The organism is Mesorhizobium sp. 128a, assembly GCF_053848025.1.
The window spans coordinates 225,272-279,374 of sequence record NZ_JBSPKY010000003.1 but is presented as its reverse complement, the minus strand read 5'-3'; the positions used below and the strand labels follow the sequence as shown (position 1 = coordinate 279,374).

At 63.3% G+C, this 54,103-nt stretch carries 62 protein-coding genes and 1 pseudogene (2 of these 63 cut by a window edge); 37 read left to right on the top strand and 26 right to left on the bottom strand.

The features are described 5' to 3' along the window. The 4 genes from ACWTU9_RS07675 to ACWTU9_RS07660 form a co-directional block, all read left to right on the top strand. Window positions 1-124, top strand: partial view of a hypothetical protein gene (locus ACWTU9_RS07675; protein ID WP_455857780.1) — the 3' portion only. Its footprint begins 83 nt before the window's first position; the window shows 124 of its 207 coding nt (coding positions 84-207); its start codon lies beyond the left edge, outside the window; the stop codon is at window positions 122-124. A 336-nt stretch (window positions 125-460) separates the two neighbouring features. Beyond that, window positions 461-880, top strand: a complete 420-nt coding sequence (locus ACWTU9_RS07670; RefSeq protein ID WP_455857779.1) for a VOC family protein — start codon at window positions 461-463, stop codon at window positions 878-880. 264 nt (window positions 881-1,144) lie between these two features. Beyond that, complete coding sequence (locus ACWTU9_RS07665) at window positions 1,145-2,089, top strand: DMT family transporter (protein WP_455857778.1); 945 nt, start codon at window positions 1,145-1,147, stop codon at window positions 2,087-2,089. Window positions 2,090-2,483: 394 nt separating this feature from the next. Continuing rightward, window positions 2,484-2,675, top strand: coding sequence for a hypothetical protein (locus tag ACWTU9_RS07660; RefSeq protein WP_454574414.1), 192 nt, complete (start codon window positions 2,484-2,486; stop codon window positions 2,673-2,675). 640 nt (window positions 2,676-3,315) lie between these two features. Here the strand turns inward: ACWTU9_RS07660 and ACWTU9_RS07655 are convergent. The 6 genes from ACWTU9_RS07655 to ACWTU9_RS07630 form a co-directional block, all read right to left on the bottom strand. Next, window positions 3,316-4,317, bottom strand: coding sequence for a L,D-transpeptidase family protein (locus ACWTU9_RS07655; RefSeq protein WP_455857777.1), 1,002 nt, complete (start codon window positions 4,315-4,317; stop codon window positions 3,316-3,318). Window positions 4,318-4,688: 371 nt separating this feature from the next. Beyond that, window positions 4,689-4,994 carry a PilZ domain-containing protein gene (locus ACWTU9_RS07650; RefSeq protein ID WP_455857939.1) on the bottom strand — a complete coding sequence of 102 codons (306 nt, stop codon included), beginning with the start codon at window positions 4,992-4,994 and terminating at the stop codon, window positions 4,689-4,691. 26 nt (window positions 4,995-5,020) lie between these two features. Beyond that, entirely contained in the window at window positions 5,021-5,230 is a 210-nt protein-coding gene (locus tag ACWTU9_RS07645; protein ID WP_455857776.1) for a hypothetical protein, read from the bottom strand. Between the two features lie 116 nt (window positions 5,231-5,346). Beyond that, entirely contained in the window at window positions 5,347-5,922 is a 576-nt protein-coding gene (locus tag ACWTU9_RS07640; protein ID WP_455857775.1) for a DUF308 domain-containing protein, read from the bottom strand. A 110-nt stretch (window positions 5,923-6,032) separates the two neighbouring features. Then, window positions 6,033-6,620: a TetR/AcrR family transcriptional regulator gene (locus tag ACWTU9_RS07635; RefSeq protein ID WP_455857774.1), complete on the bottom strand. Its 588-nt coding sequence runs from the start codon at window positions 6,618-6,620 to the stop codon at window positions 6,033-6,035. A gap of 193 nt (window positions 6,621-6,813) precedes the next feature. Further along, window positions 6,814-7,152, bottom strand: a complete 339-nt coding sequence (locus ACWTU9_RS07630; RefSeq protein ID WP_454585919.1) for a hypothetical protein — start codon at window positions 7,150-7,152, stop codon at window positions 6,814-6,816. Window positions 7,153-7,319: 167 nt separating this feature from the next. On the opposite strand from ACWTU9_RS07630, the gene ACWTU9_RS07625 reads away from it, so the two are divergent. Continuing rightward, window positions 7,320-7,511 carry a hypothetical protein gene (locus tag ACWTU9_RS07625; protein WP_455857773.1) on the top strand — a complete coding sequence of 64 codons (192 nt, stop codon included), beginning with the start codon at window positions 7,320-7,322 and terminating at the stop codon, window positions 7,509-7,511. A gap of 12 nt (window positions 7,512-7,523) precedes the next feature. After that, window positions 7,524-7,820, top strand: a complete 297-nt coding sequence (locus tag ACWTU9_RS07620) for a hypothetical protein (RefSeq protein WP_455857772.1) — start codon at window positions 7,524-7,526, stop codon at window positions 7,818-7,820. Window positions 7,821-7,846: 26 nt separating this feature from the next. Here ACWTU9_RS07620 and ACWTU9_RS07615 read toward each other — a convergent pair whose 3' ends face one another. After that, a complete protein-coding gene (locus ACWTU9_RS07615) occupies window positions 7,847-8,380 on the bottom strand; it encodes an inorganic diphosphatase (RefSeq protein ID WP_455857771.1) in 534 nt (177 codons plus the stop codon). A gap of 111 nt (window positions 8,381-8,491) precedes the next feature. Here ACWTU9_RS07615 and ACWTU9_RS07610 point away from each other — a divergent pair, with 111 nt between their 5' ends. Beyond that, on the top strand, window positions 8,492-8,740 hold the full coding sequence (locus ACWTU9_RS07610; protein ID WP_455857770.1) for a hypothetical protein: 249 nt from the start codon (window positions 8,492-8,494) through the stop codon (window positions 8,738-8,740). Between the two features lie 94 nt (window positions 8,741-8,834). On the opposite strand, the gene ACWTU9_RS07605 is transcribed toward ACWTU9_RS07610, so the two are convergent. From ACWTU9_RS07605 to ACWTU9_RS07595, 3 genes are all read right to left on the bottom strand, one after another. After that, on the bottom strand, window positions 8,835-9,029 hold the full coding sequence (locus tag ACWTU9_RS07605) for a hypothetical protein (RefSeq protein ID WP_454574404.1): 195 nt from the start codon (window positions 9,027-9,029) through the stop codon (window positions 8,835-8,837). Between the two features lie 187 nt (window positions 9,030-9,216). Then, on the bottom strand, window positions 9,217-9,471 hold the full coding sequence (locus ACWTU9_RS07600) for a DUF6894 family protein (protein ID WP_454574403.1): 255 nt from the start codon (window positions 9,469-9,471) through the stop codon (window positions 9,217-9,219). Window positions 9,472-9,594: 123 nt separating this feature from the next. Further along, a complete protein-coding gene (locus ACWTU9_RS07595) occupies window positions 9,595-10,317 on the bottom strand; it encodes a Crp/Fnr family transcriptional regulator (protein WP_454585926.1) in 723 nt (240 codons plus the stop codon). A 294-nt stretch (window positions 10,318-10,611) separates the two neighbouring features. Here ACWTU9_RS07595 and ACWTU9_RS07590 point away from each other — a divergent pair, with 294 nt between their 5' ends. The 5 genes from ACWTU9_RS07590 (at window position 10,612) to ACWTU9_RS07570 (ending at window position 12,900) form a co-directional block, all read left to right on the top strand. Then, entirely contained in the window at window positions 10,612-10,875 is a 264-nt protein-coding gene (locus ACWTU9_RS07590; protein ID WP_455857769.1) for a TilS substrate-binding domain-containing protein, read from the top strand. 24 nt (window positions 10,876-10,899) lie between these two features. Next, window positions 10,900-11,094 carry a hypothetical protein gene (locus tag ACWTU9_RS07585; protein ID WP_455857768.1) on the top strand — a complete coding sequence of 65 codons (195 nt, stop codon included), beginning with the start codon at window positions 10,900-10,902 and terminating at the stop codon, window positions 11,092-11,094. Between the two features lie 125 nt (window positions 11,095-11,219). Further along, window positions 11,220-11,426, top strand: a complete 207-nt coding sequence (locus ACWTU9_RS07580) for a hypothetical protein (RefSeq protein WP_454574399.1) — start codon at window positions 11,220-11,222, stop codon at window positions 11,424-11,426. A gap of 152 nt (window positions 11,427-11,578) precedes the next feature. Then, on the top strand, window positions 11,579-12,085 hold the full coding sequence (locus tag ACWTU9_RS07575; RefSeq protein WP_455857767.1) for a YciE/YciF ferroxidase family protein: 507 nt from the start codon (window positions 11,579-11,581) through the stop codon (window positions 12,083-12,085). Window positions 12,086-12,291: 206 nt separating this feature from the next. Beyond that, window positions 12,292-12,900 (top strand): cysteine hydrolase family protein, encoded by a 609-nt coding sequence (locus ACWTU9_RS07570; RefSeq protein ID WP_454585931.1) that lies wholly within the window; start codon window positions 12,292-12,294, stop codon window positions 12,898-12,900. A 56-nt stretch (window positions 12,901-12,956) separates the two neighbouring features. On the opposite strand, the gene ACWTU9_RS07565 is transcribed toward ACWTU9_RS07570, so the two are convergent. After that, on the bottom strand, window positions 12,957-13,286 hold the full coding sequence (locus ACWTU9_RS07565; RefSeq protein ID WP_455857766.1) for a low affinity iron permease family protein: 330 nt from the start codon (window positions 13,284-13,286) through the stop codon (window positions 12,957-12,959). A 407-nt stretch (window positions 13,287-13,693) separates the two neighbouring features. On the opposite strand from ACWTU9_RS07565, the gene ACWTU9_RS07560 reads away from it, so the two are divergent. The 4 genes from ACWTU9_RS07560 (at window position 13,694) to ACWTU9_RS07545 (ending at window position 17,698) form a co-directional block, all read left to right on the top strand. Then, complete coding sequence (locus ACWTU9_RS07560; RefSeq protein ID WP_455857765.1) at window positions 13,694-14,443, top strand: DUF4142 domain-containing protein; 750 nt, start codon at window positions 13,694-13,696, stop codon at window positions 14,441-14,443. Between the two features lie 31 nt (window positions 14,444-14,474). Further along, the gene (locus ACWTU9_RS07555) at window positions 14,475-15,080 is read left to right on the top strand and encodes a general stress protein (RefSeq protein ID WP_455857764.1); all 606 of its coding nucleotides are present in this window, start codon (window positions 14,475-14,477) and stop codon (window positions 15,078-15,080) included. A gap of 86 nt (window positions 15,081-15,166) precedes the next feature. Further along, the gene (gene katE / locus ACWTU9_RS07550; protein WP_455857763.1) at window positions 15,167-17,278 is read left to right on the top strand and encodes a catalase; all 2,112 of its coding nucleotides are present in this window, start codon (window positions 15,167-15,169) and stop codon (window positions 17,276-17,278) included. 132 nt (window positions 17,279-17,410) lie between these two features. Then, complete coding sequence (locus ACWTU9_RS07545) at window positions 17,411-17,698, top strand: hypothetical protein (RefSeq protein ID WP_455857762.1); 288 nt, start codon at window positions 17,411-17,413, stop codon at window positions 17,696-17,698. A 149-nt stretch (window positions 17,699-17,847) separates the two neighbouring features. On the opposite strand, the gene ACWTU9_RS07540 is transcribed toward ACWTU9_RS07545, so the two are convergent. Beyond that, complete coding sequence (locus ACWTU9_RS07540; RefSeq protein ID WP_455857761.1) at window positions 17,848-18,060, bottom strand: hypothetical protein; 213 nt, start codon at window positions 18,058-18,060, stop codon at window positions 17,848-17,850. A 71-nt stretch (window positions 18,061-18,131) separates the two neighbouring features. Here ACWTU9_RS07540 and rsgA point away from each other — a divergent pair, with 71 nt between their 5' ends. The 3 genes from rsgA (at window position 18,132) to ACWTU9_RS07525 (ending at window position 19,728) form a co-directional block, all read left to right on the top strand. Then, window positions 18,132-19,163 carry a ribosome small subunit-dependent GTPase A gene (gene rsgA, locus ACWTU9_RS07535; protein ID WP_455857760.1) on the top strand — a complete coding sequence of 344 codons (1,032 nt, stop codon included), beginning with the start codon at window positions 18,132-18,134 and terminating at the stop codon, window positions 19,161-19,163. A 218-nt stretch (window positions 19,164-19,381) separates the two neighbouring features. Next, window positions 19,382-19,567: a hypothetical protein gene (locus ACWTU9_RS07530; RefSeq protein ID WP_455857759.1), complete on the top strand. Its 186-nt coding sequence runs from the start codon at window positions 19,382-19,384 to the stop codon at window positions 19,565-19,567. After that, window positions 19,525-19,728, top strand: coding sequence for a helix-turn-helix domain-containing protein (locus ACWTU9_RS07525; RefSeq protein ID WP_455857938.1), 204 nt, complete (start codon window positions 19,525-19,527; stop codon window positions 19,726-19,728). Before ACWTU9_RS07530 ends, ACWTU9_RS07525 begins: the two co-directional genes overlap by 43 nt. A gap of 6 nt (window positions 19,729-19,734) precedes the next feature. Here ACWTU9_RS07525 and ACWTU9_RS07520 read toward each other — a convergent pair whose 3' ends face one another. Both ACWTU9_RS07520 and ACWTU9_RS07515 read right to left on the bottom strand, forming a co-directional pair. Beyond that, complete coding sequence (locus tag ACWTU9_RS07520) at window positions 19,735-19,986, bottom strand: hypothetical protein (RefSeq protein ID WP_455857758.1); 252 nt, start codon at window positions 19,984-19,986, stop codon at window positions 19,735-19,737. 313 nt (window positions 19,987-20,299) lie between these two features. Then, a complete protein-coding gene (locus tag ACWTU9_RS07515; protein WP_455857757.1) occupies window positions 20,300-21,484 on the bottom strand; it encodes a Gfo/Idh/MocA family protein in 1,185 nt (394 codons plus the stop codon). A gap of 86 nt (window positions 21,485-21,570) precedes the next feature. Between ACWTU9_RS07515 and ACWTU9_RS07510 the strand changes: the two genes are divergently transcribed. The 8 genes from ACWTU9_RS07510 (at window position 21,571) to ACWTU9_RS07475 (ending at window position 30,903) form a co-directional block, all read left to right on the top strand. Then, complete coding sequence (locus ACWTU9_RS07510) at window positions 21,571-22,458, top strand: MurR/RpiR family transcriptional regulator (protein ID WP_455857756.1); 888 nt, start codon at window positions 21,571-21,573, stop codon at window positions 22,456-22,458. 78 nt (window positions 22,459-22,536) lie between these two features. Continuing rightward, the gene (locus ACWTU9_RS07505; RefSeq protein ID WP_455857755.1) at window positions 22,537-23,319 is read left to right on the top strand and encodes an SDR family oxidoreductase; all 783 of its coding nucleotides are present in this window, start codon (window positions 22,537-22,539) and stop codon (window positions 23,317-23,319) included. Then, window positions 23,316-24,848 carry a mannitol dehydrogenase family protein gene (locus ACWTU9_RS07500; protein ID WP_455857754.1) on the top strand — a complete coding sequence of 511 codons (1,533 nt, stop codon included), beginning with the start codon at window positions 23,316-23,318 and terminating at the stop codon, window positions 24,846-24,848. Before ACWTU9_RS07505 ends, ACWTU9_RS07500 begins: the two co-directional genes overlap by 4 nt. Before the next feature lie 35 nt (window positions 24,849-24,883). Further along, entirely contained in the window at window positions 24,884-25,798 is a 915-nt protein-coding gene (locus ACWTU9_RS07495) for a sugar phosphate isomerase/epimerase family protein (RefSeq protein ID WP_455857753.1), read from the top strand. Window positions 25,799-25,871: 73 nt separating this feature from the next. Continuing rightward, a complete protein-coding gene (locus ACWTU9_RS07490; RefSeq protein ID WP_455857752.1) occupies window positions 25,872-26,906 on the top strand; it encodes an ABC transporter substrate-binding protein in 1,035 nt (344 codons plus the stop codon). 262 nt (window positions 26,907-27,168) lie between these two features. Next, a complete protein-coding gene (locus ACWTU9_RS07485; protein ID WP_455857751.1) occupies window positions 27,169-28,713 on the top strand; it encodes a sugar ABC transporter ATP-binding protein in 1,545 nt (514 codons plus the stop codon). Further along, window positions 28,710-29,681 (top strand): ABC transporter permease, encoded by a 972-nt coding sequence (locus ACWTU9_RS07480; RefSeq protein WP_455857750.1) that lies wholly within the window; start codon window positions 28,710-28,712, stop codon window positions 29,679-29,681. The genes ACWTU9_RS07485 and ACWTU9_RS07480 overlap by 4 nt, the downstream gene beginning before the upstream one ends. 241 nt (window positions 29,682-29,922) lie before the next feature. Then, window positions 29,923-30,903, top strand: coding sequence for an ABC transporter permease (locus ACWTU9_RS07475; RefSeq protein WP_455857749.1), 981 nt, complete (start codon window positions 29,923-29,925; stop codon window positions 30,901-30,903). 306 nt (window positions 30,904-31,209) lie between these two features. On the opposite strand, the gene ACWTU9_RS07470 is transcribed toward ACWTU9_RS07475, so the two are convergent. Then, complete coding sequence (locus ACWTU9_RS07470) at window positions 31,210-31,650, bottom strand: hypothetical protein (protein ID WP_455857748.1); 441 nt, start codon at window positions 31,648-31,650, stop codon at window positions 31,210-31,212. A 428-nt stretch (window positions 31,651-32,078) separates the two neighbouring features. Between ACWTU9_RS07470 and ACWTU9_RS07465 the strand changes: the two genes are divergently transcribed. Together ACWTU9_RS07465 and ACWTU9_RS07460 are read left to right on the top strand one after the other, a co-directional pair. Continuing rightward, window positions 32,079-33,869, top strand: a complete 1,791-nt coding sequence (locus ACWTU9_RS07465; RefSeq protein WP_455857747.1) for a DUF1963 domain-containing protein — start codon at window positions 32,079-32,081, stop codon at window positions 33,867-33,869. A gap of 246 nt (window positions 33,870-34,115) precedes the next feature. After that, window positions 34,116-35,162 carry a DUF4274 domain-containing protein gene (locus tag ACWTU9_RS07460; protein WP_455857746.1) on the top strand — a complete coding sequence of 349 codons (1,047 nt, stop codon included), beginning with the start codon at window positions 34,116-34,118 and terminating at the stop codon, window positions 35,160-35,162. Between the two features lie 327 nt (window positions 35,163-35,489). Here the strand turns inward: ACWTU9_RS07460 and ACWTU9_RS07455 are convergent, their stop codons facing one another. Then, window positions 35,490-36,371, bottom strand: a complete 882-nt coding sequence (locus tag ACWTU9_RS07455; protein WP_455857745.1) for a transcriptional regulator GcvA — start codon at window positions 36,369-36,371, stop codon at window positions 35,490-35,492. A 125-nt stretch (window positions 36,372-36,496) separates the two neighbouring features. Here ACWTU9_RS07455 and ACWTU9_RS07450 point away from each other — a divergent pair, with 125 nt between their 5' ends. Then, the gene (locus tag ACWTU9_RS07450; RefSeq protein ID WP_455857744.1) at window positions 36,497-36,976 is read left to right on the top strand and encodes a VOC family protein; all 480 of its coding nucleotides are present in this window, start codon (window positions 36,497-36,499) and stop codon (window positions 36,974-36,976) included. A 34-nt stretch (window positions 36,977-37,010) separates the two neighbouring features. Continuing rightward, window positions 37,011-37,742, top strand: a complete 732-nt coding sequence (locus ACWTU9_RS07445) for an SDR family oxidoreductase (RefSeq protein WP_455857743.1) — start codon at window positions 37,011-37,013, stop codon at window positions 37,740-37,742. Window positions 37,743-38,006: 264 nt separating this feature from the next. Here ACWTU9_RS07445 and ACWTU9_RS07440 read toward each other — a convergent pair whose 3' ends face one another. Together ACWTU9_RS07440 and ACWTU9_RS07435 are read right to left on the bottom strand one after the other, a co-directional pair. Continuing rightward, complete coding sequence (locus ACWTU9_RS07440) at window positions 38,007-38,354, bottom strand: hypothetical protein (protein WP_455857742.1); 348 nt, start codon at window positions 38,352-38,354, stop codon at window positions 38,007-38,009. Between the two features lie 101 nt (window positions 38,355-38,455). After that, window positions 38,456-39,604: an amidohydrolase gene (locus tag ACWTU9_RS07435; RefSeq protein WP_455857741.1), complete on the bottom strand. Its 1,149-nt coding sequence runs from the start codon at window positions 39,602-39,604 to the stop codon at window positions 38,456-38,458. Between the two features lie 235 nt (window positions 39,605-39,839). Here ACWTU9_RS07435 and ACWTU9_RS07430 point away from each other — a divergent pair, with 235 nt between their 5' ends. Beyond that, window positions 39,840-40,829: a GlxA family transcriptional regulator gene (locus ACWTU9_RS07430; protein WP_455857740.1), complete on the top strand. Its 990-nt coding sequence runs from the start codon at window positions 39,840-39,842 to the stop codon at window positions 40,827-40,829. Here the strand turns inward: ACWTU9_RS07430 and ACWTU9_RS07425 are convergent. Genes ACWTU9_RS07425 through eglC form a run of 3 tightly spaced genes read right to left on the bottom strand, consistent with a single transcriptional unit; the run spans window position 40,816 to window position 45,336 of the window. Beyond that, window positions 40,816-42,135, bottom strand: a complete 1,320-nt coding sequence (locus tag ACWTU9_RS07425) for an HlyD family type I secretion periplasmic adaptor subunit (protein ID WP_455857739.1) — start codon at window positions 42,133-42,135, stop codon at window positions 40,816-40,818. The two genes, ACWTU9_RS07430 and ACWTU9_RS07425, sit on opposite strands and share 14 nt — an antisense overlap. A gap of 3 nt (window positions 42,136-42,138) precedes the next feature. Next, on the bottom strand, window positions 42,139-43,911 hold the full coding sequence (locus tag ACWTU9_RS07420) for a type I secretion system permease/ATPase (RefSeq protein ID WP_455857738.1): 1,773 nt from the start codon (window positions 43,909-43,911) through the stop codon (window positions 42,139-42,141). Continuing rightward, complete coding sequence (gene eglC, locus ACWTU9_RS07415) at window positions 43,912-45,336, bottom strand: endo-1,3-1,4-beta-glycanase EglC (protein WP_455857737.1); 1,425 nt, start codon at window positions 45,334-45,336, stop codon at window positions 43,912-43,914. A 419-nt stretch (window positions 45,337-45,755) separates the two neighbouring features. Here eglC and ACWTU9_RS07410 point away from each other — a divergent pair, with 419 nt between their 5' ends. Next, entirely contained in the window at window positions 45,756-46,199 is a 444-nt protein-coding gene (locus tag ACWTU9_RS07410; RefSeq protein WP_455857736.1) for an SRPBCC family protein, read from the top strand. 74 nt (window positions 46,200-46,273) lie between these two features. Here ACWTU9_RS07410 and ACWTU9_RS07405 read toward each other — a convergent pair whose 3' ends face one another. The 3 genes and pseudogenes from ACWTU9_RS07405 to ACWTU9_RS07395 all read right to left on the bottom strand — a co-directional run bounded on the left by ACWTU9_RS07405 (window position 46,274) and on the right by ACWTU9_RS07395 (window position 49,620). Further along, a complete protein-coding gene (locus ACWTU9_RS07405; RefSeq protein WP_455857735.1) occupies window positions 46,274-47,212 on the bottom strand; it encodes a hypothetical protein in 939 nt (312 codons plus the stop codon). Window positions 47,213-47,341: 129 nt separating this feature from the next. Further along, complete coding sequence (locus ACWTU9_RS07400; protein WP_455857734.1) at window positions 47,342-48,841, bottom strand: helicase HerA domain-containing protein; 1,500 nt, start codon at window positions 48,839-48,841, stop codon at window positions 47,342-47,344. Between the two features lie 138 nt (window positions 48,842-48,979). Beyond that, window positions 48,980-49,620 (bottom strand): annotated as a pseudogene (locus tag ACWTU9_RS07395) (glutathione S-transferase family protein). A gap of 151 nt (window positions 49,621-49,771) precedes the next feature. Between ACWTU9_RS07395 and ACWTU9_RS07390 the strand changes: the two are divergent. Beyond that, window positions 49,772-50,002 (top strand): hypothetical protein, encoded by a 231-nt coding sequence (locus tag ACWTU9_RS07390; RefSeq protein ID WP_454585969.1) that lies wholly within the window; start codon window positions 49,772-49,774, stop codon window positions 50,000-50,002. 128 nt (window positions 50,003-50,130) lie between these two features. Continuing rightward, window positions 50,131-50,385 carry a DUF982 domain-containing protein gene (locus ACWTU9_RS07385; RefSeq protein WP_455857733.1) on the top strand — a complete coding sequence of 85 codons (255 nt, stop codon included), beginning with the start codon at window positions 50,131-50,133 and terminating at the stop codon, window positions 50,383-50,385. A 26-nt stretch (window positions 50,386-50,411) separates the two neighbouring features. Here the strand turns inward: ACWTU9_RS07385 and ACWTU9_RS07380 are convergent, their stop codons facing one another. Further along, window positions 50,412-50,897, bottom strand: coding sequence for a hypothetical protein (locus tag ACWTU9_RS07380; RefSeq protein WP_455857732.1), 486 nt, complete (start codon window positions 50,895-50,897; stop codon window positions 50,412-50,414). Window positions 50,898-51,075: 178 nt separating this feature from the next. Between ACWTU9_RS07380 and ACWTU9_RS07375 the strand changes: the two genes are divergently transcribed. Further along, complete coding sequence (locus ACWTU9_RS07375) at window positions 51,076-51,441, top strand: RidA family protein (protein WP_455857731.1); 366 nt, start codon at window positions 51,076-51,078, stop codon at window positions 51,439-51,441. A gap of 78 nt (window positions 51,442-51,519) precedes the next feature. Continuing rightward, the gene (locus tag ACWTU9_RS07370) at window positions 51,520-52,743 is read left to right on the top strand and encodes an amidohydrolase/deacetylase family metallohydrolase (protein WP_455857730.1); all 1,224 of its coding nucleotides are present in this window, start codon (window positions 51,520-51,522) and stop codon (window positions 52,741-52,743) included. Between the two features lie 193 nt (window positions 52,744-52,936). Here ACWTU9_RS07370 and ACWTU9_RS07365 read toward each other — a convergent pair whose 3' ends face one another. After that, window positions 52,937-54,103 carry the 3' portion of a flavin-containing monooxygenase gene (locus ACWTU9_RS07365; RefSeq protein WP_455857729.1) on the bottom strand. The gene runs 624 nt beyond the window's last position, so only the last 1,167 of its 1,791 coding nucleotides appear in the window; its start codon lies off the right edge, out of view; its stop codon occupies window positions 52,937-52,939.

Below are 54,103 nucleotides of genomic sequence, written 5' to 3'. Positions count from 1 at the left end.
CAACAGCGATATCTCCGCGCTGATGTCAGGCATTGCATTGACGATCGAAGCCCTGCTGGTCATTGCCGAAGAGACGAAGACGCCACGGTCTGGGCCAACATTGGACCCATCTGACCGCGCGTAAAACTTCGTTGAGGCTCGGCAGGAAAAGCGCGGTTCTGCCGAAGCGAGAAGATGCCTCGCGGCAGGTGCGTCGCTATTCGCACGGGGCCGGATCGACCAAACAGATTGAGCGGTCCTATACCTCCCCGAAATCAGCTTCGTTCCTTGGCATCGGGTGCCGCTCGTAGTCAACGGGCGGCAGGAGCATGACTTCGGTCTCCTTGCGGCCGAACTCTCTGCCGATCTGGAACGCCGCATGGCGACCTAAAAAGTTGAGAGGCTGTGTCGGGTCTGTGGCCGCCCAACCGTCTTGAAGAAGGCGTCACTCGCCGGATCTCAACAACCAAAGGAATGATCGATGAGCAAGAAGATTTTTGTGAGCCTGCCGGTGACCGACGTGAAGGCATCCATGGCGTTCTATGAATCTCTCGGCTTCAAGAACAATCCCGGGTTTACCAGTGAGACGGCTGCCGGGATGGTGTGGAGTGAAGAAATCAACTTCATGCTGCTGAGCCGTGAAAAATGGCAGACCATGACCACTCGCCCCATCCCGCCATCAACGTCCAGCGAGGTAATGCTGGCGCTATCCCTGGACAGCCGCGAGGCGGTCGATGCGATGGCCGCCGCAGCTGCTGCGAACGGTGGCACCGCCGACATCAATCCAATCGAAGATCATGGGTTCATGTATACCCGCGACCTCGCTGATCCCGATGGCCATGCCGTGGGCGCGATGTGGATGGACGTTTCCGCAATGCCTTCCGGCGACAAGGCGGGCTGACATCGTTTATTCGGATCAGCCTTGAGGCAGAAGCCCGCTTGTAGTGGAGTGAACAACTAACGGACGTTGAACTTCCAGTGTCGTGAGTTGACCCGTTCCGGTCGTCGCATCCCCTCGCGCGAAAGAAACCTCCTCGCTCCATCCAAGACATGTGGTCGCCGAGCGCAGTTTCCTTTTGGCCTCATCCTTTCAAAACGGATGCACAACCCAACGACGCAGGTTATGTTGCCCGTCGGGCCTACGTCATCGAAGGGGAGGCATGACATGCAGGCAATGCCGATAGCGCATCAAGCCGCGCAACCCGAGGTCAGGCCCATATCCTCCTTGACCGGCTATCCGGCCGCCGTCCTGTGCTGGCTGCTTTCGGCCGGTGTCTATATCGCGGCCAAATGGGTGGCGCCTGAAATGCCGCCCTGGGGCCTCTGCTTCTGGCGGCTGACGCTTGCCTGCGCCATCCTGCTGCCGATTGTGCACCGTCATCACGACGCGATGATAGGGCTTTTGCGCACGCGCGCTGTGGAGGTCGTCGCCGTGGGGGCGATCGGCCTCACGCTGTGCCAGGGTATGATCTACCATGGCCTCAACGACACCGACGCCACCACAGCCGGTATCATCATGGCGCTGTCGCCTGTCATGACGATGGTGCTCGCCCGTTTCGTGCTTGGCGAGCCGCTCGGGCTGTGGAAGTCGCTTGGCGCGTTGGTTGCGCTCGCCGGGATGATTTTCATCGTTGCGCACGGGAACCTGACGGCGCTGCTGCAACTCAAGTTCAACGCCGGTGAGTTGTGGATCGTCGGCAGCGCGTTCTGCTGGGGCCTGTACACCGTGCTTTTGCGCCGCGCCAAATTCGGCATCGAACTACTGCCGATGGTCGTGCTGCTGCTCGGCGCCGGTGCGCTGGTCGCCTTGCCTTTCCATGTGTGGGAATTGTTCAACGACGAACGCTCCGCCATGAACGTCCACAGCATTCTCGCGCTCGCCTATCTGGCAGGCCCCGGCGGCGCCTTGATGTACTATCTCTACAACAAAAGCGTGGAAACGCTCGGCGCGAGCCGGGCGAGCATGCTGCTTTACCTTCAGACGGTGTTCGTCGCGGTCCTCGCCTATCTTCTGCTCGGCGAGGAGTTGCACGATTACGATCTGGTCGGTGCGGCCTTCATCGTCGCCGGCATCGTACTTGCCACCGTGATCAAACCAAGGCCAGCTTGACCGCCGGACCGACAACGCAACTTTGATAAGCGGTTGCTTGACCCGCGACCATGCTCCTGCCGCGTGCGATGTTGCGATGTTCGTCCGCAGTCATTCCACAGGCGCTGGACCCGCTGATCGCAAAGGTGGGTGGGTTATCGTGAGATTTGCCTCGTCGCAGGATTTTCGCGCCACTATGTCAAACTTTATTGCTGGCTACGGTCCCCCGGCTGATAATCCCTTTGCTTGGCGGGGGTGGGCAGCCGGCGGCCTGCGCGCTTCTTCCGTATAGGGAGAAGGCGCGGGTCCTCGGTTAAGTTTGGGCGAGGCCCTAAAGACTTTTGTGACTTGAAGAACTGATTTCGGCGGTCCCATAAATTCGTGATTGTCCACATTGCGCGGGAGGCAGTGCGAAATGGATGATGTAACATTCAACGTCTGGGCTTGCCCCTGTGTTGAAGTGACCGAGGCCTGCGGCGAATGGTTCGTCCGCGTGGTCGAGGATGACCAGGAACTGACCCGATCATTCGATCTGGAATCGTTCGCACTGGCCTATGCGGAAGGTCAGCGAATACGGTTGGGGCTTGCGGACTTCAGGCGATTGTAGACACCTGTAGCCCTGTATCAGGCAATGGAACGGCTGGACGCCTCCCCAAGGTGATAGAGGGGCATTGGCCACTGGCAGGCCTGTATGCACTAGCCAGCTGAGGGGGCGAAAAACTAAAAAAGCCCCTCCGCTGGGTCGACGCGCTGACCCTTGCCAGCCAGATCGACAGGTTGCCCCTGATCACGCGGGGAACCTTTTATCGGCGAGTCGATTTGTCTGCATGTCCCGAGCCGTCGAACCACCCATATTGCCAAAGGACAGCCCAGACCGGGCGGCCAACTGTGAAGTCGCCTTGGAAGCCGCATTCGCAGCGCTGGTGACTGCGTCGGAAGCGCAAGGGTGGACGCCGCACGAAACGGCTTCATCCCTCCTGAAAATCGCTACGGAGCATGCCCAGCAGTTCACGCCTGTGCCGGCTGAGCCGCCGAGATGGCAATCACGAAGAAGTATATTGATTACGTGTGCCGCGCTCGTGTTTTCGCTGTGTGCCGCCATCGTTTGGTGGGTGCTGAAGTGAGCGCGTCGATCGGCGACAAGGTCCGGATCAAAGAGTTACTCCGAAGTCGAAGCAGTGGCCGACCAGGTGTTGCCGAGACAGCTGTGAAGCCGTCGGCAACTACGGCTTCTTGGGGCGCATGGTCTAATCGGCGAGCTTGACGTCTGCGTCCGCTATCTCGTCCTTGAAATTAACTTTCGTACCCTTCTGCACCATGGAGGCGAGGTCTTCGGCATCCCAGTTGGTCAGCCTGATGCAGCCATGCGAGAAGGTCGTTCCGATCTTGCCGGGTTCGGGCGTGCCGTGAATGCCGTAGCTTTCGATAGAGAGGTCGATCCAGACCGATCCAACGGGGTTGTTCGGCCCTGCGGCAATGGTGAAGGGCCGCTTGGTCTTTACTCCCTTGAAGGCGAAGTCCGGATCATAGTGATAGGTAGGATTATGCGCTACGCGCTTGATCTCTGTCATGCCGCTTGGTGCCGGCTTCTCGTCGCTCCCGATCGATGCGGGGTAGACTGCGAGCCATCTGCCGGAAGGATCGAGCACGCGCACCTGGCGGGCGCCCTTATCGACCTCGACGCTGGCAACGCCCGCAGGAGCATCGCCCCGGCCAACATCTGGCACCATCAAGGTCACGCCGGCCCTCCCGAAACCGGCGCGGGGGTTGAGTCTTCTCAGCAATTGTTCGCTAATATGGAAGCGCTCCGCCAGCTTCTCTACCGCGTTGCGGTAGCCCAGCCGCGGCAGACGGGCCATCCTCTCCATGCGGGCCGGAATCCGCTTGGTAAATGGTCCGCGCACATCCTTACGCGTCACCTCATAGGCTACCAGAACCGGGCTGGCGGAGGTTGTCATCAGCTTATCCCAGGTCTCCCGCGTGAGCTTGCCATCGGCCTGGAATCCGTTCGCCGTCTGAAAGGCGCTAACCGCCTTGGCGAAGTTCTCGGAGAGGCGGCCGTTGATCAGGCCCGGCGAGAATCGGGCACGATCCAGAAGAATCTGCGCTTTCAGTATAGTTGGATTGTCACCTTTGAGTTGGCCGACGCCGAATTGGGCCTGATTGACGGCGGTTTGGTCCAGCTGGGCCGCCTCCGCCCCGTCGCAAGCGAGGGCGAGCGCCGCGGCGAAAAGAAGGAGCCTAAACATCGAGGTCAACTCCGGAGCTGCACAGGACCTCCCTTATGACGCGGAACGGCCTTTCTGGTTCCGTTCGCCGACAGCTGATTCATCGGCAGATCTTATGGAAAGGCCCGCCACGTCGCTGTGGGGAGCCTTTTCAGTGCGACGGGCACTGGTCACGTCAGGAGTGGCGGGCTTTTGCCGGTGCCAAGTCAGCCGGTTGAGGTAACCCCGGCCTAATTGATTGCCAGCGTGGACATTGGACGGTCGATCGGCAATCGCGTTCGCATCAGCGTAGTTGTGATTACGGCTGGCCAATCCGAGCGGAGATTGCGCGGAAAGCGGGTGACATCCACCCGAGGCGCGGTGCATGCAGGCATGGGTGGTGGCTACCGCCTCTACGTCTGCCTTCCCGAATCGAGTTGCACCCCAAGTCGCTCCTTCCTTCTCCACCGGACCACGGCGCGATAACTGGTTTGATCTACGGGCACGTGAAGCACGAAACGGTCGGGAATTGCGATGTCGGCCTTCACCCGTAACTCCGCACCGTGGGCGTGCTGGTTACAGACCAGGCAATTGATAATGGCGTCGCCGGATTGGATCGTCGCTTCCTTCAGAACAAGGTCCCGGATATGCGACCGTCGCTCTACTGGTGGGTCAGTCGGCACTGGCTCTTTCCTCTGATTTGACGAACTGAAACCCATCATTCCGGAACGCGGGTTGGAAGGCGCTACCGGCCCAGCGGTTGCCTCGAAAGACTGACGAGCTCGGCTTCATCGACCACGCCGGCCATATAGTTCGCGATAATCCGGGATGCGAGAGCATCGCGTGCTTCCGGCGATTGACCGTCGCGCTTGAGCTGCTGAAATACACGCCCCAACAGGTCGAGTTCGGATGGCCGGAGAATTCCAGCCTCCGTGGCCTTGCTTTGAATGGTCACGTGTGATCCTCCACCGCGGTCAACAAACATACGACCGCGGCCAGGAAACTCAACTGAACTGTTGGGGCCGCCGTCAGGCGGCGCTGATCTCAATACCGCTTCGGACCGGAGAGGCCTCAGCCAGCTGCCGGTGCCGACTTGCGCCGCGCGTCGCTCACCGTCAGCCAGACGGCGGAGACCAGGAAGTAGAAAGCGCCGAACGCGGCATAGGGCGCGACATTGGTGATGTCGATCGTCGCCACGCTGCCCGCCATCTTCACAAAAAAGATGCCGGCCAGCGCCGACTGGGCGCCGCTCAGCACCATTGCCCACTGCGCGCCGGACTTCCAGCGTCGGATTGCGGTGGCGAGCTGGAAAAGGCCAGACAGGACCGCCCAGACGCCGAACACCGCCAGCACCGCATTCATGGACTTGCCGAGGGCAATGGCGACCGCCACCGTGGTGACGACGCTGATGACGAAGTTGAGCAGCTGCGTCTTGTTGCGGCTCAAGCCGCCGCTGCGCCGGGCGTCGACGAAATTGGCCAGCGCATCCCAGGCGGGATAGGCGACCAGCATGATGGCGGCCAGGGACGGCATTGCCCTGGCGACCGTGAACGCCAGGAGCACCCAGGCGGCCGCGACGGCAAAGCGTATGAAATAGTAGCTCTTGAGCCAGGTGGACTGGTTGGTTTCATTTGTCTTGGTAAGCATTCTGATTTCCTTTCGTGTTTGACGTAGTATACCTACTAGAAGGTAGGTATGATGGATGAGTTGCGGGAATTCGGTGGAGGTTTCGCTCCTCTGTCGGCGCGAATTCCCTGTTAGTGAACCTTCGCTGATAGACGTTGCACGGTCGGCGTCAGGATGGCGTCAAAGACGGCAGGGTTGCCATAGGCACGCGCCGACAGCATCGCGCCATGGACAGTCGCCATGAACGTCTCGGCCTCCAGCCCGGCAGAGCCGGCGAATCTGAGAACCCCCTGTTCAGCGCCCCGCTCCATGACCTTGGTCAACCAGGACGACAGAAAGCGAAAGTAAGTCCGCACCTCGACGGCAACTTCAGGCGGGAGTGCCGGGAGTTCGCTGGCAAGCAGCGCGCAAACGCAAAACGGGACGCTCGCGTCTTCAATGCATCTTGCCCAGTGCCCGGCATAGGCTCGAAGCAGTGCAAACGAGTCAGGGACCTTGCTTTCCAGATCTGCCATGGCGAGTTCGGTACGCTCGCGATGGCGGGCAACAAGCGTCCGGACGAGATCGACCTTGCTGGGGAAATGATGGTGGATACTCGCCTTGCGGATTCCCACCTCGCCGGCGATGTCGGCATAGCTGAATCCGTTGTAGCCGCCCGACACGATGAAGTTTCGCGCCGACGCCAGAATCTGATCGGAGGTCATCACAAGATTGGTCATGACGCTTACCTACCTACTAGTAGGACTGCTGTCAATCCCGAATTTCAAAGCAAGGAAATATATGCCAAGGCTTGCGACCGATCTGGCAATCCACCCCAGAATGAAAGCCCGCCGGCCAAGCCCGGCAGGTGCGATAATCCGCGGTCCATCCCGCAACGGGACAGACCGCGCCAAATTCACCTCCGGCTGCCCGCTAGAACCAGCGGCGGTCACGTTCCTGGGCTTGCCCGAGCAGCAGGCCGATCAACAGCCCGGCAATGCCACCGAGCACGAAAGCGCTGCTGATGGTACCGGGATTTTGCTGGACGGTTTCGGACACTGTCTGCGCCTGCGATCTCAGTTGCTGCGCTGCCCGTGCCGCGCGTTCGGTGGCGCTGCCATACCAGCCGCCTGCCTCTTCGACGGCCTCTTCGGCGCGGTCGGCAAGCGTCCTGTTTATCTTGCTGATCTCGCGCTTCAGCGATGCGACCTGCTTCTCCAGGGCTTCCTGGGCTTCTCGGGTGGAAATTTTCGGGGTTTCGTTGTCGGCCATGGCTGTTCCTTTCATTGAGGTAAGCTGAACGGCCAACAGACAAGGATGGTTCCGCTGACCGCGCTCACCGCCATTCGCCCGGCCGCCGCTAACTTTTGATATTGAAAAACGCTTCGCGCGAGACTTATAAAAATAGACGTTTCCCATTGCTCTCGAGGTGAATTGCGATGGATAACGTCCAGAGCAACAAGGTTGATCCGCCCGCCATCGAAGTGGTCGAAGCCTGCGGCGAATGGTTCGTCCGTGTGGTCGAAGACGGCAAGGCAACCACAACGTCGTTCGAACTCGAGGCGTTCGCCCTGACCTTCGCCGAAGGCCAGCGAATGCGGCTGGGGTTGGAGGCGGTGACGCGGATTTAGCATTGGCTGCGAATGCTTGATCGCCACGAAGACGCGCTTCCCTCATTGGCGGCCGAGCCCCTGCAAAACGACAGGGACATGCTTTTTGGGAACAGTCTGCCGATCCAACGGTTGTGCCTGATGGAGGGCACGCAGTTGTCGAATCCATCGAGCCATTCTGAAACGCTGCGAGCGGTCTCGGACCTGCTCCACCGCGCCCGGATTGTCATCCGCGATAGCGGGCATGCCGTGGCGATGTTCGAAATAGACACGCTGCTGCAGGTCGCCCAGACCGAGGTCGCGCGCAGCCTCGAACGCAACGATCGCTGAACCTCGGTGGGCACCGCGGGCGGTGTTCATTTGCGGGCCGCGAAGGCCTTCATTCCCTTTTTGATGGACTTGCGCGCCGCGTTGGCGTCCTGCCAGCCTTTGAACCTGATCGTCTTGCCCGTTCCCAGCACCGACGACAGAAAGAACTGTTCGATCTCGCGCCTGAGATGCTCGGGCACCTGGTCCGCGGCGACCGGCTCGTCTTCGGCATCCTCCTTGCGTGGGCAAAAGATGTAGCGGTCATTGCGCAGGGCCGCGCCACCCTTCTCCTTTTGCTTGACCCGCAAGGCGCCCAGCAGATCGCATTTGATGACGATGCCGGGGGCTGTGGCCGCCTGGTGGATGACCAGCCCGTCGAGGGGATCGCCATCCTCGCCGAGCGTCGACGGGATAAAGCCCCAATCGTAGGGATAGGTCATCCCGACCGGCAACGGGCGGACATAGGCGAAAGCCTGGATGGCCGGGTCATAGGCCATTTTGGCGGCAGCGCCGCGCGGGGTCTCGATCACCACTCTGACCATACCCTTGGTCGTGGTCGGCAGTTTCAGGTAGTCGGGCATCGGCGTGCTTCTCTCGAATCCGGTTCGCTTGGATGGAACTTCAGGACAGGAAGAATGTTCCGGAGGATAGGCCGCCGGCTAAGGAGATTCTGACAGGGAGATTTCAGGGGAATGACAAGAGCTGCTCTGCATCTGCTCAAGGGCGTCGGCTATCTGATTTCGACCGCCAGTGTCGTCCTGCTGGCCATTGTGAGCTGGTCGAGCGCTTCACAAAATCCGCTGCTGGTCGCCTGCCTGCTCGGCGGTGCCGTAGCATCGATCGTCGGCATGTTCTGCCGCTGGCTCACCTACGAGATCGAAAAGCGCAGGACAATAAATAGGCGCGTCGGCAGGTCCCTTGTTGCACGTCGGGCAAAATGAGCTCGGTTTTGCGACAACGACATGCATCAAACGAAAGACCTGAAGCGCGTCGCATGAATCCGGTTCGACCCGACGCGCTTAGTTTGGGTAGCGCCTACTTGCGCACAATCCAGTCGAGCATGGCAGGATCCGCGTCATCGTGGTCGGTCATCGACCGCACCATCTGCGCGGCGCCGTCGCGCCATTTATGCTCCGGAATATTCTCCTGCAGGACCCAGGCTTTGAACGCCTCGCGGATCACATCGCAGTCGAAGGCGGAAACGGAATCGCGGAAGTGGAGTTTTGCCATGGGAGCCCCGCATTGTGGCGGGAGCACCTGATGTGGCTACCAAGCACCCGTATGCCGTTAGAGGCGGGCGACAAGCGATCCTCCGCTTTCTGATGGCGCGGTCAACCACATATGTGAATCAAGACCGGCCAAGTACACGATTCCCCGGTTGACGGGACTGCGCGAACCCCTTGCGTCCCCGAATCCTTCACCCTCTGACGGCCGGCGCCCAGTCCCTGTGGACTGTGGTCGAGATGTGCAGGGTAAACAGCCTCCGGCCCTCGCCATCGCTGACTTCCATGCGCCATTCCCGATCGCGTTCAAAGTTGCCGTCCAGATCGCGTAATATGTGTCCGGTGGTCTGTGTTGCCTGTTCCCAGGCAGCCTCGATATCGACCAGTACGACGCCGTCTTCGTCGCGCAGCAGCGGTTCATAACCGGTGTCGAAGAAATATCTGGGCATCGGGACTGCCTCGAAGTTCTATCCGCAACCCGGGATGGGCTGGTCTTACCATAAGACAGCAAATTTCCCGCTCCCGCATTCACATGCGTTAAGGCCCTATGCATTGAGGCCCCGCGCAAAGGCTCAGTCGCTGAACGCTGGTTTTTTACGCAGATGCAGGTAGTTCGGGTTCCACCCGGCCTCCTGCTCGAGCCCCTTGGGGTTGAGCACCGTCAGCTGGTCGCCTTCGAGGCTGATCAAGGATTTACGGCGAAGCGACTGCAGGACCCGGTTCATATGCACCGGCGTGACGCCCATTGTGTCGGCCAACTCGACCTGCGTGAGCGGCAGCGTGTATCTGTCGTCCGACACCAGGCCGACCGACCGCAACCGCGCCAGCAATTCGCACAGCAGATGCGCAATTCTCGGCTCGGCCTGTCTCTGGCCGATGTTGACCAGCCACTCGCGCAATGTACCCTCATCGACCATCGTGCTCATCAGCATGGCTCTGGCGATCGCCGGGCGGTCAAGCAGTTGCTGGATGGCCGAGCGGCTGACATCCACCACCTGGCATGCGGCAAGCGTTCCGACGGAATGATCCATGTGTTCGAGCAGATAGGCATGCAGGTCGCAGAGGTCACCAGGCACCAGGTAAGCCATGATCTGGCGCCGGCCGTCCTGCAAGATCTTGTAGCGGCAGGCAAAACCGCTCAGCACCAGATGGACGTCGCCCGGCCTGTCTCCTTCCGAGATCAGATCGACATAGGCCCGGACGGTGCGGGTCTCGCTCACGATCGAGTCAAGCAGAGAAAGATCGGCTTCGTCGAGGCGGCCGAAATTGAGAAGCTTTCGACTGAGAAAGTTCACGCCCATTAGTCCAACTTGCGGTGAAATCCCCTGCAGGTTCAAGCCTGTCCGGAAGCAGCACTAACATATGATAACCCGTGGCCAAAAAGGCGGCAACAGACCACCTCTCATGAGGGTCGTCGAAAAGCGGGAATGACTTGCCCAACAGCGCAAGGTTGGCAAAATGGAGCACCCGGGCTTAACATACGTTGAAGCGAACAATCCAAATAAGGGCATAATCACTCCACGCGATCAATCCAGACGCGGCAATGCCGAGGCAGGCGCGCTGCGCCCGCTTCGCAGGAAGGCAGCCCTATGCCGATCGGCGTCTTGAACAGCGAAGAGCTTGCGCTTTGCAGGCGTGTTTTCCGGCATTGGTCCAAATCCAACGGACTAGTCGATCCTTTGCCGCGCGACGATCTGGCGCGGGAAATTCTGCGGGCGCACGGCTCCGGCGCAGATACTTATGCCAAGCTGGTTGCTGCCATAACCACAAGGACATGCGAAGCCTGGTATGGCAATGCCATCGTCAGCGGCCTGCCAACGATGGGCGACAGCGAAACATCCGCCGATTTCTAGATCAGGGCCGTTGGGAAACTTGTGATGAAAACTGAAAACGATATTCCGATCGACGTGCCTTACGACACGGAAAGCTTCGCAGCAAAATTTGGACTCTCGATGCGCGCCGCGGAGATCGTTCTGTGTGCCAACGGGCCCTCGAAGATCGCATGTGATGCGGCGGCGCGCGCTTTCGTTGAGGCAGTGGCGATGCACAGCAGGCAGTGGCAGCGTGACTAGAGCAATTCCAGGAAGGTGTGAAACGGTTTTCCGTCCGGAATTGCGCAAGAACAAAGATAGGGTAGCTCGCCGTTTTCGTGAAACGGTGAACTGCTTTAAGCAAAACACGCAGGGCGGAGGCGGGCTTGGTCGAGCATTTCATATCGAAGAGCGGCATCGGATATCCGGACGACCTGACGCTGTTGAAAAAAGTGTACGACCGCATCCGCGCCGAGCGCAGCCTGGACGAAGGTTGCGCGGAGGCCGCCGAGCTCGCAGCGGCGGCGATGGAGCTTTTCAGGCGCGGTGTCTTTGAGGAAGACGCGCTTTACGGCGAGCTTAGCCAAGTCTGACAGCGCCGCTCGGTCGCCGTTCCAAAAGCGGTGAGCCGCCCAGGCAGTGAGGGCAGCCGCCTTTCTTCATCGGTTGCAGGAACCTGTGTAAGGCGGAGGAGTTGACCCCTTGTATCCCGCCTAACAGGCGCCTCTAACAAGGAAGATATCCAATGGCACCGAGCAAGACATCCAAAGACCTGAGCGACCTCTTTCACGACACGCTGAAGGACATCTATTTCGCCGAAAAGAAGATCCTCGCGACCCTGCCGAAAATGGCCAAGGCAGCACAGAGCCCTGACCTGAAGGCAGCCTTCGAAAAGCACCGCGGCCAGACCGAAGAGCACGTGACCCGGCTGGAGGGCGTATTCGGAGTCATCGGCAAGAAGCCGGTCGGCAAGACCTGCGCCGCCATCATGGGCATCACCGAGGAAGGTGCGGAGATCATGGACGAATACAAGGGCGCCGCGGCACTCGACGCCGGCCTGCTGGCGGCAGCACAGTCCGTCGAGCACTACGAGATTTCGCGCTACGGCACCTTGCGCACCTGGGCTTCGGAACTCGGCTACAACGACGCGGTCAAACTGCTCGACCTGACGCTGAGCGAGGAAAAGGAAACCGATGCGGCGCTGACCCAACTCGCGGAGTCCGCGGTCAACATAGCGGCGGAAGCGGCATAGGGCGCGTACGTCCAGCCTGCCGGCTCAAGGAAGTCCCGATGCTCAGGCATCGGGGCTTCTGTTCGAGAGGCTGCGGCAATCGACCCAGCGCCTGCTGCAACCGACAAACAAAAGTTCTGCACTTGGGATGTTGGATGATGTGACCAAGGACCTGCAGACCTGATGATCTTTGAAGCGTTTGGGATCCATGTAGTCGGGAGTTGACGATGGCGGCGCGTGGTCTGGTCCATGGTCCTCTGGGACAAACCTGCCTTCATCTATGCATCGACATGCAACGGCTGTTTGCGCCTGAAGGGCCATGGGCAGTGCCCTGGGTGCCAAAGGTCCTTCCGGCGATTGAGGAGCTTGCCGCCAAACATCCCCATCAAACCGTGTTTACCCGCTTTGTCCCGGCCGAGAAGCCGGGCGACGGACACGGCATGTGGGCGCACTACTATCGCCGCTGGGCGGACGTCACCCTCGCCAATATCGATCGCAGGCTTGTGGATATCATGCCGCAGTTGGCGCGTTTCGTGCCGCCCGCGACTGTGCTCGACAAGCGGGTCTATTCACCGTGGACGGAAGGGCGCCTTGACGCGGCGCTGGCGCGGCTGAATGTCGACACGCTCGTCATTACGGGTGCCGAGACGGACGTGTGTGTGCTGGCGACTTTGCTCGGTGCGATCGACCGGGGCCTTCGGGTGATCGTGGTGACTGATGCCATCTGTAGTTCGGCCGACCAGACACATGCTGCGCTGATGGAACTCTACCGATCGCGGTTCAGCGAGCAGGTCGAGGCCGTTGCCATGCAGGAGGTCCTGGAAAGCTGGAACTAGCGAAGGGCAGGACCACAAGAATGACATCCTTGGGCGAGCCTCGGCCGGCTTCAGTATCAGCGGGTCGATGCCTCGTCCTCGAGCTTGCGCAGCTTGGCTTTGATCTCCTCCGGATCCTGATGTTCCAGGCCGACCACGTCGTTGCGCGTCTCGTTGAGGGAGACGATGATCTCGTCGAGCTTGGCATGAATGGCTGCCGTATCGCGGTAGCCCTGGATCAACACCACGCCGGTGATGACTATGGCCGCTACGGATAGAGCGTAGGTCACCGCATTGGTGAGGCCGAACGGAACCAGGGCCGTGCAGATGATCATGGCAACGATCATCACATAGAAGCCGGGAGGTCTTGAGAGGAAGTCAGCCGCGAGGAATAGAAACCGGTTCATTCGTCGATTTACCTAGGCTCGATAGGTGAGATCCATGCGGTGCCACCTGTCGGATTTTCTGCTCGAGGCAAAACAGGTCCAGGAAATTTAGGTTCCAATCACCAGCCAAGAAGCACCCGGCTCGCAGCCACCAACTTCAATAGCCTGGCGCGCAAAAGGCCCGCTGGCGCAAGCCAGCGGGCAGAGCTTCTGGAGTGGCTGGCGTGTGTGCCAGCGGTAGAAAAATTGGCGCGCGGGCAGAAAGTTCCGCGCCGGCCACCTCGCGCAAGGGAAGGCAGGGTGAGGCAACTCCGGCCGATGGATTCCGGATTTGAATCACCCAGGGATAATCACTCGCACGCCGGAACAAAGCCGATCGATGCTTGTTAGCTCGACAGCACATCCGTGCCCAACAAAGGATCGGCCTTATGAAAACTCGTCTAATTCTGGCTTCACTGGCCACGGCCACAGCCCTGACCTTCGCCCTCCCCGCTTTCGCTGCCGACAGCGCGCAGGACTTCATCGACAAGGCCGCCGTCGGCGGCATGTTCGAAGTGGATTCCAGCAAGAACTTTGAAGGCAAGGCCCAGGACCAGGGCGTCAAGGATTTCGCGCACAGGATGATCGACGATCATGGCGCGGCCAACGCCAAGCTCGAGTCCATCGCCGGCGAGCAGAAGCTGACGGTGCCCAAGGAACTGGACGCCAAGCACAAAGCCGACCTCGACTCGCTGCAGAATGCCAAGGACGACAAGCCCTATGTCCAGATGCAGCGCGATGCGCATTCCGAAGCGGTCACCCTGTTCGAGAGCTATGCCAAGGACGGCGACAATGCGCAGTTGAAGTCCTTCGCCTCGGAGACCCTGCCGACACTCAAGATGCATCAGGAAATGATCGAAAAGATCGCTTCCGCCACGGACAATGCATCGTCGACCACCAGTTCGACCACCCCGGCCGTGACCACGACCGACACCGCCAATCCGGCCGCCCCGGTCCCCGGCGCCAACAGCTTCACCGAGGACCAGGCCAAGAGCCGCATTCAGGATGCCGGCTTCTCCGACGTGTCCGCACTGACGAAAGACGACAAGGGCATCTGGCGGGGCCAGGCGACCAAGGATGGCAAGACCACCACCGTTGCGCTCGACTACCAGGGCAACGTGGTTGCCGGCGCCAATTGAACCACCGAAACAGATCGAGGAGATCAAGATAATGAAAACCGTAACCGGACTTTTCGACAATTACGATGACGCTTCCGACGCCGTCGGTGAACTGGAAGCGAGCGGCGTGCCGCATGCCGACATCAGCATCGTCGCCAACAATTCGAACGATTGGTATGAGAACGGCGACAGCTCCAAGGCCGCCGAGGATGCGGCCGGCGGCGCCGGCGTCGGCGCCGTCATCGGCGGTGCCGGCGGGTTGCTGACCGGCCTTGGCCTGATGGCCATTCCGGGCGTCGGCCCGGTCGTGGCCGCCGGTTGGCTGGCCGCAACAGCCGTCGGCGCGGTTGGCGGCGCGGTGGTCGGCGGTGCCGCGGGTGGCATTGTCGGCGCGCTCACCGAGTCCGGTGTACCGGAAAGGGATGCCCACGTTTACGCCGAGGGCGTTCGCCGCGGTGGTACTCTGGTCACCGCCAGGGTAAGCGACGAGCTCGCCGGCCAAGCCGAGCTTATCCTCGGGCAGACAAATTCCGTCGATCTGGACGAGCGTCGCGGCGTCTACGAAGCCGATGGCTGGACCGGCTTCGACGCCGATGCCGACCCTTATACCGACATCGAGGCCGAGCGCGACAGGGTGCGCAACGCCAGCCCGCTCTGATCACCGAGCCCCGCCGCCGAAAGGCGGCGGGGCTTCGTTATATCCGATGCCCAAGAATGCATGCACTCGCTCCAAGGAAACCATCCATGACCAAGTCTCCAAGTCGCGTCAGCCATCAGGCAGTCATTCACGATCAGAAGCTGGTTCGAGGCGAAGGCGGCGAATTGCATCAGACTGCCGAGGGCGATGTTCCAGTCCTCACCACCGCCCAGGGCGGACCGGTCTCGGACGACCAGAATTCACTCAAGATCGGCGCCCGCGGCCCGACCATTCTCGAAGACTTCCATTTCCGCGAGAAGATTTTTCACTTCGACCATGAGCGTATCCCCGAGCGCGTCGTGCATGCGCGCGGCTACGGCGCACACGGCTATTTCGAGACCTACGAGTCGCTCGCCAAATACACCCGTGCCGACATCTTCCAGCGCGCCGGGGAAAAGACGCCGGCCTTCGTGCGCTTCTCCACCGTCGCCGGCAACAAGGGCTCCTTCGACCTGGCGCGCGATGTGCGCGGCTTCGCCGTCAAGCTCTACACGCAGGAAGGCAACTGGGACATCGTCGGCAACAACATCCCTGTCTTCTTCATCCAGGATGCGATCAAGTTTCCCGACATGGTGCATGCCGTCAAGGAAGAGCCCGATCGCGCCTTCCCGCAAGCGCAATCGGCACATGACAATTTCTGGGATTTCATCTCGCTGACGCCCGAATCCATGCACATGATCATGTGGGTGATGTCGGACCGGGCGATCCCGCGCTCCTTCCGATTCATGGAAGGGTTTGGTGTCCACACCTTCCGCATGCTCAACGCCAAGGAAGAAGCGACCTTCGTCAAATTCCACTGGAAGCCGAAGCTCGGGCTGCAATCCGTGGCCTGGAACGAAGCTGTGAAGATCAACGGCGCCGATCCAGACTTTCATCGCCGCGACCTATGGGAGTCGATAAAGGCCGGCAACTTTCCGGAGTGGGAGCTGCAGCTGCAGCTGTTCGACCAGGACTTTGCCGACAGCTTCGATTTCGACGTGCTCGACGCCACCAAGCTCATCCCGGAAGAAATCCTGCCGCCGATCCCGGTCGGCCGCCTCGTGCTCGACCGCATGCCCGACAATTTCTTCGCCGAGACCGAGCAGGTCGCCTTCATGACCCAGAACGTTCCGCCCGGCATCGACTTCTCCAACGACCCGCTGCTGCAGGGTCGAAATTTTTCCTACCTCGACACGCAGATAAAGCGTCTCGGCAGCACCAACTTCACCCACATCCCGATCAACGCGCCGAAATGCCCGTTCCACCATTTCCAACAGGACGGCCATATGGCCATGCGCAACCCTGTGGGACGGGTGAACTACCAGCCGAATTCCTTCGGCGAAGGCCCAAGGGAATCGCCGCAGCGCGGCTTCCGCTCTTTTGCCGAGGCCGAGCAGGGTCCCAAACAGCGCATCCGCGCCGAAAGCTTCGCCGACCATTACAGCCAGGCGCGGCAGTTCTACATCAGCCAGACGCCGCCTGAGCAAGGCCATATAGCGGCGGCGCTGACCTTCGAGCTCAGCAAGGTGCAGACCCCTGTCATCCGCGAGCGCATGGTCTCCCACCTGCTCAACATCGATGAAGGGCTGGCCAACAAGGTCGGCGACGGGCTTGGCCTGAAGGCAATGCCGAAGCCTGCCGATGCAGCCATTGCCACAAGGCGGGATCTGGCTGCTGCCCCATCGCTCAGCATCGTCGCCAATGGCCCCGATCGTTTCGAGGGCCGCAAGCTCGGCATATTGGTCACCGACGGCACCGATGCCGCGCTGCTCAAGGCGATGACTGGTGCCTTGGCCAAGGCCGGCGCGGTGTTCGAAATCATCGCCCCGAAGGTCGGTGGCGCCAAAGCCAGGGACGGCAGCCTTATCGAGGCCCAGCAGATGATCGGGGGCGGTCCGTCGGTGCTCTACGATGCGGTCGCCCTGCTGCCCGCCAAGGCGGCAATGGCCGACCTGCTCAAGGAATCCACGGCGCGCGATTTCGTCGCCGATGCTTTCGCCCATTGCAAGTTCATCGGCTATATCGAGGCCGCACTGCCGCTGCTCGACAAGGCAGGGGTTGCCGACAGCCTCGACGAGGGCTGCATCGCCCTTTCCGGACCCAAGGATGTCGCTGGTTTCCTGTCTGCCCTCGGCGCGCTGCGCCTGTGGGCGCGCGAGCCAAAGGTGAAGATGGCATAGCCGGCGAAGGGAAACTCTCAGTTACCGCCAGTGCTGATGCACGTAGGGCTTGATGTCCTGGTCGTAGATCGCCTTCATTTTGGCCATGAGCTCATTCGACAGCGGTGATTGACAGGCCTACGCGGCTATCTCATGCAGAACGGCCGCATCGTCGTCTCCGGCCCGATCGGCGAACTCAGAGACATGTCGCTGATGCGCGAACTCTCGCGGCTATGGTCCACCACGATGAACTTGCCGCCCTGGTCGCGCTCCACTTGGCGCTCGAAGCAACACTCAAAACGGCAGTTGCCCGAACATCCTCAACCGGCGCTTGCGCAACCCACGCAACCCACTGGAAACCCCCGGTTGCGCGGCCTTTGGCGGCGCCGAAGCGGCGATGCGAAAGCGCTTTTGCGCCAGTTCCGCGATCACACCATATGAACCGATCCAACCTCTGCTAGCTTGTTGGGCGTGGGACTTGTCCCGCTTTGGCCGGTGCTTCAGGCAACCCCATCCCAACCCCCCGCCCCCTGTGGCGCCGGCCATCCCCTCGCAAGGAAGACAGCGCGCCTCGGTGCGCGCGAACTCGCTCACGCCTGCGGCGGTTTCTTCTTTTTCTTGGCCGCGGCGCGTTCTTTTTCATCCGCAAACGGATCGGGATCGGCAGCCGCCAGATCGCTCCACGTCCCGACGTCCGCCGCAGGGAAGAAACGCTGCCGGCGGTTGTGGATGCCTGGCCTCCAAGCTTTTGATGGCCCGGCTTGCCAAACACGGCCATGCCCCCATAGAACGGCTCGGATCATCGCCCTGCTTCCAAAAGGCTGTTGTCGGCCCATTTGCCAAGGATACCCCCGATGCCTGCGACACCGTCCCCTTGGTCAAGGCTGTGACAGATCCCGCTACCCTCGCCAGCCTCGGATGGGTGGATTTTTTCGGCGATCAGCTTGAACCTGATGAGAAAGACCTCATCCCGGCGCGCATCGCCTCGGTGCATCGTGACCGCCTGGCCGGCCTGTCCCAGGCAGGGCCAACGGATCTGACGCTACCGCCCAATGCCAACACCGGCGACTATGCCGTCGGCGACTGGGTGCTGGTCGAGCCCCGCACGCATCTGCTGCGCCGCCGTCTGACCCGCAAGACGGTGCTGGAGCGCCGCACGCAGGGCGGCAGGGTGCCGCAACTGGCCGCTGCCAATGTCGACACGCTGTTCATCGTCACCTCCTGCAATGCCGACTTCAACATCGCCCGGCTCGAGCGCTATCTGGCGCTGGCCAACGAGGCCGGAACGACGCCGGTGCTCCTGCTGACCAAGGCCGACACGGCCGAAGACGCCGAGGCGTACCAACGCCAGGCCGCGTCCCTTCAGCGCGGACTGGCCGTGGTGATGCTGAACCCGCGCGTCGCCGATGCCGCAACGGCCCTCGCCCCCTGGTGCGGCGCGGGCCAGACGGTGGCGCTGGTCGGCTCCTCCGGCGTCGGCAAATCGACGCTGGTCAACACGCTGGCCGGCTCGGCGCAGCAATCGCCGCAACAGACCGCCGGCATCAGGGAGCACGATGCCAAGGGACGCCACACCACCACGGCGCGATCGTTGCACGCCATTTCCGGCGGCGGCTGGGTGATCGATACGCCCGGCATGCGCACGCTGCATGTCAGTGACGTCGCTTCCGGCATCGACACGCTGTTTGCCGAAATCACCGAGCTTGCGCCGCTGTGCAAGTTCCGCGACTGCACCCATGTCCACGAACCGGGCTGCGCCGTGCAGGCTGCCTTGAAGGCCGGTACACTCGATCCCGAGCGCCTTGCCCGCTGGCGCAAACTGTCCGAGGAGAACCAGGGGAATACGCCGGTTCAGCGCGGGCCGCGCGGCAACAAATCTCCCGGCGGTCGCCCAAAGCGGCGTTGAACGCGCATCTTCAGGAAATTTGAAGCCGTTTACCCTGCACGAGCGGCAGGAGATCCGTCGGTTCAAGCGCTGGCCTGCCGGTATGGCTGACGAAGGTTACCCACGCGTTCGCGCGGCAGGCCGGCTCGACTCGCCAGGCGGCGAGCCCGGCGAAGCCATGGCGCGGAGATTGCCGAAACGATGAACCGGCCCTGCTTGCGAGTGACAAAGGCAACGGCTTGCCGAGCCTGGCGAAGGCCGGCGAGCGGCGCGCCATCTTTCAGACTGCACGCGACATCATCGAAATCGATCTGATGCAGCCGGCCGCGATTGCGCACATGCCCGCCATGCTGAAGGTCTCGAATATGCGCTCTATGAAGCCATCGGCGTCGGCCCCAAAACCTATCGCCCGCTCTGCCGGCTGAACGCCGTGCGCCAGGAGCTGGCAAGCAACAGCGAACGGGTCGGCGACATCACCGCCCGCTATGGCATCTGGCACCTCGGCCGCTTCGCCGGAGCCTGCAAAAGTGCTGTTGGGGAATTGCCGTCGCAAACCCGATCGACTGCCCGGCGACTAGGACCCTAGGCCTCCTCAAGCGTCCGGTCTGGTTCCACCGCAGATCAGGTAATAACACTCGTCATAGCGTATGTAGTCAGCCGCGCCCTTGTCCGGCCATTTGCCCGTTTCGAAACGGGTTTTGAGAAGGCTTCGGCATTGCGCCACTTTCTGCGCATTGCCGTCCGGAAACAGGGTGACGTGCAAGACTTGCGGCGACGCCAATGAAACGGCAGCGAGAACGAGGCAGCCGAGGCTGGCAGCAAGGAAGAGATAGAGGTTGCGCATTGCTACCGAATACGGCCGGGCAGGTGTCCTGACAATGAACAAGCCATATCATGATTAACACATGAGTAGCAGTGTTTTGTTTTATCCAGTAAAGCCGCCGAAGAAGACATCGGCACCCAGATGTAGCTAGGTCGGCTGAACGGCTGTAGCGCCTTCGGCAGGACAATCGCCCACCCGCCGAGCGCCTCCCCGCATCCCTTGGGGTTGTGGTCGCGCTGCGCCGGGTAAGGGGCCTGGCGAAGCCGAGACGGAGTGGGGGAACGCCTTCAGCGATTGCCTCTGCCGCTAAACCACGGCAGCTCGTCGTCTCGCCTCACCCAAACCGCGCCTGCGTCCACGCGCCACCCGCCGCATTCGACTCCACCGCCGCCGCAACAAACTTCACCCCGCGTGCGCCATCGACAACATCCGGCACCTGCGCCGCACGCGCTGCATCGACCACGCCGCCCGACCGATGCGCGCGGATAATATCAGCGGCGTCGCGGTAGAAATTGGCGAAGGCCTCGATATAGCCTTCCGGATGCGCCGCCGGCATGCGCGAGACCCGCTGGCTTTCGGCGGTCGAGCCATGGCCGCCGCGCACCAGCGTGCGGGTTTCCTCGCCATAGGGCGAGAAGCGCAATTCCTCCGGCCGCCCGCCCGACCATTCGAGTCCGGCCTTGTCGCCATAGATGCGCACGGAGAGGTCATTGTAGTGGCCGGGCGAGGTCTGGCTGGCCAGGATCGTGCCCCGCGCCCCGCCCGTCCAGCGCACCAGCACATGCGCATTGTCGTCGAGCCGGCGCCCCGGCACGGCGGTGAACAGATCGGCGGACACCGCCTCGGCCTCGCAGCCGGAGATATAGCTTGCCAGGTTGAAGGCATGCACGCCGATATCGGCCAGCACCGCCGACTGCCCGGCGCGCGCCGGATCGGTGCGCCACTCCGCCTGCTTCTGGCCCTCGGCGTCGATCGGCTTGGTCAGCCAGTCCTGGATGTAGGCGCCGTGCACGGACACGATGCGGCCAAGCGCGCCCGCCGCCACCATCTCGCGCGCCTGCCGGACCATGGCGTAGCCGGTATTGTTCAGCGTGACGACGAAGCGGCGCTTTCTCGCCTGCGCCAGCGCCACAAGCGCCTGTGCCTCATCGAGCGTCGTCGACAGCGGCTTGTCGCAGATCACATCGATGCCAGTCTCGAGAAAGGCGGTGGCGATCGGCGCGTGCAGATGATTGGGCGTTACGATGACGACCGCCTCGATGCCGTCGGGCCGCGCGGCTTCTGCCCGCGCCATCTCACGATAATCGGCATAGCTGCGCTCCGGCGCGATGCCGATCTCTGCGGCCGAGGCGGCTGCGTTCTCCGGATCGGACGACAGCGCGCCGGCGACCAGAACGATCTGGTCGTCGAGGCGCATGGCGAGCCGATGCACGGCGCCGATGAAGGCGTTGCGCCCGCCGCCGACCATGCCGACCCTGAGCCGCTTGCCAGACGATCCGTCCGATGTTGCATAGACCATTTTCAAGCTCCTCCCGGCAGACCGCTTTCGAACACATGTTCCAATTTTCATATTGTAAAACGATCGTATCGCGCTAGCCTGAAATCATGAATGGGGCAAGCAAGGGATCCGGACGATCGATCGCCGACGAGGCGGCGACGCGCAAGCGCGGACGCTCGCTGGCGGCACTCGGCTACATCCAGCCGCAGACGTATGAGGAGCTGCGCGCGGTGCTGTCGTCGGGCACGGTGCATTTTCCCAAGCGGCTGCGCCAGGTGGCGATCTTCCTGTGGCAGCATCCGAGCGACGTGGCGCTCGGCACCATCGCGCAGGTGGCGGCGCAGGCCGGCGTGCAACCCTCGACGCTGGTGCGCTTTGCCCAGATCTTCGGCTATTCCGGCTTTTCCGATTTCCAGGGCCTGTTCAAGGAGCATATCAAGGGATCATGGCCGGAAGGACGCGGCGAGCCACGCACCGGGACCGAGCCCAATCTGCATTTCCTGCACGGTATGGTCGGCGCATCGCAGGCCTCGCTTGGCCGCATCGAGGCCGGCTTCGACGTCAAGAGTTTCGACAAGATGGTGGCGCTGCTGGCGGCGGCCGACCTGATCTATGTCATCGGCTCCAAGCGCGCCTTTCCCGTCACCGCCTACCTGTCGCTGACCCTGTCGCAGCAGGGCGTGCGCAACGTGCTGGTCGACAATGTCGGCTCCTCGGCGCTCGACCAGATCGGCTGCATCGGCGGCCGGGATGCCGTGCTGGCGGTCTCCTTCAGTCCCTACAATTCGATCACGCCCGACCTCGTCGCGGTGGCTCATGAGCGCAAGGCGCGCATCGTCACCGTCACCGACAGCACTTTCAGCCCGCTGATCCGGCTTTCGGACAGCTGGCTGGAAGTGGTGGAATCCGACTTTGCCGGCTTCCGCTCGCTGGCGGCATCACTGGCCGTGGGAATGGCGCTGGTCCATGGCGTCGCGTCAAGGCGTGGCGAATGAGGCGCCGCTGGTCCAATTGACTATCGGGAATTGCCGTTCCATATTCAAAAAAATAGAAACTTTGTTCCGGGAGGAGGAATGGAGATCCGGCTGGACGGCAAGGTGGCTTTGGTCACCGGGTCGACGCAAGGCATTGGCCGCGCCATAGCCGAGACGCTGGCGCGCTCCGGCGCCGCCGGCCTTCTGGTCACCGGGCGCGAGACGACGCGTGGCGAAGCGGTGGCCGCAGAGCTGTCGCAGTTGGGCACGCCGACGATCTTCGTTGCCGCCGATCTCGCCGATCCGGCAGCCCCTGCCCTCCTGGCGCAGGCCTGCATCGAGCGCTTCGGCCGCATTGACGCCCTCGTCAACGCCGCCGGGCTGACCGACCGCGCTTCTTTCCTCGACGCCAGCCTCGACGATTGGGCATCGCTGTTCGCCGTCAACGCGCGCGCGCCGTTCTTCCTGATGCAGGCGGCGATCGCCGACATGAAGCAGCGCGGAGAGCCCGGCGCGATCGTCAACATCCTGTCGATCAACGCCCATTGCGGTTCGCCGGAGCTTGCCGTCTATTCCGCCACCAAGGGCGCGCTGGCGACGCTGACCAAGAACGCCGCCAATGCCCACCGCTTCGACCGCATCCGCGTCAACGGCATCAATGTCGGCTGGACCGACACGCCGGCCGAACGCATCATGCAGGCCGAAACGCTGGGCAACGGCCCCGGCTGGCTCGACAAGGCCAATGCCGCGCAGCCTTTCGGCCGGCTGCTGACGCCGAACGATATCGCCAGCCTTGCCGTCTTCCTGCTCTCCGACGCCGCAGGGCCGATGACCGGCGCGGTGATCGACCAGGAACAGGCGGTGATCGGGACGAACCGGTGACCGCCGTCGAAACGCTTGGGCCGGCGCTGCTCGACCGCTTGCCGGCATCGGTGCAGACACCGTCCTACGACCGCACGATGCTGGCGCCCGGCATGGCGCATCTCGGTGTCGGCGCTTTCCACCGCTGCCATCAGGCCGAATACACCGACGATCTCATCTCGCTGCGGTTCGACCGCTGGGGCATCGTCGGCATCAACATCCGCCCGCCAAGCCTTGCCGGCACGCTGGGACGGCAGAGCGGCCTCTACACGCGACTGATCCGCGAGAACAGCCACATCGAGGCGCGCGTCATCGGCAGCATCGTCAGGGTGGTCGACAGCCAGGAAAGTGCCGCACCGGCGCTGGGTGTGTTGGTGTCTCCCGACATCGAACTGGTGACGATGACGGTGACCGAGAAGGGCTATTGCCACATCCCGTCGAACGGCGAACTCGACCTCTGCCATCCAGATATCGTCCATGACCTCGCCAACCCCGAGACGCCGCGCAGCGTGCCCGGAATATTGGCGCGGGCGCTGGAGCTGCGCATGGCCACGCATGGAAGGCCACTCACGCTGCTCTCCTGCGACAACATTCCGGCCAATGGCATCATCCTCGGCAATGTCGTGCGCAGCTTTGCCGAACGGCGCGGTTATGGACTGGCGGACTGGATTGCGGCCAATGTCGCTTTCCCCTCGGCCATGGTCGATCGCATCGCGCCGGCGGTAACGCAGGCCGATCTCGACAACGTCGAGCAATGGTTCGGCTACCGCGATGGCGCCGTCGCTGTCAGTGAGCCGTTCCGGCAATGGGTGATCGAGGAAAAATTCGCCGGCCGCATGCCGCGCTGGGATCTGGTCGGCGCCACCTTTGTCGATGATGTTACTCCGTTCGAGCATCTCAAGATGCGGGTGCTGAACGGCGCCCAGACATCGCTTGCGACGCTAGGCGTGCTGGCCGGGCTGGAGCACACATCGGATGCCATGGCCGACCCGCTGCTGTCGGACTTCATCAGGCGCATGCTGGTGGAAGAGACTGTGCCGACGCTGATGCCTGTGCCTGGCATCTTGCCGCTCGCCTATGTTGAGCAGAGCCTCGGCCGGCTGAAGAACACCGCGATCCGCCACCGCAACCACCAGATCGCCACCGATAGCTCGCAGAAGATCGTCCAGCGCCTGCTCAACCCGATCCGCGACCGGCTGAGCCAGGGCGCCAGTATCGGTCTGCTGTCGGTGCCGGTCGCCGGCTGGATGGCCTATCTCATCCAGGCCTCGGGCCGCTTCGGCAAACGCTGGCCGGTGTCGGATCCCTATGCGGATAAGGTCGCGGCGATCGCCGATGCCACCGGCCATGATGCGCAGGCGCTGGCGTCCGCCATCCTTGCCATCGACGGGATATTCGACCCCGGCCTTGCCGCCGACGAGACGTTCCGCGCAGCGGTCACTTCGGCGCTGGGCGAGCTGCTTTCGGACGATCCGATGGCGGCGGTCCGACACAGTCTGGAACAAGATGAGGTCGCGAGGTTGAAGCGATCCAAACAATCGGCATTATAGGTACCGGTCGTGAAGCCACGACCAGGGGAGGCACTATGAAACTTGGATTGCTGACCGCGCCCTTCGCGGAGACGCCGCTTGGCGAAGTCGCCCATTGGGCGCACTCCGCCGGGTTCGAGGCGCTGGAGATCGCCTGCTGGCCGAAAACCTCCGGCGCCACGCGACGCTATGCCGGCACCAGCCACATCGATGCCGCTTCCACCTCCCCTGCACAAGCCAAGGACATCGTCGCCGAGTTGGCGCAAAAGCAACTGACAGTCTCCGGCCTCGGCTATTATCCCAACCCGCTGCATCCCGACCCCGCACACCGCGAGGCGGTCATCGGCCATCTGAAGAAGGTCATCGTGCTGGCCGCCAATATGGGTGTGTCCGTGGTCAACACATTCTGTGGCGGCGACGCCTCGAAGACCGTCGACGTCAACTGGCAGGATGCGCTGAAAGTCTGGCCCGAAATCGTCGCTCATGCGCGCGACCACGGCGTAAAACTCGCCTTCGAGAATTGCCCGATGATCTTCAGCTATGACGAATGGCCGGGCGGGCACAACATCGCTTACTCGCCGCAGGTCTGGCGCCGCATCCTGGAGACCTGGAGCGGCGAGGTCGGCATGAATTTCGACCCCTCGCATCTGGTCTGGCAGATGATCGACCAGAGCCGCTTCATCCGGGAATTCGGCCCCTACATGCTGCATGTCCACGCCAAGGACCTGATGATTGATCATGATGGGTTATATGAGCGCGGGATTCTTTCGGCCGGGATAGGTTGGCAGGTGCCGCGCATGCCGGGGCTAGGCGATGTCGACTGGAGCGGCTTCTTTTCCGGCCTCTACCGCGCCGGCTATGACGGGGCGGTCATCATCGAGCACGAGGACAGGCGCTTTGAAGGCAGCGACGATCAGGTCAAGCGCGGCTTTCTGCTCGCCCGCGACGTCCTGCGACCCTTCGTCAAATGATGATGAAACGTCTTGGTCTGATCCTTCCGAGGGTCCGGCCCTGAAACTGAAAACAATGTGGAGGAGTACTGACATGAAGAAAATACTGACCATGGTCCCGCTGCTTGCGGGCGCTGCCTTGCTCGCATCGGTGGGCGTCTCGTCGGCCGAAGGCAAATACACGATCGGCATTTCCAACACCGTGCAAGGCAATGGCTGGCGCGAGGAGATGGTCTGCGCGATGAAGGCGCAGGCGCTGGCTTCCGGTGAAGTCGCCAAGCTCAACATCGCCCACCGCAACACCGACGCCGCCGGCCAGCTCGAAGACATCCGCAATTTGATCAGCGCCAAGGTCGACGCCATCGTCGTCAACCCGGCCGATCCGGCCGGCATCAAGGCGGGCCTCGAAGAAGCCACCAAGGCCGGCATCGTCGTCGTCGCCGTCGACCAGGCGGTCACCGAGCCGTCGGCCTACATCATCTCCAACAACCAGGAACAGTATGCCTATCTCGGCGCCAAGTGGCTGTTCCAGCAGATGGGCGGCAAGGGCGAGGTGTTCTACATGCGCGGCGCCGCCGGTGCCTCGGCCGATAGCGACCGCGACAAAGGCTTCAAGAAGGCGCTGGCCGAAAACCCCGACGTGAAGGTCGCGCAGGAGGTCTTCACCGGCTGGCAGCAGGACCAGGCCAAGCAGCAGATGCTGTCGTTCCTGGCCACGGGCACGCCGATCAACGGCATCTGGACCTCCGGCATCGACAACGTCATCGTCGACGCGCTGGTCGAATCGCAGGCGCCGCTGGTGCCGGTGGTCGGCGCCGACAATGCCGGCTTCGTCGGCCAGCTCAGCTCGGTCAAGGGCCTCGTCGGCGCCGCCGTCACCAACCCCGGCTCGATCGGCGGTGCGGGCGTCACGCTGGCGCTGCAGATCCTCGACGGCAAGAAGCCGGCGCAGCAGACCGTGCTGGTCGACCCGCAGCTGTGGGACAACGCCACCGACGAAGGCAAGGCCAAGCTGAAAGCCGCCGCCGACCCGTCGCTCAGCCCGGAATGGCCGGTCTCGATCTCGATCCCTGAGTGGACGACCTACACCAAGGAGCAGATCATCGCGTGCAAGGGGCCGGGGGAGTAAGGCTGGGCTTGAATGAACTTGCGAGGACGGCGAACTGCCGTCCTCGTTACGCTCTACGGCGCCCCCCTCTGTCCTGCCGGACATCTCCCCCACAAGGGGGGAGATTGGCAGTTTCGGCGCCGGCCCTCGTCTTGCGATGTAGAAAATTAGCGAAAGCCGAGATGACAGCCAATCTCCCCACTCGTGGGGGAGATGTCCGGCAGGACAGAGGGGGGCGCCGTAGAGCGCCAGCAAGAGAGACGTTTCTGATGCGGACAGCAATTTGACCACCAGCCCCCTCCTCGACGCGTCAGGCGTCGCCAAGAACTACGGCGCGGTCGCAGCGCTGCGCAACGCGTCGCTCTCCGTGCTCCCGGGTGAAGTGCATGCCCTGATGGGCGCCAACGGCGCCGGAAAGTCGACGCTGGTGAAGATCCTGACCGGCGCCATTCCTGCCAATTCCGGGCACATCCTGATCCGCGGCGAGGCACGCGACATACGCTCGCCCGCTGCCGCGCGCCGCGCCGGGCTTTTGCCGGTCTACCAGGAGCCGTCGCTGATCCCCGATCTCGACGTGCTGTCCAATCTCAGGCTGACCGGCACGCCGGTCGAGCCGTTCCGCGCCTGGGTGCGCGAGTTGGGCATCACCGACCTCGACCTGCGCGACACCGCGCGCGACATTCCGCTCGCCGTGCTGCGCGTGCTCGACCTGGCGCGCGCGCTGGCGGTCGAGCCCGACGTCCTGCTGCTCGACGAGATGACGGCGGCACTGCCCGCCAACCTCGCCGAGAAAGTGCTGGAAGTGGTGCGCCGCCAGGGCGACTCGGGCCGCGCCGTGATCTTCATCTCGCACCGCTTCGTCGAAATCTCGGCGCTGTGCGATCGCGCCACCGTGCTGCGTGACGGCGAGACTGTCGGCGTCGTCGACATCGTGCCGGGCGTGGAGGAAAAGATCGTCGAGCTGATGCTCGGCACCCGCATCGTCAAGACCCATGTCGCCGCCCGCAGCGCCGCCGAGAAGGCAGCACCCGCCCCTGCCCGGCCGCGCATTTCGGTGCACAATCTGCGCGTCGGCACCAAGCTCAGCGACGTCTCCTTCGATCTCGCCGATGGCGAGGTCGCCGGCGTCGTCGCGCTCGAAGGCCAGGGCCAGGACGAGTTGTTCGCAGCCCTTGCCGGCTCGATCCGGCCCTCCGGAGGTACGATCGAAGTCGACGGCCAACCAGTGAAATTCGCGCACCCGATCGATGCCATCCGTTCGGGCATTGCCTATGTGCCGGGCGACCGGTCCGAAGCGCTCGCCATGCAGCGCTCGGTGCGCGAGAACATCGCGCTGCCCTTCAGCGCAGCGCTCCGCAACTGGGGCCCGATCAACATGCGCCGCGAGCGCGCCACCGTGCTCAGCGCCATCGAGCGGCTGCAGATCGACACCCGCGCGCAAGGCGAGGTGCAGCGCCTGTCCGGCGGCAACCAGCAGAAGGTGACCATCGCCCGCTGGATCGCGGCGGACGCCCGCACCGTCCTGTGCTTCGACCCGACGCGCGGCATCGATGTCGGCACCAAGCAGGAGATCTACAAGCTGCTGCGCGAGCTCGCCGGCAACGGCAAGTCAGTGCTGTTCTACACCTCCGAGCTGGAAGAGGTACAGCGCGTCTGCGACCGCGTCATCGTCATCTTCGGCGGCCACCTGGTCGACATTTTTCCGGTCGAGGAGGCCGACGAGCCGGCGCTGATGCGCGCCGCCTACGGCCTGCCGCGCGGCGCCAAGGCCGATATCGGCATTCTGGCCGATCCCACTTCCGCCGGCGCCTCGGGGGCGACGCCATGAACCGTTTCCTGCGCCGCCAGGGCTGGGTCGTCGGCCTGTTCGCGCTTCTGGTCGTGCTGTTCATCGCCACCAGGATCATCCAGCCGGCCTATGGCAGCGGCGATTTCGGCTCGCTCGCCCGCGCCGTCCTGCCCTACGCCTTCGCAGTCGCCGCCCAGACGGTGGTGGTCATCGCCGGCGGCATCGACCTTTCGGTCGCCGCCATGATGGCGCTGACCAGCGTCACCGCAGCGTCGATGATGAATGGCGCGAGCGAGGAATACGCGCTGTTCGTCGTGCCCTTCGTGCTCGCCATGGGTTTCGTGCTCGGCGCGCTCAACGGCCTGCTCATCGTCGTCACCCGCGTGCCCGACATTGTCGTCACGCTCGCCATGCTGTTCGTGCTGCAGGGCGCGGCCCTTCTGGTGCTCGGCGCGCCGGGCGGCGCCGCCGCCGAGTGGCTGAAGGCGCTGATCTCCGGCACCGTGCCTATACCCGGCCTGCCCGACGCCATCGACGCCTGGCTGCCCAAGGCGCTGCTGGTGCTGATCGTCTGCCTCTGCGTCATCTGGATACCGCTCAGGCGCTTACGCCTCGGCCTCTCCATCTACGCCATCGGCTCGAGCGAGCTGGCGGCGTTCCGCTCAGGCGTGCCGGTCAAGCGAACCCGCATCATCGCCTATGCGCTGTCTGGCCTGTTCGCCGCCTTTGGCGGCCTGGCGCTGACCATGAGCACCGGCATCGGCGCCCCCATCCCCGGCCCCTATCTGCTCGCCAGCGTCGCCGCCGTGGTGCTGGGCGGCGTGGCGCTCGGCGGCGGCAAGGGCGGCCTCATCGGCCCCATCGTCGCCGTCTTCGTGCTGCGGCTGGTCCGCACGGATCTCACCCTGCTCGCCATCGACCCCAACGTCACCGCCATCATCGAAGGATTGATCATGGTGGCGGTGGTGATGTTCGGCGCGTTTATCACGATGCGGGGGCGGCAGTGATGCTCACGAGACGGAATGTCGGCGTTCTTTCGCGCCCCCCTCTGTCCTGCCGGACATCTCCCCCACAAGGAGGGAGATCAGATTGCGCGACGACCTTCCCCAATCTCCACCATGGCAGAAACGAGCGGAGCGCCAAAACCGCTAATCTCCCCCCTTGTGGGGGAGATGTCCGGCAGGACAGAGGGGGGCGCCGTAGAGCGCTGTCCTCGCCAAACCCCACTCCATCGCGAAGAGTCATGCCATGAGCACCACCGCGATCACGCCCCCGCCCCTCGGCCGCCGCATAAAACGCTTCATGGCCGACCGGCCGCTCATTCCGCTGATCATCCTGCTGGTCATCCTGGTGGTGATCCTGCAGATCCTGCGCCCCGGCATCGTCAACGAGCGCTGGATCGCCAACACCATCAAATTCGCCATTCCCTTGGCGATCCTGGCGGGCTGCCAGACCATGACCATGCTGACCGGCGGCATCGACCTTTCGGTCGGCACGGTGGCGACGATGGGCGCCTTCATCATGGCGACGCAAGTCGTCAACCAGGACCCGGCGGTGGCTTTCCTGCTGGCAATGATGCCGGCGGTGCTGATCGGCCTTGTCAACGGCATCGGCGTCGGCGTCTTCCGCGTCCACCCGCTGATCATGACGCTGGGCACCAGCCTGATCGGCACCGGCTGCCTGCAGGTCTACCAGCGCACGGTGATCGCCTCGGGCGCCAAGATCCCAGACTTCCTCGCCTGGCTCGGCACCGGCGTCACCTGGGGCTTCCCCAACGCGCTCTTGCTGTTCGTGCCGCTGGCAGCCCTCATCGTCTTCACTCTGGCCCGCACCGGCTTCGGCCGCCTGCTCTACGCCGTCGGCGACAATGAGCGCGCAACGCGTCTGTCCGGCGTGCAATACTGGCAGGTCATCACCGCGCTATACGTCACCTCCAGCGTGCTCGCCGGCATCACCGGCCTGCTCTATATCGGCCTGATCAAGGCCCCGTCGCTGTCGCTCGCCGAACCTCTGGTGCTGCCCTCGGTCGCCGCCGCCGTGATCGGCGGCACCTCCATCTTCGGCGGCCGCGGCGGCTACACCGGCACAATCATCGGCGCGCTCATCCTGACCGTGCTGACGACGCTGCTGACGATCCTGCAGATGCCGGAGGGCGCGCGGCGGATCCTGTTCGGGCTGATCGTGCTGTTCGTGACGGCGGCGTATTTGCGGATTGTGGAGGAGCGGTAGGCGGCCGATCCCGCTTAGAGCCAAGCTACCCATCCCAGCCGCAGGACAATCGCCTATGGCGGCGCCGGCCCCCACTCCGTCTCGGCTTCGCCGAGCCACCTCTACCCCCACATAGTGGGGGAGAGGAAATGCCAAGCTTTCTGAGGAAGAGAAAATCCAGCCTTGAAGGCCGCAACCCCCGAAAATTGGCGTTTCCTCTCCCCACGAAAGTGGGGGTAGAGGTGGCTCGGCGAAGCCGAGACGGAGTGGGGGACCGCCCTAAGCGATTGCCAGGCGAACTCGCCCACCCAGAGCGCGCCCGCGCCCCTACTTCAACGAAATCGCCATCCCGCTGAGATCCGCATTCACCTGCAATCCCACCTGCCGACCCGTAAGCTCGAGCTGGGCGCCCTTGTCGTTGGTCATGACGATCACCTGTGCGCCCTTGCCGAGCGCGCCGCCACCGCCAGCCGCGCCGTAAACTCCGGTCGCATCGCGGACCCTGCGGATATGGCGCACGGTGCCGCGGAAATAGGTCTTGGAAACGCCGAAGGCGAAGCCGCCCGAAACGCCGCCGATCGAGATGGGATAGGAGCGGCCATGGAAGGTCAGCGTGCCCTCGCCGCCGGAGCCGCCGACGAAGAAGGCCGCCTTGTAGACGGCAAAGCGGATCGTGCCGCTGTCGGCATGCGCGGCACTGGCAGCGCCGACGGCAACAGTGGCGATGGCCGCGATTGCGAGCGAACGAAGGCTGGACGAGATGGTCATGATAAGCTCCTCAAGAGCGCCGCTCACCCAACAGGCAGGGCTCGTCGGCGTCGAATTCAACTGGAACAGTTTAGGCTGGGATTTGGTTCCAGGGTTGGCGGGGTTAGCGCGGGAGATCGCCACGAAACAAGCGCTTATGTGGGCATACAGGAATGCCGGCGACGCCAGCGGAGGGAAGGGTGTAGACGACGGTAGTGGGAGGATGGACGGGTTGACGGCTGAACGGGGGCCGACAACAGTCCGACAGCTTCGGTCTCCTAATCTTCAAGAGCAGACATCAGGTTGGGCGGAGGCATGGTCGTAACATGACCACCCCCGGTGGGCGGCGACGAATCCCGTCGAGTGCGACAGGCTGGACTTGCCGTCGCAGCCATACGATCTTCGGTGCGGGGTCACTTTCGACGCGACAGCTCGTGGCGGGGACACAAATGCTCGATGCCATCCTTACCTTCGTCGCCACGTTGTTAGTCGCGGCATTCGCGATGATAATGCTGCTGGCCGGCGTCGAGACATGGAACGGTGCGATGATCGAGCCGCTTCTACTGCGCCGAACGCTCCTGCTTCTCATCCCGATAGTAGGGTTAGGCCTGGCGTTTCTTCAGGCTCGCCGCAGCCTGCGTAAAGCTCGAGCGAAACGCGAGGCGGCGGATTCCCGCGAGAATGCCCGCGCGGCCGGGCAGGCTCGCCCTGCCGCGGACCTCGCTCGCCCGCGCACCAACGCTGCCGGCGGGGACGTCGCCGCAAAGATGGCGGCGGAGTCCCGGGCGCAGGCCAAACGCTCCGACGATGCCCACAAGGCGAAGATCCGCGCGCATGTCGAGCGCAAGGCACCGCCCACCAGCGATGCCGACCGCGCGGCGATCGCGCTGGCCGCGCGCGCCTGCCTTGCTATCCGCCACGTCTTCCCGCCGCGCCAGCCGCAGCGCTCGATGAGCTTTTTCGGCGGCGTGCCGCTGGCGCCCGACGATCTGGACTGGCCGATGATCCACAACCGCAAGGGGCTGCTCGAGCCGCTCACCTTCATGGGCCAAGTCGACCTCGGCGCGCTCCCCGACGGGCCGGCACGCTCGCTGCTCCCTGCGCACGGCTATCTTTTTTTCTTCGCGCCGATGTCGGGCAATTTCGACGACAATGCGAGCCACTTCGTCGTCCGCTACGTCGAAGGCAAGGCCCGCAAGGACTGGGGTCCTCAGCACAATCCCGGATTTCTGGAGCCGATCGACGGCGCCGAGAACGCCCGCTACCGATATCCCTGGCTGACCTGGCACGACAAGCCGGAGAAGGTCTATCCACGCTTCTATCCGCGCATCGAGATCGAGCTCGGCTGGTTGGAGGACGTCGCCGAGGTGGAGGAAAGCGATTCGGATGCCGGCGACGGCTTCCCATGGGAGGTCGCCAAGCAGCGCCGCCGCCAGCAGCTCGTCGCGTTTCACGGCGCGCCGGTCTCCTGGAACAACGCGCTCTCCGCTCACGACAAGCCCACGGACCGGCTCTGGATCCCGTTCGGGGGTTTTCCGACCAACCGCCGGACGGCGGAGGTCTTGCTGGGTTACCTGAAGTCATACCTCAAGGAGGAGACCATCGGGATCAAGGCTCGGCTCGACACCCTGCCGGCGGGGTTCGAGGACCCGGAGGGGTCGCGGCTCTCCGCCCTGCTCGAACGCTACGCGCAATTCGAAAAGGACCGCTGGCGGATTTTTCAGCTGGCAACGACCGGAGAGGCCCAGCGTGGCAAGGCGCTCGACGAGAATCAGCGGACCGACCTCCTTGCGCTACTCGAGGAATTGCGCGCCGGCGCGCTGCCGGAAGGTGTGCTCGAGCGCCACTATATACACAAGCGCCTGCCCATGGTGCTGAACGACTGGATCGCGAGGGCGGCGGTCGAAGGCGCCGAAAGCGCGCTGGCCGATCCGGACGGGATCGCGCAGGTGCCCGACGCTGTCGTCGAGGCGCTCCGCTACCGGCACAGCGTGCTGCGCGATCCAGACTTCAGCAAGAACGGCTCATACGCACAGCACCAGATGCTGGGCCGCGGCGTCGCCATCCAGGACGCGGCCGAGTTGATGGCGCCCGAGCACATCCTTCTGCTCCAGCTTCGCTGGGACAATGCGCTCGAATGGCACATGGGCGACGCCGGCGCGGCGCAATACTGGATCCGTCCGGCCGACCTAGCGGCGCGGCGCTTCGAGAACACCGTGCTCACCTTCGAGAGCCACTGAAGCGAGGGCGTCTCCCGCGGGTGCTGATCGGCCCGCTGGACAGCCGGCGATAACGGGTGGGGTTAGATGGCATTCAGCGGGCGACGGAGCGAACCGCTTGGGAAGACCGGTTGTTTGCCGAACTCGATCGGCTGACGCCTGAGGACGATGGGCGCGACGGCAGGTGACGACGATTGAGATTGCCCGTGTCCAGAAAAGCATACGCGCGGTTGTCCAAGGGTCTCGTTAAAGGCAAACTACGCCGGCATGGATGACTATATCAGCAAGATTGTTGAGCTTCGCCCATTGATGACCCAAGCTCGAGTCGACGAGACATTTCCGCGCGAGAAGTGGTCCGAACACAGTCGTGGCGGAAAGTTCGGCGTGCAGTTCGGCTTCGGGCAAAGCGCGAACAACGATCCCAGCGGAATCGCCAGCGACCACATCGTGGAAAAGATCGACTTCAGATCCCCCTTTCCGGGTTCTATCAGCCTCTACGGCTTCGCAATCGGGATGGCTCGATCGGACGCCGACAGCGAGATCGCCAGACTCGGACTTGCCACGATGGAGATCACCCATCCCGATGTCAGGTATCTGAGCGGCAACACGGATGACGGGTTTGAAATCATGTTGATGTTCAGGAAAGACTCGCTCGAGCAACTGACCATCTGCCAACCCGGTCATTCGAGGATCATCGACGCCCGGCAGGCGTTCTGGAAGAAGCGGTCGGAGGACGAACAAAAGCGACGCGAACTCGCCAGCGCCTGGAAATATATAAGCGCCGACGACGACGCCATGCTGCTGACCTGGGCGAAACATTGCCAGCCATGGGACGACTACTCGCCAAGCGAATTCGTGCGCTATGCAAATTGGCTGCGCCAAGCCGATCCCGATCAACGCCATGTGGCGGCGCTGAACTGGAATTGGGATTACGGCCTGGCGCCGCTGCTCTGGATCACCCGGCGCGAAGACTGCGATCTGGCGACGGCCTTGCACGTCTTCTTTGCCAGTAGCCCGGAGTTTTATCTGCAGTTCGAAGGCGACCGGTCTCGCGTTGCGGAGAAGCAATCAGATTTGACGACATTCGACATGATGATGGACATCAAAGCTCGGGTGGAACGCGGCTTTTATCAGCGCTCGGCGATCCAGTTCGACTTGTCACGGAACCTCGAGATCATCAGCCGGTACAATCCAACACTCGGCCAGCTGGCCGCGGTCCTTCCGGCCAACCTTCCGACAAGCGGTGCCGGACGCCGCATCGCGCACGAAAACCGGTTCGGAGGCTTAGACATCCCAGCGTTCGGGATCAACTGATCAGAGTCGACGCGTCTCCCGGTGCGACTCTCGGCCTTGGACGACCGATCGTAAGTGGCCCCTAGTAGTTTGACTGAGCCCAAAGAGTTTTTCCGTTCGAGGCAGCGGGGGGTCAGTGGACTAGCTGCAACGCGAATGCCCCGCCGGAAAAACGGACAACTTGCATGTCCGGAACTGGCGCAACCGCGACCTCCAGCTTGGTCGCCGGATTGTCTGCTTTCAGGCGGCTTCAGAGCTCACCTCAACGACCGACATGAGGCGCAAAGCTGACGTCGCAACTGACATGCCGTCGCTGCGGTGCCCGCCCCACCCCGCGCTATCCGTCCCCTACCCCACCTCCGCAAACAGCCAATCCCGAAACGCCTTCACCTTCCTTTGCCTTATCGCCTCCGGCGGGTACACCACATAAAAACTCGAAACCGCCTTCAGCGCGTGGTCGAAGGGGCGCACCAGCCTGCCCGTCGCGAGGTCGGCTGAGACCAGCATGGTGCGGCCCAGCACCACGCCTTCGCCCTGCACGGCCGACTCGACCGCGAAGGTGGCGGAATCGAACGTCAGGCCGCTGTTGGGGTCGACGCCTTCGACGCCGGCGCTGGCCAGCCACGCCGCCCAGTCGATGCGGTAGCCGTCGCGGATCAGCGTGTGGTGTTTCAGGTCCTCAGGCTTGCGCAGCGGGTGCGGGCCTTCGAGCAGCCTTGGGCTGCAGACCGGAAACACCTCCTCGCCGGTGAGGAATTCCGAGGTCAGCCCGGGATAATGGCCGCCGCCATAGCGGATGGCGATGTCGATTCCGTCGCCGAGGAAATTAGTCAGCTTGCCTGACGTCGAGACGCGCACATCGATGTCGCCATGCGCGCGGTGGAAGCGGTAGAGCCTGGGCACCAGCCACTTGCCGGCGAAGCCGTCCGAGGTGCTGACGTTCAGGCTCGTGTTGGAATGGCGCGATGTCGCCACCTGCGTCGCCACGGTCAGCTGGTCGAGCATCTCGCGTACCGCCCGCGCGTAGGGCTCGCCGACCGGGGTGAGGCACACCGAACGCGTCGCGCGCTCGAACAGCTGCACGCCGAGCTGCTCCTCGAGATGTTTTATCGCCCGGCTGATGGCGCCATGGGTGACGTTAAGTTCGTCGGCCGCCCTGGAGAAATTCAGATGCCGGGCGGCGGCCTCGAAGGCCGGCAATGCGTTGAGCGGTGGCAGCTTGCGGGGCATGTGAGTGCCGGACATTTGTGAGCGTTGGTAACAAATACTTGCCAAATTTTGGTTTGTCCATCTGGCTTTTACCGGCCACAAATCCTCACACGATTTGTGATCAAACCTCACTTCAGGAGAGCGACATGGCCACCATCCATCCCTTTCTCTGGTACACCGGCAATGCCGAGCAAGCCCGCGAGTTCTATCTCTCGGTGTTCAGGAACGGCCGCGCGCTGGAGACGGTGACCTTCACCGACAATGTCGGCGGCACCGCCGTCCCGCACGCGATCTTCGACTTCGAGCTCGAAGGGCTGCGGCTGACGGCACTCAATGCCGGCGGGATGCCGGCCTTCAACGAGCGGATGTCGCTCTACATCGAGACCAAGGACCAGGCCGAGACCGACTATTACTACCAGGCGCTGACAGCGGGCGGCGGCTCGGAAAAGCCCTGCGGCTGGCTGCAGGACAAGTTCGGCGTCTACTGGCAGGTCATTCCGGAGGCCGCGATCCGGCTGATGAACGATCCCGATCGCGACAAGGCGCATCGCGCGCGGCAGGCGATGTATTCGATGAGGAAGATCATCCTTGGCGATATCGAAGCCGCGCACGCCGGCCGTTCGTAAGTCAAACCTGACACTCTCGAAACAGGAGGTAGCAATGGCACCGCTCAAGGGACAAAGGATCGTTGTCGTCGGCGGCAGTTCCGGCATCGGTCTCGGCGTGGCGAAAGCCGCGCTCGATAATGGCGCCGAGGTGGTGATCGTCGGCCGCTCGCCCGACCGGCTGAAGGCGGCTGAGAAGGCGCTTGGCGCGAATGCCAGACTGAAGAGCATCGCCGCAGACATGACCAGGGAAGCGGAGATCGCCCGCCTGTTCGACGAAGTCGGCGCCTTCGATCATCTGGTGTCCACCGCCGGCACGCCGCCGCCGAACTATCCGATCGGCGACGCCGACATGGATTTTGTCCGCAGCTTTGTCGACAACAAGCTGATCGGCGCGGTTATGCTGGCCAAGCACGCCGTGCGCGGCCTGAAGAAGGGCGGCTCGATGATTTTCACCTCGGGCATCAACAAGGACCGGCCACCGGTGCCCGGCGGTTCGGTCGTCTCGGCAATCGCCGGCTCGTTCAGCTATTTCGCCCGCGCCCTGGCGCAGGAACTGGCGCCCACCCGCGTCAACATCGTCTCGCCCGGCTGGGTCGACACGCCGATGTGGGACGAGCTGGTCGGCGAGGCGAAGTCCGGCTACTTCGCCGCCATGGCCGAGCGCATCCCGGCAAAGAAGGTGGCGATGCCGGCCGATGTAGCGCCGGCTTACCTCTTCCTCATGGAAAGCGACTTCATGACCGGCGAGACGGTCCATATCGATGGCGGGCAGAGGTTGGTGTGACGGGGAAGGCGGGCAATCGCAAAGGGCGTTCCCCCACTCCGTCTCGGCTCCGCCGAGCCACCTCTACCCCCACATCCGTGGGGGAGAGGAAATGCTAACCGCCGGGGTCGCGGACTCGAAAGGCTTGGTTTTCCTTTTCCATCAAAAGCTCGGCTTTCCTCTCCCCCATGTACATGGGGGTAGAGGTGGCTCGGCGAAGCCGAGACGGAGTGGGGGGCAGGCGCTGACTTATGAGATTGCGCCGGCTAGGAGGAGGCGCCCGCCCTACGGATATTTCGCTGGCTTTGGCGCGTAGATTTGCGGATCGAAGTCCAGGTCCTTCGGCAGTGGTAGGCTCGAGCACTGCAGATGCACCTGGCGGGCAATCAGCCTTCGCTGCTGCTGCTGATGCTCCTTTGCCGCCGCGACGAGGCCCATGCTGTACGGCCCAAGCAGCACGCCGAAGCCCCATCCCGGCTGCCCCTTCTCGCGCTGGTCGTAATTCATGGCATCGGTGCGGGCCCGCTGACATTCCGGCGTCGCCCATTTCGGATCCTGCGGCGAAAGCGACGCGCCGTACTGGGCCGGAGAACTGACGCATCCCGCCACTGCCGCGGTCAACGCGACAACCATTGCAATCCTCATTCGCAAGCCCCTCCTAATTTAGGACGGCGACTACAGGATGATTCGAGCCGCAAAAAGGCAGCTTCAGGATGCGGATTTCGCACAGCCGCTCAGCCCAAAAGGTTGCGCGCCGCGCGCATGAAGATGCGCGAGCCGATCGGGATCAGATCGTCTGGAAAGTCATAGTCGGGATTGTGCAGCGAAGGGGTGCGCTCGCCGGCGCCGAGGAAGAACATCGCCGACCTGGCCTTGTGGCCGAAAATGCCAAAGTCTTCCGAAGCGCGCATCGGCAGGGCTTCCTCGCTGCGCGCGACACCTTCTTCGTCCAACGCGCGGTTCAGATGCTCCACCGCATCCGGCGCATTGACGCTGGCGACGAAGATCTCGTGGTAGTCGCAGCGGACCGACAGGCGATGCTCGCCGGCGATCCTGGCGGCCAGCGCTTCCGCGGCACTGACCAGCTCCGCCATGCGCTCGTCGCGCCTTGTGCGCAGCGTCGCCCACACCTCGGCATGACCGGGCGCGATGCCGAACACGGCCTCGCCCATCGTGGCATGGGTGACGGTCACCATGCTGAAATCGTCATCGGCAAAAGTGCCGCGTCCGAGTGCGGGCAGAAGTGGCATCAGTGCACTGACCGCCAGCATTGGCGAGACGCCAGTTTCGGGCATGGACGAATGCGCGGTCTTGCCTTCCAGAACGATGCGGATGCCGCGCGAGGCGCAGTTGACCACGCCTTCCCTGAGGCGGACCTCACCGAACGGCACGCCGGGCATATTGTGCAGCGAGAAGGCAAAATCCGGGGCGATCTCGCCAAAGCGCGGATCGGCGACGACGCCGGCCGCGCCATTGCCGGTCTCCTCCGCCGGCTGGAACATCAAGACGACGCGGCCGCGCGCCGGCCTTTCGCGCCCAAGCTGGCGGCCGAGTGCGGCGAGGATCGCGGTATGGCCGTCATGGCCGCACATATGCGATTTTCCTGATATCTGCGAGGCATGGTCGACGCCCGAAAGCTCCTCGATCGGCAGCGCGTCGAGCTCCGAGCGGAACAGCACCGTCGGCCCTGCCTTTCCGCTGTCATAGACCGCCGCCACGCCATGGCCGCCGAGACCGGTCAGCACCTTGTCCGGCGCCGTATCGGCGAGGAAAGCGATGACCTCCCTGGCGGTCTTTTCCTCTTCGTTCGAAATTTCCGGCTGCTGATGCAGCTTGCGGCGCCATGCCGTCAGCTCGATGATGTCTCGGTTGGTCAGGGTCATGATTTTCCGCTCCGCTGGCGCTACAGATCACACAAACACGATAGGGTTTTTCTCGCGCCGTGCCATGTCGATCAATTCCGCTAGTCCATCCGTATGTCATCGTAGCGCTGCGGTCATCAATCTCATCTCCGACATCCCGCGGCCGCTCCTGACGAGTATGACGCGCACGCCTGTGCCAAACCGTAGATATCAGCGACAATATCCAAATCCAGTCGAGGGCAGTTCCGGAACAACAATGGCCAGGCGGTTTGCGTTTCTCTTGGTTCGCGATTTCACCCTGTCGCCGCTGTCGCTGTTCATCGACACGCTGCGTCTGGCAGGCGATGAGGGCGACCGCAGCCGCAGGATCGAGTTCGACTGGGAGATCGTCGGCGAACGCGGCCTGCCGATCCGGGCGAGCTGCGGCGTCGAATTGCTGCCGACAAAGGCCATCGGCAATCCGGAGGATTTCGACAATGTCGTCGTGGTCGGCGGCCTGCTCGACACCAACCGCATTCTCAGCTCCGAAAAGGAGGCCTTCCTGCTTCGCGCCGCCCAAAAGGGCGTGCCGCTGACGGCGCTCTGCACGGGCAGCTTCGTGCTCGCGCGCTATGGCTTGCTCGATGGCTACGCCGCGGCCGTCAGCTGGTTCCACATCAAGGATTTCCGCAGCCAGTTCCCTGACGTGAACGCCCATGCCGACAGCTTGTTTTCGGTCGATCGCGGCCGCTCGACCTGCGCCGGCGGCACGGGTGCAGCCGACCTCGCCGGCCATTTCGTCTCGCAGTTCATTGGCCGCAAGGCGGCGGAAAAAGCCGCCAAGATCCTCGTGCTCGACCGCATCCGCTCGAGCCGGGACGTACAGCCCGTCGGCGACCTCTTTCCCGCAGCATCAAGCCGCGCGGTGAAGCGGGCCTTGCTCCTGATGGAAAGCAACCTCCAGGAGACGCTGTCGGTCACCGAGATCGCGAGCCGCCTGAATTTGTCGCGGCGCCAGCTCGAGCGCCTGTTCGGCGCCGAGCTGGGCATCGGCCCGATGGCGGCCTATCTTGCGCTGCGCGTCCATCATGCGAAATCATTGCTGGAGGCAAGCGACCTGCAGATCGGCGACATCGCCTACCGCTGCGGCTTTCCCAATGCCGGCCATTTCAGCCGCGTCTTCCGCCAGCAGACCGGCATCACGCCAACCCACCTCAGGCATCCGGGCCGCGCGGCTGGCGGGGCGCCGCCGCCTATCGCTCCGTGAACGCCCGTGCGAACGAATCGAGCATCGGCCGTGCCAGATATTCGAAGAAGGTCCGGTCGCCGGTGCTGATAAACGCCTCGACCGGCGTTCCCGGGTAAAGCTGCCCGACTTTCACGCCCTGCGGCAGCTTGTCCGTGATCTTCAGCCTGGCGCGGAAATACGCCTCATGCGTGGTTTCATCGATCAGCCGGTCGGCGGAAATTTGGGTCACCGTCGCCGGGACCTCGGGGGTGAGGCGCGCGTTCAGGGCCGACAGTCTGAGCTTCGCCGGCTGGCCGACGCGAACCAGATCCACGTCCCTCGGCCGCAGCTTCGCGTCGACGATGAGGCCCGGCGCGGTGGGCAGGATTTCCATGATCTTCTGCCCGGGCGCAATCACGCTGCCCCTGGAATTATAGGTCGACGACACCACGATGCCGGCTGCCGGCGCCTTGATAGTCGTGCGCTTCAGCACCGCTTCAGCCGCTGTAATCTGTTCGCCGATGTCGGCCAGATTGGTGCGAACCTCGTCGAGCTTGGTGAGCGCCTCTTCGACGCGTTGCGTGGTCGCGCGCTCGACCTGCGCCTGAGCCTCGACGATCTGTGTCCTGGTCGCCGCCAGGTCCGCCTCCAGCGCGCCGGCCTGGCCGACCAGATCGGCCTCGCTGCGCAAAAGCTGCGAATATTCGCTGCGGTTGGTGAGGCCCTTGTCGAGCAGCCCGGTCTTGATGCCGAGTTCCTTCTTCACAATGGCGGCCTGCTGCTGGATGGCCAGTTTCTGCGCGTCTAAGCCCAGCGCCGACTCGCGATGCATGGCGACGCGCTGCGCCAGGATAGACTGCTCGGACCGGAACCGGGCGAGCCTGGCATCGAACTCCTTCTGCTGTTCGTGCACGAGATTGTCGAAATCGCTCTGGAACGGCGCGGGGGCCGCCTCGGCGATCGGCGCCAGCCTGTCCGATCCGTCGCGCTCCGCTTCCAGCCGCGCCGCGCTCGCCCTGAGCGCGATCGACTGTCTGGTCAGCCGGTTGAGATCGGTCTCGGCGGCCGTGCGGTCGAGGAGGACCAGCGGTTCGCCTTGTTGCACGCGGTCGCCCTCATGCACCAGCAACCGCTCGATGATGCCGCCCTCGGGGTGCTGGATGAGGATGTTGCCGCCCGTTGCCGAGATCGTGCCGGACGTGATCACAGCGCCGGAGAGCGGCGCGCTCGCCGCCCAATAACCGAAGCAGCCGGCGAAGAGCGCTATGGCCGCGTAACCGACAACGGCCGTGCGCCGGAAGTCGGTGCGCGGTCGGCTTTCGAGGGCAAGGCTCTGCTCAGTCATCGTCTATGACCCGAAGCGAACGCTGTGCGGGCGGACGGTCGGCACGAATGAGCCTGTCACCACCGCGCTCCCGGCGACGCCCTTGTCGACCGTGGGTTGCCGCAGCACCTCGCTCGCGGGGCCGAAGGCTTCGATCGCGCCGTTGCGCAGCACCATCACGCGGTCGCAGGCCGCGGCGATTGAAGGGCGATGCGTGATCACCAGCGCCGTGACGCCAGCGCCGCGCGCGGCTGACAACATTGCTTCGAGCGCCGCTTCGCCGCTACCGTCGAGATGGGCGTTGGGCTCGTCCAGCACCAGAATGCGGGGATTGCCGTAGAAGGCGCGCGCCAGCCCGACCCGCTGCCGCTCGCCACCCGACAGCACGGTGTACGACGGGCCGATCATGGTCTGATAGCCGTCGCGCAGCGTAAGCACCAGCCCATGCGCCTCGGCACGCCTGGCTGCTTCGACGATCGCGGCGTCATCGGCAACGGGGTCGAAGCGGGCGACGTTTTGCGCGATCGATCCCGGGAAAAGCTCCACCTCCTGCGGGAGATAGCCCATATGCCTGCCAAGCTGGGTTTCGTCCCAGCTCCTCAGATCGGCGCCGTCGATCCTGACCGCGCCGCCGGTCGGCTGCGATGCGCCGACAAGCAATTTCGCCAGCGTCGATTTGCCAGCGCCGCTCGGGCCGACGATCGCCACCGCTTCGCCGGCGCCGATGGCAAAATTCAGCCGCTTGAGGATGGGCTCCGTGCCGAAAGCCGCATTCGGCGCGATGAAGAAAACATCCTGCATCGAAATCGCGCCGGACGGATCGGGCAAAGCGAGCTTGCGCGCCTGCGCCGGTTGCGCGGCAAGCGCGGTGTCCAGCCGCTTCCAGCATCGCCTGGTGTCGACGATCTGCCGCCAGGATCCGATCAGCTGGTCGAGCGGCTGCAGCGCGCGCGACGACACCAGCGAGGACGCGAAGATCATGCCGGCAGTCATCTGCCCCTGCAGCACCAGCCACGCGCCGGCGCCGAGGATCGCCAGCTGCAGCATCATGCGCAGCGACCGCGATGTCGCGCTGAAGATGGCGTTGGCACTTCCGGAACGGTCGTGCAGGGTCAGTGCTTCGGCGACGTGCTGCCCCCAAACCGCGGCCGCGTTCTGCACCATGCCCATGGCGCGCAGCGTGTCGGTGTTGCGGGCAAAAGCCTGCTCCGCCTGGCTGGCCACGGCAGAGCGCTCCGCCGACATCGCATCATTCCTGCCGATGGCAAGCTGGTTGGCCACGACCAGGAGAAACAGAAGCACGGCGCCTGCGAGCGTCAGCCAGAACAGCACGGGATGGATGAAATAGAGCAAGGCGAGGAAGACGGGCGCAAACGGCAGGTCGAACAGCACCGCCACGCCACGCGACCTGATGAAGGCGCAGGCCGTAGCAAGGTCGTTCAGCGGCGACAGCGCGCTGCCGGCATATCTGGCGCCAAGCGAGACAGCGAACGTCCGCGCACCCAGTTTCTGGTCGACGGTAGCCGCAACACGCTGCGCGTAGATGGCGCGGACCGCATCCAGCAGGCCGAGGAAGGCGAGCGCGACAACCGCCATGGCCGAGAGATAAAGCAGCGTCTCGACGCTGGAGGAGGGCAGCACCCGGTCATAGACCTGCAGCAGATAGAGCGGGATGACCAGAAGCAGGATGTTGATCAGTAACGAGAAGACGCCGATATCGGCGACAGCGCGCAAGAAGACCGGGCGCAGGCCGGGCCGGATGGCCGCATCCCTGAGCGGCGAGCGTTCCCGCGACATCTAGACCGCGTGCTCGCCTGTTGCGCTCAGATGGCTCTGCTGCACATCGTCCAGTGTATAGGCGTGGATATAGTCGATCTTCATCTGTGCTGGCGTCGCGAGATGGTCCGGCGGCGCGCCGGCTTGACCGCCGACCGCGAGATCGACCAGCATGTACATGGGGCTGTGCATGTCGGACGGCGTCGCCGCTTCGGCGACCTTTACGCCATCATAGGTCCACACCAGCTCGTCCGGTGTCCACAGCAGGCCATAGGTGTGGAAGCCGGCGGTGTCCGAGACATTCACCGTCGATGAGACCGTCGTGTGCTGCCCCGTCTGATTCGTGTGCGCGGTCATCAGAAGCTGGTTCGGGTTCTGGCCGTACATTTCCACGACGTCCAGCTCCGGCGGCCAGGAGCCGTCTTCCGGCAGCAGCCAGAAAGCCGGCCAGGCCCCGGTGTTTTCGGGCAGGTCGGCCCGCATTTCGAAATAGCCATAGGTCTGCGAGAAGGAGTCGTGTGTGGTCAGGAGCCCGGAGGTGTATTCGTAGTTGTTGATCAGCGGCTTGATGTCCGCCGGCGCCTGCGCCGCGGTGATGGTAAGCACGCCGTTTGCCACACTGAGCGGGTGGACCGAACTCGTTGGCGCGTAATTGGCGTCGATATACCACTGCAGCTCGTTGTTCTGGGTCAACGTGCTGCCGTTCGGCGCGCCCCACCAGAAGTTGGTGTCCCACGTGCCGCCTTGGCTATTGTGAAGGCTCAGCGTGTTGAAGTCGTCGGAGAATGACAGCGTCATGCCGGACTTGTCGATCGGCAGTTCGAACTGGCCGGGCTGCAGCTTGTCGATGGTGGTGTTGTTGAACACCAGCACCTCGTCGGATCCGAGGGTCAGCGCAACGTTCGCTCCCGCCTGCATCATGTGCGCCTTGACGGCGTCGAACGACATGAAGTCGTAGCCATTGAGGCGAATGGTGTCGTCCGCGCCGAAATCGGTGATCAGGTCGCTGCCGTGGCCCTTGGTGATGATGAAGGTGTCAGCGCCGCCGCCCCCGATCAGTACGTCGTTGCCCAGGCCGCCGTCGAACGTCTGGCTGCTGGTGCCGCCTTTGATGATGTTGTCGAGCGAATTTCCGAACGCGTAGTGATTGGCGCCGGTGACGACGAGGTTCTCGAAATTGTCGGGGAGCTTGTAGCTCATCCAGGTGTCGATCGTGTCGATACCCTCGCCGGGCAGCTCGACCGCTTTGTTGATCGTCGAATAGAGATGGTAATAGTCGTCGCCCGCACCGCCATACATGGTGACCCTGACGCTGGTATCGCCCCAGAAGGAATCGTTGCCCGAGGTGCCGTAGAGTTGCGGCCCGCCCCCGGTCGCCGAAAACCAGTGGGTGGAAGCGCCGGTGTAGGGAAGCGGAATGCCTTTGGCGTTCAGAACGGTGCTCATTCGGACACTCCTTGCACGTGCTGCCTTGATTGCTCGACAATCTCCGAGCGACCACTTCGGATCAACTTTTAAATTGATCCATCGTTCCAGGGAATCATCCTATAGTACACAAAGAAGATCGTCGCACACCATTTAATAGATCATGGCGAAGCTAATAAGCTGATCCTAATACAATTTAAAGGCGAGACTTTACAGATTTTAATAAATATTGCGAAACTTATGCCGAAAGTTTAGGCAGATTGTCGATGATGCATGCAATTCGTTCGCGACGCGACTGCCCGCCCAAAGCGGCGGTTCGAAAATTGCGGGACGGAAGGCCGCAGCCAAGGGCCCAAAAATTTGACAGGCGATGTCGGACCGGGTGAAGTCCACCCGTCCTTGGGGCATCGACCAACGAAACCGCAGAGGATACCGAAGACATGCCAAGCACTGTACGTTTGCACCGCGTTCTGGCGACCAGCCCGGAAAAGGTCTACCGCGCATTCACCGAGGCGGATGCGCTGGCGAAATGGCTGCCGCCGAACGGCTTCACCTGCACGGTGCACAGCTTCGACGCGAAAGTCGGCGGCGCCTTCAAGATGTCCTTCCGCAACTTCACCACGGGCGGCAGCCATTCCTTCGGCGGCGAATATCTCGAACTCGTCCCCGGCGAGCGCCTGCGCTACACCGACAGGTTCGACGATCCCAACCTGCCCGGCCAGATCGAAGTGACCGTGATCTTGAAGAAAGTCTCTGTCGGCACGGAGCTCGACATCACGCAGGCAGGCATTCCCGACCTCATTCCGGCCGAGGCCTGCTATCTCGGCTGGCAGGAATCGCTGCGCAACCTGGCAAAGCTCGTCGAGCCTGAGATCAACCAGTAGAGCCCACCCATCGCAATCGATGGCGGCGCGGCCAGCCCGCGCCGCCGACAATGCCGAGCCGAGTGGTCATTGCCTCACGATCCGGTGCAGATCGGCAGCGGCTGCGGTGGCGGTGGCGGATTGTCCTTCTTGTATTGTGCGATGATCGGCTCGAGGCTCTTGCGCGGCCAGAATTTCGGCTTGCCGATCTCCTTCAGGCAGGACGCGTTCCAATAGGCGCCGGCTTTCCCAACAGCGGCGATGTCGCGCGATTCCGGGTAGATGTAGAGCGTCGTCGGATTACCCTTCACCATCGAAATGATCTGATCGGCATCGGTCGGCGACCAGCTGGTGCAGCCATTGCTGCGGCCTCCGGCATAGTCGACGAGCTTGCCGTACGCCACGTAACCGTCATGGTCCGCGTATGAGCTGTTCGGGTTCTTGCGCAGGCACATTCCCTTCAGCAGCCGCGCCGCGTGGCCGCCGATCACACGCTGCCTGGCATTCGCCGTCTCGCCCTCGCCATCGAACTGGATGAAGGTGCGCATAAGCGCCTGATCCTTTTTTGCGCCGACGCGGTAAAAACCCTTGAACGAGGTCTTTGCCTCGGAGGTCATATAGGCGCCGCCGGTCGTCAAGGACGAGTCCAAGGCATTGCCGAAGTTTTTCGCGCAGCGTTTCCCGTTGGAGAAATCGACCACGCCCTTGAGATTGCGGCCGCCGCCATGCCCTGACGAAATCGCGCGGAACGACTGTTTGGCTTCGCAGATCACGTAGTAGCGGCGCCCGAGCACGCCATTGCCGAGATCTCCGGGCCGCGTCGCGTCCATGGCGAAATAGCAGGCGTTCCTGACCGCGCCCTGCGCGACCTTCTTCTGATAAAGCGCGCGTGCCCGTTCCAGCACCACCTGCGAAATCTCGCCATCGCCATCGCCGACATGGGCCTGAAGCCAGGCCGGAATATCGGGGGAGGCGGCAAAGGACCGGGCCGACACCGTCAAGGCGATGCCGGCAACGGCGATGATGCCTAGCATGAAAACAGCCAGAGATTTCAACCGCACCGGACAACCCTCCCGCCCGAACCGTTCTGCGATTCTCGGAAACCCATCATAATTCGCCGCGCGCCGATCGGCGAAACACATCTTGTTCAGAATCACGCCCGGCTACAGCGCCAAACTCCCCTGCTCCGCCTCGACGGCATTGGGATCGCCAGGCGCCGTCGCCCAGGCGAGTTCGACCAGAGTCACCGTGCGCCGGCCGGTGCCGTCGAGCTGGCAGACGATCAGGCCCTGCTCCTCGATATAGGTGAGCAGCCGCCTGGCCCGGCGCAGCGAATGCGAACCGTAGGCACGCGCGATGGCTGCGTCGCTCGGGCACGGCCAGCCCTCCTTGGCGGCGCGCGCAATCATCATGAACACGCCTTGCATGTCCTCGGGCAACAGCGATGCGCGGACCGAAACATCTTGCCAGGCATCGTCGCCTGCCATATCGGCGCCAAGTCCGGCGCGCGCGCGCGTCAGCATGCGGCGGAATTCGGAGAGGTCCGGCACCACCGAGGCGAGGCCTTCGATGCGGCAGCGAACCACGAACTCCTGATAGAGCACACCGATAACGCGAAAACCCGCATCAGGCTGCGCCAGGATGGCGCGCAGCACACGATCGACGCGCTCACGCCGCTCCGCCAGATCCTCGGCGCTCACCGCCGGCTCCGCCGGTTCTGGGCGGATATCCAGCGCCGCCGATTTGGCCGCCATCAGCTGGTCGAGCAGGTCCGGTGACGCCACCCGGCGTGGTGCGCGCATCGTCTCAGGCGGCGCTGCCAGGATGATCGCGCGGGCGTCCTCAAGCGCCGATTCCGGCATCGCCATCAGCCGCGGCGTGCCGTTGCGCGGACTGGTCTCGGTCTGGCCGATGCGCACGCCGAGCGGACGGCGCGACAGCGCCGGTCCGAGCGCCATGAACTGGCCGCGCTCCAGGTCGCGAAACGCCTCCGCCTGCCGCCGCTCCATGCCCAAAAGGTCGGCCGCGCGCGCCATGTCGATATCGAGGAAGGTGCGGCCCATGAGGAAATTGGAGGCTTCCGCCGCGACATTCTTGGCGAGCTTGGCCAGCCGCTGGGTGGCGATGATGCCGGCAAGGCCGCGCTTGCGGCCGCGGCACATCAGATTGGTCATGGCGCCGAGCGAGAGCTTGCGCGCTTCGTCGGACACCTCGCCGGCCACCGCCGGCGCGAACAGCTGCGCCTCGTCCACCACCACCAGCATCGGGTACCAATGCTCGCGGGCGACGTCGAACAGGCCGCCGAGGAAGGCGGCGGCGCGCCGCATCTGGTTCTCGGCATCCAGCCCTTCGAGATTGAGCACGGTGGAGACGCGGTGGATGCGCGCCCGCTCGCCGGCCGCCTGCAGGCCGCGCTCGGTATGCTCCTCGGCAGCGATGACCAGATGACCGTAATGGTCGCCCAGCGAGACGAAATCGCCTTCGGGGTCGATGATGGTCTGCTGCACCCAGGGTGCGCTCTGCTCCAGCAGCCGGCGCAAGAGGTGCGATTTGCCGGAGCCGGAATTGCCCTGCACCAGGAGGCGCGTCGCCAGCAGTTCCTCAAGGTCGAGCGCCGCCGGCGCACCCGCCGTCGTCTGTCCCATCTCGATGGCTACGGTCATGTCACGACTCTCCTTGAGGAGAGGGCTTATCAACCTGACTGCAAGCCGTCGAGCGCGCCAAGGCCACTGGCCCGCTGTTCCACACCTATGCTGCGAAAGCGCCACACCTCAGACCGCCTGCCGCCACGGAAAGGCGCTTCAAGCTGATATCACCAGCGGCAGATGCGGCGCTTCCAGCCCGTCGAAGGGATCGCGCCAGGCGTCGATGGACTCGAGCCGGCGATACCAGGCGAAGACAGATGGATAATCACCCAGCGGCAAGCCCGCGACATCGTTGAAGGGCAGGAACGTCGCCATGCGGAAATCGGCATAGGAAAGCGACTTGCCCACCAGCCATTGCCGTCGGGCGAGCTCCGCCTCGAGGATCGCTGCCGCAATGCGGAACTCCGCCACCCCGTCCTCGACCTTGCCCTGGTCGATCGGGCCAATCCCGTAGCGCTGCTTGGTGCCGCGCTCGAAATGCACCGTGTCGCAGGCCCTGACGAAATTTTCCTTGCCCCAGCTCAGCCAGCGGATCATGTCCGGCTGGTCGTCGCCGCTGCGCCAGAAATCCGAACTCGCCGCGCGCGACAGCAGGCAGGCTATGGCGTCGGCCTCCCAGAGGCTGCCGCCCGGCCATGCCAGTGTCGGCAGGCTAAGAGTGGGATTGAGCAGTCGAAACCGCTCGGCCTGACCTGGCGCCATGGGTGCCGCGAACTCAAACTCGACCTTGGCCTGCAGATGACGCGCCGTCGCAACGGCGAGCGCGGATTGGGATTGCGGCTGAAGTACAGTTTCATTTCCGGGCTGGTCCTGGACGCTGTTGGCTGGACATTATCAAACACGCAAATGTGCCCTCTCGGCAATCTGGTCGGACCACGATTCCGCTGGCGTGCGCCGGTGTTCGGCGTATCATTCCTGCGGGAGAGGGTTCTTGGCAGGAGGAAGCCAATGAACGTTGAAGCAAGCGTACCTGTCATCGACCTGACAGCCCAGAACCTTGTTTCCTCTGCGCTTTCCAAATTCCGCGCCGGCGATACCGTCTCGACAAGGGCGGCGCTGGACGCCATCCGCCGCATGGATCCCACCTGTATCGACAGCGACGACGATCTGGTCGAACTCATCGTCATGGCGGCAATTGGTAAGACCATGGCAGTCGTGTTCGACCACCGCTCCCGCTAGCCCTGTGGAACGAACCGCGGATTGCGCCGTTTCGATTGTCTTCAAGTCAGAGCAATTCCAAGAAAAGTGTGAGCGGTTTTCCGTCCGGAATTGCGTAAACAAAGAGTTGAGTTCCAGGAGTAGCGTCAATGCGTGATGAGCAATTCGACGTTCCAGTGACCATCGAAAGCGAAGGCAGCGGTCTGACCGTTACCGGAACGGTCCAGGCAGCTTCCCTGCTGGTCGACGGGTGGCCGGACGAACAGCGCGGCCCGAAATACCGCTCCGCGCTGAAAGCGATGATGGATGCGATGGAGCAGCGTCGCGCGGTCGGCACGGCGCGCCGGGCGTTTTCCGCCGCCGCTCGGGAAGCGCGCGTGTTTGTGCGCGAGGGCCGGCACTAACCCGATCCTACAGCGAGGGGCGTGCCTCAGTTCCCGAGGGGATGCGGCATATAGCCGACGAAGCCGGCGATCTTCCAGCGGCCCGCCACCTTCCTGCAGAAATACAGCGTCTGCCATTTCAGCCTGTCGACGCTGCCGTCGGCCTTGGCCACTGAACCATTGAACTTCTTGTGCAGCACGGCGCGGTCGCCGTCGACGTCGATGTCGCGCATGTTGGTGACGCGAAACAGCGCCTCACGCAGCGGCTCGGCGAATTTGGTCGCCGCCGTCTCCTTGGCTTGCCGCAGCCATTCGTCGCGATAGACGCCAAGCGACGGGAATTGCAGCCGCCAGGCATCGGCATCGCTCAGGAAATGCGCATGCATGCCAAAGAAGCTCTCTTCAATGAAATCGTCCTCGACCATCGACCAATCCTGGCCGATGAAGGCGTCGATGTCGCGCCGCACCAGCATTTCCCACAGCGCATGACGATCGGCGTCGCCTTCCGGGAACGGGTTCTTGTCGAAGGTCATTCAAAAAATCTCCTGTCGGGAAAATGCGAGGCGCAAGATGCTGGCCGTCCTTTGATAAAGCAACACGCATCTGGAAAAATCTTGCATTCCCAAAACGCCCCTATGAGGATCACGGGGACAGGCGTAGAGCGGTCGGCGAAAACGGGGCGCGGCCCGCCATTTTGAACAGGAGTTTCCCTTGCCCAAAGAGTGTTTTGGAACATCGCATGTGCCGCTGTCGCCGGCGGTGCGCGCCGGCGATTTTGTCTATATTTCCGGCCAGGTGCCGGTCGATGCCGACCGCATCGTGGTCAAGGGCGGCATTACGGAACAGACGGAGCAGGTGCTTCAGAATGTTGAGGCGGCACTGGCGCTGGCCGGCTGCACCTTGGACGATGTCGTCAAGACCACGGTCTGGCTCGAGGACGCACGCGATTTCGGTGCTTTCAATGCGGTTTACGCCAGGCACTTTCCGAAAGATCCGCCGGCCCGCACCACGGTCGAATCGCGACTGATGATCGACATCAAGATCGAGGTCGAAGCCGTCGCCTACCGGCCGGTTTAGCCGGGGCATGATCCCGAAAAGTGGTAGCCGGTTTTCGGAAAGATCATGCCCCAAAACAAAAGAAAGAGGCAAGCGCCGATGCAGTTCGATCTCCTGATCAAGGGCGGCCGCCTGATCGATCCGGCCTCGGGCCTGGACGCCGTGCGTGATGTCGCCATCGCGGGTGGCCGCGTCGCGGCCATCGAGGCGGCCATCGATGCCGAGCACGCCACGCAGGTCGTCGACGCCCGCGATTGCATCGTCACCCCCGGCCTCATCGACCTGCACAGCCATGTCTACTGGGGCGGCACCTCGCTCGGCGTCGACGCCGACCGCCTGGCGGCCAAGAGCGGCACCACCACCTTCATCGATGCCGGCAGTGCCGGCGCCGGCAATTTCCTCGGCTTTCGCCGCCATGTCATCGAGCGCTCGAAGGTGCGCATCCTGGCCTATGTCAACATCTCCTTCGCCGGCATTTTCGGCTTTTCGCAGACGGTCTCGGTCGGCGAATGCAGTGATCTCAGGCTGTGCGAACCGCGCGAGACGGTGGCTGCGGTGCGCGAGCACGCCGATGTCGTCGTTGGCGTGAAAGTGCGCTCCGGCAAGCATGCCGGCGGCACCAGCGGCATTGCGCCGGTCGACCTCGCGCTCGAAGCCGCCGACCAGGCCGGCCTGCCGCTGATGGCGCATATAGACGAACCGCCGCCCGGCCGCTCCGAAGTGCTGCCGCGCCTGCGCCGCGGCGATATCCTCACCCACTGCTTCCGGCCGTTCCCCAACGCGCCGGTCTTCGCCTCGGGCGCGGTGCGGCCGGACATGTATCTGGCGCGCGAACGCGGCGTCGTCTTCGACATCGGCCACGGCATGGGCTCGTTCGACTTCGCTGTCGCGAAGGCAATGCTGGCAGAGGGTCTGGCGCCCGACGTCATCTCGAGCGACGTGCATCTCTACTGCGTCGACGGTCCAGCCTTCGACATTCTCGTCTGCATGTCGAAGCTGATGGCGCTTGGCATGCCGCTGATCGAAGTGCTGCGAGCGGCGACGCAACGCCCGGCTGAGGCGATCGCCAGGCCGGAGCTTGGCACGCTTAAGGTAGGCGGCGCGGGCGATGTCGCGGTGCTCAGGCTGCGGCAGGGACGTTTCACTTTCGTCGATGCGGTCGGGGTCGCGCTGGTTTCTGATCAGCGGCTGGTGTCGGAAGGCATCGCCGTCGGTGGTGTCTGGTGGCCGAACGAGGCAGCTGATCACAACGAGACCGAGAGGTTCGAGCCGCATGCCGGCCATACGCATGTAGAAGTGGCGGCAAGGCATTTCGGGCGGTGATTGGCCAATCTCCCCCTCGTGGGGGAGATGCCCGGCAGGGCAGAGGGGGGCGCGAAGGAACGCTAACCTTAGACGTTCGGCGATCAATCAAGAAACAGTTGAAGGTGCATTTGTCATCAGACGAGACGGCGGCGGGACAGCGCCCCCCTCTGTCCTGCCGGACATCTCCCCCACGAGGGGGGAGATTGCAGCGTCACCGCTGCGCGTTGCTCGGTTTCCCATAAACCGGCGTCGCAATCCCCTCCATCCGCGCCTTGATCTGCAGCGCCACGTATTTCGAGTAAAATCGCGACAGCGCCAGATTGCCGCCGTGGAACCACAGCGCGTCCTGCGCCGTCGGCTTCCACATGTTGCGCAACTCGCCTTGCCACGGGCCGGGATCGCCCTTCACGCCGGAGCCGAGGCCCCAGCACGGCCCGACCTTGTCGGCGACCTCGCGCGAGACGATCGCCGCCACCGTCTCGTTCATCGACTGATAGCCGGTGCACGAGATAATAGCATCGACCGCCAACTCGCTGCCGTCGTCGAACAGGATACCGCTCGGTGTCAGTGATTTTATGCCGACGCCGCTCTTCACCTTGATCTCGCCCTTGATGATCAGCTCGCAGGCGCCGACATCGATGTAGTAACCGGAGCCGGTGCGGTAGGCCTTCATCAACAGCCCGGTCTCGTCGTCGCCGAAATCGATGGCGAAGCCGGCGGCGCGCAGCCGATCGTAGAACGACGCGTCGCGTTCCTTGATCACCTCGTAGAGATCCCGTTGGCCCTTTGGCACCAGCGCGAACGGCGTCGATGCGACGATCAGGTCCGCTTTGTCGGTGCTGATGCCGCGCGCCAAAGCCTTCTCGGAAAAGATCTCGAAACCGACCTCCATCAGCGTATCGGATTTCACCACCGTCGTCGGCGAGCGCTGGATCATGGTGACATCGGCGCCGCTCTCCCAGAGGTCGACGCTGACATCGTGCCCGGAGCTTGCCGCGCCGATGACAGCGACCTTTTTGCCGCGGAATTTTTCGCCGCTGGAGTATTGGCTGGAATGCAGGAGCTCGCCCTTGAAGGCCTCTGAGCCGGGCAGCGCGATCTTCCGTGGCGGCCCGTAGGCGCCAGTGGCAAAGACGATGTGCCTGGGCTTCAGCGTGATGTGCCGGCCGACGCGGTCGACCACGACCGTCCAGACTTGCTCGGCCTCGTCATAGCTGGCGCTGATGCATTTGGTGGCGACCCAGTAATTGAGCTCCATCACCCTGGTGTACATTTCCAGCCAGTCGCCCATCTTGTCCTTGGGCGTGAACACTGGCCAGTTCTCGGGGAACGGAATGTAGGGCAGATGATCGTACCAGACCGGGTCATGCAGCACGAG

Coding starts and splice junctions, on each gene's coding strand:
- ACWTU9_RS07670 (WP_455857779.1), top strand. CDS start 461: ATGAGCAAGAAGATTTTTGTGAGCCTGCCGGTGACCGACGTGAAGGCA.
- ACWTU9_RS07665 (WP_455857778.1), top strand. CDS start 1,145: ATGCAGGCAATGCCGATAGCGCATCAAGCCGCGCAACCCGAGGTCAGG.
- ACWTU9_RS07660 (WP_454574414.1), top strand. CDS start 2,484: ATGGATGATGTAACATTCAACGTCTGGGCTTGCCCCTGTGTTGAAGTG.
- ACWTU9_RS07655 (WP_455857777.1), bottom strand. CDS start 4,317: ATGTTTAGGCTCCTTCTTTTCGCCGCGGCGCTCGCCCTCGCTTGCGAC.
- ACWTU9_RS07650 (WP_455857939.1), bottom strand. CDS start 4,994: ATGGGTTTCAGTTCGTCAAATCAGAGGAAAGAGCCAGTGCCGACTGAC.
- ACWTU9_RS07640 (WP_455857775.1), bottom strand. CDS start 5,922: ATGCTTACCAAGACAAATGAAACCAACCAGTCCACCTGGCTCAAGAGC.
- ACWTU9_RS07635 (WP_455857774.1), bottom strand. CDS start 6,620: ATGACCAATCTTGTGATGACCTCCGATCAGATTCTGGCGTCGGCGCGA.
- ACWTU9_RS07630 (WP_454585919.1), bottom strand. CDS start 7,152: ATGGCCGACAACGAAACCCCGAAAATTTCCACCCGAGAAGCCCAGGAA.
- ACWTU9_RS07625 (WP_455857773.1), top strand. CDS start 7,320: ATGGATAACGTCCAGAGCAACAAGGTTGATCCGCCCGCCATCGAAGTG.
- ACWTU9_RS07620 (WP_455857772.1), top strand. CDS start 7,524: ATGCTTGATCGCCACGAAGACGCGCTTCCCTCATTGGCGGCCGAGCCC.
- ACWTU9_RS07615 (WP_455857771.1), bottom strand. CDS start 8,380: ATGCCCGACTACCTGAAACTGCCGACCACGACCAAGGGTATGGTCAGA.
- ACWTU9_RS07610 (WP_455857770.1), top strand. CDS start 8,492: ATGACAAGAGCTGCTCTGCATCTGCTCAAGGGCGTCGGCTATCTGATT.
- ACWTU9_RS07605 (WP_454574404.1), bottom strand. CDS start 9,029: ATGGCAAAACTCCACTTCCGCGATTCCGTTTCCGCCTTCGACTGCGAT.
- ACWTU9_RS07600 (WP_454574403.1), bottom strand. CDS start 9,471: ATGCCCAGATATTTCTTCGACACCGGTTATGAACCGCTGCTGCGCGAC.
- ACWTU9_RS07590 (WP_455857769.1), top strand. CDS start 10,612: ATGCCGATCGGCGTCTTGAACAGCGAAGAGCTTGCGCTTTGCAGGCGT.
- ACWTU9_RS07585 (WP_455857768.1), top strand. CDS start 10,900: ATGAAAACTGAAAACGATATTCCGATCGACGTGCCTTACGACACGGAA.
- ACWTU9_RS07575 (WP_455857767.1), top strand. CDS start 11,579: ATGGCACCGAGCAAGACATCCAAAGACCTGAGCGACCTCTTTCACGAC.
- ACWTU9_RS07570 (WP_454585931.1), top strand. CDS start 12,292: ATGGCGGCGCGTGGTCTGGTCCATGGTCCTCTGGGACAAACCTGCCTT.
- ACWTU9_RS07565 (WP_455857766.1), bottom strand. CDS start 13,286: ATGAACCGGTTTCTATTCCTCGCGGCTGACTTCCTCTCAAGACCTCCC.
- ACWTU9_RS07560 (WP_455857765.1), top strand. CDS start 13,694: ATGAAAACTCGTCTAATTCTGGCTTCACTGGCCACGGCCACAGCCCTG.
- ACWTU9_RS07555 (WP_455857764.1), top strand. CDS start 14,475: ATGAAAACCGTAACCGGACTTTTCGACAATTACGATGACGCTTCCGAC.
- katE (WP_455857763.1), top strand. CDS start 15,167: ATGACCAAGTCTCCAAGTCGCGTCAGCCATCAGGCAGTCATTCACGAT.
- ACWTU9_RS07545 (WP_455857762.1), top strand. CDS start 17,411: ATGCAGAACGGCCGCATCGTCGTCTCCGGCCCGATCGGCGAACTCAGA.
- ACWTU9_RS07540 (WP_455857761.1), bottom strand. CDS start 18,060: ATGATCCGAGCCGTTCTATGGGGGCATGGCCGTGTTTGGCAAGCCGGG.
- ACWTU9_RS07520 (WP_455857758.1), bottom strand. CDS start 19,986: ATGCGCAACCTCTATCTCTTCCTTGCTGCCAGCCTCGGCTGCCTCGTT.
- ACWTU9_RS07515 (WP_455857757.1), bottom strand. CDS start 21,484: ATGGTCTATGCAACATCGGACGGATCGTCTGGCAAGCGGCTCAGGGTC.
- ACWTU9_RS07510 (WP_455857756.1), top strand. CDS start 21,571: ATGAATGGGGCAAGCAAGGGATCCGGACGATCGATCGCCGACGAGGCG.
- ACWTU9_RS07505 (WP_455857755.1), top strand. CDS start 22,537: ATGGAGATCCGGCTGGACGGCAAGGTGGCTTTGGTCACCGGGTCGACG.
- ACWTU9_RS07495 (WP_455857753.1), top strand. CDS start 24,884: ATGAAACTTGGATTGCTGACCGCGCCCTTCGCGGAGACGCCGCTTGGC.
- ACWTU9_RS07490 (WP_455857752.1), top strand. CDS start 25,872: ATGAAGAAAATACTGACCATGGTCCCGCTGCTTGCGGGCGCTGCCTTG.
- ACWTU9_RS07480 (WP_455857750.1), top strand. CDS start 28,710: ATGAACCGTTTCCTGCGCCGCCAGGGCTGGGTCGTCGGCCTGTTCGCG.
- ACWTU9_RS07475 (WP_455857749.1), top strand. CDS start 29,923: ATGAGCACCACCGCGATCACGCCCCCGCCCCTCGGCCGCCGCATAAAA.
- ACWTU9_RS07470 (WP_455857748.1), bottom strand. CDS start 31,650: ATGACCATCTCGTCCAGCCTTCGTTCGCTCGCAATCGCGGCCATCGCC.
- ACWTU9_RS07465 (WP_455857747.1), top strand. CDS start 32,079: ATGCTCGATGCCATCCTTACCTTCGTCGCCACGTTGTTAGTCGCGGCA.
- ACWTU9_RS07460 (WP_455857746.1), top strand. CDS start 34,116: ATGGATGACTATATCAGCAAGATTGTTGAGCTTCGCCCATTGATGACC.
- ACWTU9_RS07455 (WP_455857745.1), bottom strand. CDS start 36,371: ATGCCCCGCAAGCTGCCACCGCTCAACGCATTGCCGGCCTTCGAGGCC.
- ACWTU9_RS07450 (WP_455857744.1), top strand. CDS start 36,497: ATGGCCACCATCCATCCCTTTCTCTGGTACACCGGCAATGCCGAGCAA.
- ACWTU9_RS07445 (WP_455857743.1), top strand. CDS start 37,011: ATGGCACCGCTCAAGGGACAAAGGATCGTTGTCGTCGGCGGCAGTTCC.
- ACWTU9_RS07440 (WP_455857742.1), bottom strand. CDS start 38,354: ATGGTTGTCGCGTTGACCGCGGCAGTGGCGGGATGCGTCAGTTCTCCG.
- ACWTU9_RS07435 (WP_455857741.1), bottom strand. CDS start 39,604: ATGACCCTGACCAACCGAGACATCATCGAGCTGACGGCATGGCGCCGC.
- ACWTU9_RS07430 (WP_455857740.1), top strand. CDS start 39,840: ATGGCCAGGCGGTTTGCGTTTCTCTTGGTTCGCGATTTCACCCTGTCG.
- ACWTU9_RS07425 (WP_455857739.1), bottom strand. CDS start 42,135: ATGACTGAGCAGAGCCTTGCCCTCGAAAGCCGACCGCGCACCGACTTC.
- ACWTU9_RS07420 (WP_455857738.1), bottom strand. CDS start 43,911: ATGTCGCGGGAACGCTCGCCGCTCAGGGATGCGGCCATCCGGCCCGGC.
- eglC (WP_455857737.1), bottom strand. CDS start 45,336: ATGAGCACCGTTCTGAACGCCAAAGGCATTCCGCTTCCCTACACCGGC.
- ACWTU9_RS07410 (WP_455857736.1), top strand. CDS start 45,756: ATGCCAAGCACTGTACGTTTGCACCGCGTTCTGGCGACCAGCCCGGAA.
- ACWTU9_RS07405 (WP_455857735.1), bottom strand. CDS start 47,212: ATGCTAGGCATCATCGCCGTTGCCGGCATCGCCTTGACGGTGTCGGCC.
- ACWTU9_RS07400 (WP_455857734.1), bottom strand. CDS start 48,841: ATGACCGTAGCCATCGAGATGGGACAGACGACGGCGGGTGCGCCGGCG.
- ACWTU9_RS07390 (WP_454585969.1), top strand. CDS start 49,772: ATGAACGTTGAAGCAAGCGTACCTGTCATCGACCTGACAGCCCAGAAC.
- ACWTU9_RS07385 (WP_455857733.1), top strand. CDS start 50,131: ATGCGTGATGAGCAATTCGACGTTCCAGTGACCATCGAAAGCGAAGGC.
- ACWTU9_RS07380 (WP_455857732.1), bottom strand. CDS start 50,897: ATGACCTTCGACAAGAACCCGTTCCCGGAAGGCGACGCCGATCGTCAT.
- ACWTU9_RS07370 (WP_455857730.1), top strand. CDS start 51,520: ATGCAGTTCGATCTCCTGATCAAGGGCGGCCGCCTGATCGATCCGGCC.